The organism is Streptomyces sp. NBC_01244, assembly GCF_035987325.1.
Classification (GTDB): domain Bacteria; phylum Actinomycetota; class Actinomycetes; order Streptomycetales; family Streptomycetaceae; genus Streptomyces.
The window spans coordinates 7,309,148-7,365,753 of sequence record NZ_CP108488.1 but is presented as its reverse complement, the minus strand read 5'-3'; the positions used below and the strand labels follow the sequence as shown (position 1 = coordinate 7,365,753).

Below are 56,606 nucleotides of genomic sequence, written 5' to 3'. Positions count from 1 at the left end.
GCCCACCGCCCTGGTGCTGCCGCGCGGGCACGTCCCCGGCACGCGGCTGCCCGTCCTGATGGACAGCTACGGCGGCCCCGGCATGCAGGACGTCAGCGCCGAGCCGCGCCGCTGGCAGCACCGGCAGTGGTGGGCCGACCAGGGCTTCGCCGTGGTCACCGTCGACAACCGCGGCACCGCGCACGTCTCGCCGCGGTTCACCCACGCCATGTACCGGGGCTTCTCCGAGGTCACCCTGGAGGACCAGGTCGCCGCCCTCCAGGCGCTCGGCGCGCGCCACGCCGACCTCGACCTGACCCGGGTGGGCATCCGCGGCTGGTCGTACGGCGGGTACCTGTCCGCGCTCGCGGTGCTGCGCCGCCCGGACGTCTTCCACGCGGCGGCGGCCGGGGCCGCGCCGACCGACTTCCGGCAGTACGACACGGCGTACACCGAGCGGTACCTGGGGCTGCCCCAGGCGCACCCGGAGGTGTACGAGCGGGACAGCCTGCTCTCCGACGCGGCGGGGCTGCGCCGGCCGCTGCTGCTGGTCACCGGGCTGGCCGACGACAACGTCCACCCCTCGCACACCCTGCGGCTCTCGCAGGCCCTGACCGACGCGGGCCGCCCCCACCAGCTCCTCGCGCTGCCGGGCGTCACGCACATGACTCCGGGCGGGGTACGGGAGAAGGTCATGGCGCTGGAGCTGGAGTTCTTCCGCAAGGAGCTGGGCCTGGTCTGAGGCGTGGCGGTGGCCCGGCCCCCGAGCCGGGCCGAGCCGGGCCGCCACCGCCACCGCCACCGCCACCGCCACCGGAACGACGGGAGGGCCCCGGAGCGAGATCATCGCTCCGGGGCCCTCCCCGTGCCCGGGTTCCCCGCCGGTCCCCCGGGCCGCGGCTACGCCATGTGGCAGGCCACCTCACGGGAGGCGACCGTCCGCAGCAGCGGCCGTTCGGTGCGGCAGATCTCCTGCGCCACCGGGCACCTGGGGTGGAAGGTGCAGCCGGGGGGCGGGGCGGCCGGACTCGGCGGGTCGCCGAGCAGCACGATCCGCTCGCGCCGCCGCTCAGCCGCCGGGTCGGGCAGCGGAACGGCGGACAACAGCGCCCTGGTGTAAGGGTGCTGGGGGTTCTCGTAGAGCGACTTCTTGTCGCCCATTTCCACGATCCGGCCGAGGTACATGACCGCGACCCGGTCGCTGACCCGTTTGACGACCGAGAGGTCGTGCGCGATGAACACGTAGGCCAGGCCCAGTTCGGCGCGCAGCCGCTCCATCAGGTTGACGATCTGTGCCTGTACGGAGACGTCGAGCGCCGAGACCGGTTCGTCGGCGATGATCAGCCGGGGGCTGGTGGCGAGCGACCGGGCGATGCCGATGCGCTGCGCCTGACCGCCGGAGAACTCGTGCGGATAGCGGTCGATGTGCTCCGGGATCAGTCCGACGAGCTCCATCAGTTCGGCGGCCCGGCGGCGGGCGTCCGCCGCGCTCGAACCCTGCACCAGCAGTGGGTCGGAGATGATCCGGGCCACCGTCTGGCGGGGGTTGAGGGAGGAGTGCGGGTCCTGGAAGACCATCTGGAGGTTCCGCCGCAGGGGCCGCAGGGCGCCCTGGGAGAGCCGGCTGATGTCCTTGCCGTCGAACTCGACGCTTCCGGAGGTCGGTTCCAGCAGCCGGACCAGCATCCGCCCGGTGGTGGACTTGCCGCAGCCCGATTCGCCCACGAGGCCCAGGGTCCGGCCGGCCTCCAGGTCGAAGGAGACTCCGTCGACGGCGCGCACGGGCGCCCCCCGGCGCCCGGTCGCGGTCCGTTTGCCGGGGAAGGACATCGTCAGGTCGCGCACCCGCAGCAGCGGCGGAGGGGTCCCGCCGCGGGCCGCCGGGACCCGGTCGGCGCCGGTGTCCGGCTGGTTCGTCGTGGTCATCGGGTCACCTCCCGGACGGCGCCCGCGAAGTGGCAGGCGGACTCGCGGCCGGCGTCGCCGTAGGGGCGCAGTGCGGGCCGCACCGTGGCGCAGCGCTCGCGGTCCGCGTCCTCGGCCGCGGCGGCCACGGGGCAGCGCGGGGCGAAGGCGCATCCCGGGGCCGGGGCGAGCAGGGAGGGCGGGGAGCCGGGGATGGCCCGCAGCGGCTCGTCGTCGGCGTCGTCCAGCCGAGGGAGGGAGTCGAGGAGCCCCCGGGTGTAGGGGTGCGCCGGGTCGGCGAACAGGTCGTCCACCGGGGCCTGTTCGGCGGCCCGGCCGCCGTACATGACGAGTACCTCGTGGGCGACCCGGGCGACCACGCCCAGATCGTGGGTGATCATGACGACGCCGAGTCCGCGCTCCTGCTGGAGCCCGGCGATCAGCTCCAGGATCTGCGCCTGCACGGTGACGTCGAGGGCGGTGGTGGGCTCGTCGGCGATCAGCAGGTCGGGTTCGCAGGCCAGCGCCATGGCGATCATCGCGCGCTGGCGCATGCCGCCGGAGAACTGGTGCGGGTACTCCCCCGCCCGGCGGGCGGGTTCGGGGATGCCCACCTCGCCGAGCATGTCGACGGCGCGCCGTTTCGCGGCCGCCCGGCCGGCCCGGAAGTGGACCCGGAAGTGCTCGGCGATCTGCTCGCCGACCGTGTAGTACGGGTGCAGGCTGGACAGCGGGTCCTGGAAGATCATGGCCATCTTGCGGCCGCGCAGCTTGGAGAGCTCCTTCTCGGACTTGGTGGTCAGCTCCTGCCCGTCGAGGGCGATGGAGCCGCCGATCTCGGCGCCCCGGTGCAGGCCCATGACGGCGAGGGAGGTGACGGACTTGCCCGAGCCGGACTCGCCGACGATGCCGAGCGTGCGGCCGGCCTCGACGGTGAAGCCGAGGGAGTCGACGGCGCGCACGGTGCCGCGCGGCGTGCTGAACGTGACCTGCAGGTCGCGTACTTGAAGCAAAGGGGCTTCGGGCGCTTCGGGTGCTTCGGGAGGAGGAGCCATCAATACCTCACCCTCGGGTCGATGACGGCGTACAGGAGGTCGACGGCGAGGTTCGCGACGACGATGAAGAAGGCGGCCAGCAGGGTGACCCCGAGCACGACGGGCTGGTCCGAGCTGACCAGGGCCCCGTAGAACAGCCGCCCGATGCCCGGGAGTCCGAAGATGGACTCGGTGATGACGGCTCCGGCGAGCAGGCCGCCGAGGTCCATGCCGAAGATGGTGAGGATCGGGGTCATCCCGGAGCGCAGTCCGTGTTTGACCACGACGGTGCGCTCGGGCATTCCCTTGGCGCGGGCGGTACGGATGTACGGCTCGGCCATCGCCTCGATCATCGAACCGCGGCTCTGGCGGGCGTACATGGCGGCGTAGAGCAGGGCGAGCGCGGTCCAGGGCAGGAGCAGGTTGCTCGCCCAGGCCAGGGGGTTGTCGGTGAAGGCCTGGTAGGCGGGGTAGGGCAGGAGCCCGGCGATCCGGATGACTCCGTAGATGAGCATCACGGAGGTGAAGTACACGGGCAGGGAGGCGGCGGCGACCGCGCCGACCATGAGGACCTTGTCCGTGACCGTGTCCTTGCGCAGGGCGGCGGTGACTCCCGCGCCGAGCCCCAGGACGAGCCAGAGGGCGGCGGCGCCGACCGCGAGGGAGGCGGAGACCGGGAGCCGGTCCATCAGCAGGTCCCATACCGGCAGGGAGTTCTCGTAGGAGTAGCCCAGGCAGGGGAAGTCGCACTGGACGGCGTACTGGCCGGTGCCGAGGGTGCGTCCGGTGAAGATCCCGGTGAGGAACTCGCCGAACTGCCGCCACAGCGGCCGGTCCAGGCCGAGGTACGCGCGTACGTCGGCCAGCCGCTCGGCGCTGCAGGTCTTGCCGCAGGCGGCCGCGGCCGGGTCGGAGGGGAGCACGTAGAAGATGAGGAAGGTGACGGCGGCGATGGCCAGGAGGACGCCGGCGAGGGCGAGCAGCCGGCGCGCGAGGTAGAGGATCACGTCCGGCCGCCCCTCGGGTCGAGGATGTCGCGCAGGGCGTCGCCGAGCAGGGTGAAGGCGAGGACCGCGAGGAAGAGGAAGAGGCTGGGGATGACGAAGTACATGGGGTCGGTCTCGTAGAAGGCCACGGACTCGGCGATCATCTGGCCCCAGGAGGGGGTCGGCGGGCGCACGCCGACGCCGAGGTAGCTGAGCGCGGCCTCGGTGCTGATCATGCCGGGGATGAGCAGGGTGGTGTAGGCGATCACCGGGCCGGAGACCCCTGGGAGGATGTCGCGGGTCAGGATCCGCCAGGAGCTCGACCCGCCGACGCGGGCGGCGTCCACGTACTCGCGGTGTTTGAGGGAGAGGGCCTGGCCGCGGACGACGCGGGCGACACCGGGCCAGCCGAAGACGCCGATGACGACGGTCATGAGGACGATGCGGTTGACGTCCTTGGCCACCGACAGCATCGCGATCATGAAGATGAGGGACGGGAAGGACATCGTCAGGTCCATCAGCCGGGACAGGACGGCGTCGGTGCGGCCACCGAAGTAGCCGGCGGCGATTCCGGCGGCGGTGCCCGTCACGACCACGATGGCGGTGGCCGCGAAGGCGATGAGGAGCGAGACCTGGGCTCCGTGGACGACGCGGGCGAACAGGTCGCGGCCGCTGACGGGTTCCACGCCGAGCCAGTGCTCGGGGCTGATCCCGCCGAAGGAGCCCAGCGGCTGGCCGCCGAGGTAGGGGTCGATGGCGGACTTGTCGAACTCGTCCGGGGACCAGCCGCCCAGCGCGCCCAGCCAGGGGGCGGTGGCGGCCATCAGGACGAAGAGCAGGACGACGCAGAGGCTGACGCGGACGGCGGGGCGGCGGCGGAGTTCCCGCCGGGCGAGCTGCCAGGGGCTGCTGCCCGGGGGGACGGCCCCGGCCGGTGCGCCGTCCGGGGCTGCCGGACGGGCGGCGCCCGGTCCGGCGGCGCCCGGTGCGGTGGTGGTCATGGTGTCAGGGGCCCTCGCGTCCTCAGCCCTGGCTCTTCGAAGGGTCCTTGAGGCCGACGGTGGCGTAGTCGATCTGGCCGACCCAGACGGGGTGGCCGAAGGCGCCGGCGATGTTGGTGCCGACGAGCAGCGGCTTGCGCTCCAGCAGGAGGGGGATGGCCGGGGACTTCTTCATGATCTCGGCGTCGAGGTCGATCCAGGCCTGGTTGGCCTGCTTGGCGTCGGCCATGGCGTTGATCTCGTCGATCCGCTTCATCGTGGCGTCGTCGCGGAACTGGGCGTTGTTGCCCTGGTTGCCCTTGTCCTTGATGGTGCGCCCGTCGAAGACGAAGGGGATCCAGGTGGAGCCGGACGGGTAGTCGGGGCACCAGCCGGCGAGCGACATGTCGGGGGTGGTGGAGAGGTCGCCGATGACGTCGTAGTAGGCGCCCGGGTCGACCGTGTCGATGACGACCTCGACGCCGGCACGGGCGAGGCCCTGCTGGAGGGCCTCCGCCTTGCCCTTGTCGCCGGTGGAGACGGCGAGCGAGACCTTCAGGGTCTCCTTGCCGGCCGCCTTGAGGAGTTCCTTGGCCTTGGCGGGGTCCCCGGACGGGGCGATCTTGAGGGTGTCGGCCTGCTTGCCGCCGGACATGGCCGGGGGCAGGTAGGCGGTGGCGATCTCGTTGAGGGCCGGTCCGCCGCCCGCGGTGATCACGGCCTCCTTGTCCACGGCGTACTGGATGGCATCGCGGACCTTGGGGTCGTTGAAGGGGGCGCGCGAGTTGTTGAGGTGGAGCATCTCGGTACAGCCCTGGGACTCGGCCAGCAGCCGCGACTTGATCTCCGGCTTGGGCAGCACCTTGGGGGCGCTCTCGGGCCGCATGTCGGACCACTGGACGGAGGAGGCGTCGGCGCCCTCCCCGGCGATGATCCGGTCGTCGATCTGGCCGCCCTTGAGACCCATGACGACCACGAACTTGTCGGGATAGGCCTTGCGGACGGTGTCGGTCTTGGCGTCCCAGTGCTCGTTGCGGACCAGGACCAGCTTCTTGTCGCGGTCGTACGACTCGATCTTGTACGGGCCGGAGGAGAACGGGCGGGCGTCGTACTGCGTGCCCTTCTCCTGGGACTCCGGGACCGGGGCGAAGGTGGGGAGGGTCGCGGTCGCGGAGAACTCGGCGACGGGACGCTTCAGTTCGAAGACGATCGTGCGGTCGTCGGGGGTCTTGACGGAGTCGAGGTGCTTGCCCTGGAGCGGGCCCTTGTAGCCCTCGGTACCGGCGAGGTACTGGGCGGCGTAGTCGGGGCCGCCCGTGAGGTCGGGTGCCATCGAGCGCTCGACGTTGTACTTGATGTCCTGCGCCTTGATGGGCGAGCCGTCCTCGTACTTCACGCCCTCCTTCAGGGTGAAGGTCCAGGTGCGGCCGCCGTTGGAGGAGGTGCCGAGGTCGGTGGCGAGGTCGGGGACGAGCTCGCTGCCGGCCTTGCCCGGCTCGGCCTTGAAGGTGACCAGGGTGCGGTAGAGGAGGCGGGTGCCGAAGTCCATGGTCGGCATGACCCAGTTGCGGGCGGGGTCGAGGTGGGCGAAGTCCTGGTTGGACAGGACGGTGAGGGTGCCGCCCTTGACGGGCGCGCCGCCGAGGATCTTCCCGTCGTTGGCGGAGGCGGGGTTGGAGGCCCCGGCACCTGCGGCGGAGCCCTTCTTGGGGTCGGAGCAGCCCGAGGCGCCGAGTGCGAGTGCGGCCACCAGGGCGGTGGCGAGGGCGAGTTGGGTGCGCTTGGTCATGGGTCACTCCAGTGAAGGGCCGCGCTCTATGATGTGACCGGTAACATAGTAATGTGAAATTGTACTGACAAGGGGTTGGACCCAGGTTGGACCCACCGTTATCCAGCCGTGTCCAAATCAGCGGGTACGGAGGGGCGTTGGGCATGCCGAACGCCGGGCGCGCTGCTGCGCGGCCCGGCGTCGCGGGAGGGGCGGGGGGCTAGAGGCCCGAGCCCAGGCGGCCCTTGGTGCGGCCCACCGGTTCGTCGCGGCCCTGGGCCCAGAGGGAGCGGACGTGGCCCAGGTGGCGGGTCATGCAGGCTTCGGCCGCCTCCGCGTCGCCGGTGAGCATCAGGTCCAGGAGCTCGATGTGCTCCTCGGCGGAGGAGACCAGCTTGCCGGCCTCGTCCAGGCCCGTCAGGCCGTACAGCCGGGAGCGCTTGCGCAGGTCGCCGACGGTTTCCACCAGGCGGTCGTTGCCCGAGAGGCCGAGGAGGGTGAGGTGGAAGCGGCGGTCGGCCTCCAGGTAGCCGATGAGGTTGTGCTCGCGCGCGCTGGTGACGATCTCCTGCGCGATGGGGCGCAGAGCCTCCAGGGCCTCGGGCGTGGCGATCTTCGTGATCTTGCCGATGGTCGGGACCTCGATCATCGTGCGCAGCTCGGTGTACTGGTCCAGATCGCGCTCGCTGACCTCCGTGATCCGGAAGCCCTTGTTGCGGACCGGTTCCACCAGGCCCTCGCGGGCCAGGTCCAGCATGGCCTCGCGCACCGGGGTGGCCGAGACGCCGAGCTCGGCCGCGAGGCCGGGGGCGGAGTAGACGCTCCCGGGGCGCAGTTCACCCGCTATCAGGGCTGCCCGCAGGGCGTGGCCGACCTGGTCGCGGAGCCGTTCCTGAGCCTTGATGAGACTGTGCTGCTTCAGGTCACCCATTGCATTTCCTCCGAGACCGCTCACACCACCGGCGTGCGGAGGAACAGCGTACAATGTCACGTTGCGCTTGCTCCTCAGCGGATGCCGCCCCCGGCGGCCTCGAACAGGGCCACCGCCACAGCCAGATCTTCCCAGGCCATGCCCACACTCTTGAAGAGCTGTGGACAACTCGCGGCCCCCGGGCCCGGCATCCGTCCCGCGACCAGGTCGGCCAGGGTGCCGCTGATGTGACCGGCGCCGATCGCCCCCTCCGCCTCCGGCACCAGCAGGTCCCCCGCCTCCCGCAGAGCCGCCGCACGCGACTCCACGTACACGGCCGCCCGCCGGACCAGCGCCGTGTCCACCTCACGGGCGTCCGGCTCGTGCGAGCCGACCGCGACCACGGCGGCGCCCGGCCCGATCAGCCGCCCGTCGAAGAGGGGCTCGCGGGAGGTGGTGCAGCAGATCACCAGGTCGGCGTCGGCCACTTCCGCCGCCGCCCCCGGCCGGGCGGGGACGCCCAGCCCCCGCGCGTGCGCCGCCAGCTTCTCCGCGCCGGCGGCGCTGCCCGGTGACCCCGCACGGGCCACGACCACCACCTCCGCCAGCTGCCGCATCGCGTGCACCGCTTCGAGGTGCCCGTACGCCTGCGGTCCCGATCCGAAGATCAGCAGCCGCAGCGGCCGCCCCGCCGGGGCCAGGTGGCGCAGCGCGAGCGCCGAGACCGCCGGGGTGCGCAGGGTGGTCAGCGCCGCCCCGTCGAGCAGGGCCAGGGGGCGCAGGGTGGGGCCGTCCAGGAGGAGGTAGGACCCGGTGATCCGGGGCAGCCCGAGCGCCGGGTTCCCCGGGGCCACCCCGGCGATCTTCACGCCGGCGTAGGCCCCGGTGGCGGCCGGCATCAGCAGCAGCTCGCCGCCTCCGGGCACCGGCAGGGCGCTGCGCGGCGGACAGGTCTCCGGGTCCAGCCCGGCCAGCAGGACGCCGGCCAGCGCGTCCGCGGCGGCGGCCGGGGTCAGCAGGCCGGCCATCTCGGCGCCCGACAGCTGGGGGATCACAGGAGGAATCCGGGGCCGAGCGCGTCCTGCGGGTCGACGCTGAAAAGGTGTTCACCGGTGCGGTACGCCGTACCGGTGACCTCCGTGACCACGCCTTCGGCCACCCGCGCGGCGACGCGGCCGGTGAACACCGTGCCCACCACCGACTCGTGCAGCAGGTCCTCCCCCTCCCCCAGCCGCCCGTCCTCGGCCAGCAGTGCGAGCCGCGCCGAGGTGCCGGAGCCGCAGGGCGAGCGGTCGATCTGGCCGTCGGCGAAGACGGTGACGTTGCGCTGGTGCGGTCCGAAGGGGGTGTCGGGGAGTTCCTCGTACAGGGTCACCCCGTACACCCCGGAGAGCAGCGGCCCATCCGGGTGCCAGGTCCCGGGGTGGGTGGCGAGGGCCGCCCGGATCTCCTTCCCGGCGCGCACGAGCTCGGGCAGGGAGGCCGAGGACACGTCCAGGCCGAGGTCCCGGGCGGACAGGGAGGCGTAGCAGGCCCCGGCGTGGGCGATGTCCACCTCGGCCATGCCCAGGGTGGTGGCGACGGGCACCTTGCGGGCGCTGGTGCGGGCCGGGACGTTGCGGAAGGTGACCCCGGTGGTGCGGCCCCGGGCGCGGTGCACGGTCGCGCCGACCCGCCCCGAGGGCACGTCGATGCGCACCTGGACGTCCCCGTCGTCCGGGGCGGCGACCCGTCCGGTGTCCACGGCCCAGGCGCCCAGCGCCATGGTGCCGTGGCCACAGGCGGTGGAGTAGCCGTCCTTGTGCCAGAACAGCACCCCGAAATGGGCCCCGTCGTCGTCGGGCGGGACCACGAAGCCCCCGTACATCCCGGCGTGCCCGCGCGGCTCCTGCACGAGGAGCCGCCGTACGTCGTCCAGGGCGCCGCGCCGGGGGGCCGTGCCCGATCCCCCGGGTCCGATGGCGGTGGCGCAGCGCTCGGCAACGGTGTCCCCGGGCACGGGCGGGGCGCCGCCGGTGGTGAGATCGACGATGCGGAAGGGCTCGCCCGCGGTGTGGTAGTCCACGGTTCGTACGACGGTCACAGCAGGAACCCTCCGGGGAACGGGTCGGACGGGTCGAGGAAGTACTGGGCGGTGCCGGTGATCCAGGCCCGTCCGGTGACGGTGGGCACGAAGGCCGGGCGCCCGCCGACCGTGGTCTCCTCCACGAGGCGGCCGGTGAACTCGGTGCCGATGAAGGACTCGTTGACGAAGTCCGTGTCCAGGGGCAGGAGTCCGCGGGCGTGCAGCTGTGCCATGCGCGCGCTGGTTCCCGTACCGCACGGCGAGCGGTCGAACCAGCCCGGGTGGATGGCCATCGCGTGCCGGGAGCGGCGGGCATCGGAGCCGGGGGCGGCGAGGTAGACGTGCTTGACCCCGCCGAAGGAGGGGTTCTCGGGGTGGACGGGCCGGTCCGGGGAGGCGTTGATCGCCTCCATGACGGCCAGGCCCGCGGCGAGCAGGTCGTCCCCGCGCTCCCGGTCGAAGGGGAGCCCGAGGGAGTCGAGTTCGACGAAGGCGTAGAAGTTGCCGCCGTAGGCGAGGTCGTAGGTGACCGTGCCGTATCCGGGGACCTCGGCCTTGAGGTCCAGGCCGACGCAGAAGGCCGGGACGTTGGTGAAGGTGGCGGCGGTGGCCGCCCCGTCCTCGACGCGGACGTCGACGCTGACCAGCCCGGCCGGGGTGTCGAGCCGGACGGTGGTGACCGGCTCGACGACCGGCACCATGCCGGTCTCCACCAGGACGGTGGCGACTCCGATGGTGCCGTGCCCGCACATGGGGAGCAGGCCCGACACCTCGATGTAGAGGACGCCGAAGTCGGCGTCGGGGCGGGTCGGGGGCTGCAGGATGGCGCCGCTCATCGCGGAGTGGCCGCGCGGCTCGTACATGAGCAGGGTCCGGAGGTGGTCCAGGTGCTCGATGAAGTGGAGCCGCTTGTCGGCCATGGTGGCGCCGGGGATCACCCCGACTCCCCCGGTGATCACCCGGGTGGGCATGCCCTCGGTGTGCGAGTCCACCGCGTGGTAGACGTTACGGGTGCGCATCAAGTCCCCCTCGGACTTCGGACTTGGACTTCGGACTGAGTTAGCTGAGGCCCTCGGCGAGCGCCTTCTCGGTGGCGGCGCGGACGCCGGCCTCGATCTCGCCGGTGAGCGGGAAGCGGGGCGGGCGGGTGGGGCCGCCGGGGCGGCCGGCCAGGTCCATGGAGAGCTTGATGGCCTGGACGAACTCGGTCTTGGAGTCCCAGCGCAGCAGGGAGTGCAGGGACTTGTAGAGCGGCAGGGCGGTGTCGAGGTCTCCGGCGACGGCGGCGCGGTAGAGGGTGGCGCAGGCCTGCGGGAGCGCGTTGGGGTAGCCGGCGATCCAGCCGACGGCGCCGGCGAGGGCCAGCTCGAGCAGGACGTCGTCGGCGCCGATCAGCAGGTCGAGGCCCGGGGCGAGTTCGGCGATCTCGTAGGCGCGCCGCACGTCCCCGCTGAACTCCTTGACGGCGACGATGGAGCCGTCGGCGTGCAGCCGGGCCAGCAGGGCCGGGACGAGGTCCACCTTGGTGTCGATGGGGTTGTTGTACGCCACCACGGGCACGCCGACGCGGGCGACATCGGCGTAGTGGGCGCGCACGGTGTCCGCGTCGGCCCGGAAGGCGTTCGGCGGCAACAGGAGGACGGATCCACAGCCGGCCTCGGCGGCCTGCTCCGCCCAGCGGCGGGATTCGGCGCTGCCGTAGGCGGCGACGCCGGGCATCACGCGGGAGCCGTCACCGGCGGCCTCGACGGCGGTACGGACGACGGCGGCGCGCTCCTCGTCGGTGAGGGTCTGGTACTCGCCGAGGGAGCCGTTGGGGACGACGCCGTCGCAGCCGTTGGCGATCAGCCAGGCCACGTGTTCGGCGTAGGCGTCGTGGTCGACGCTCAGGTCTTCCCGCAGGGGCAGGGTGGTGGCGACCATGATGCCGTGCCAGGGGCGGGTGCGGGTGTCCGCAGCGGCGGGCGCGGGGGTGTGCGCGTGGGTCATGAGAGAGCTCCCTAGGGTGATGTGTGACATTTTACTAGTGGGTGTGACGTGGCCACAAGAGGTGCGGCCGCCCTGTCGGCGGACCCGTCAGGGAAGTTCGGCGGGAAGTTCGGCGAGGTGCCGGAGAGGAACCGGGCAGGACAGCGGCCTGCGGTCGGGGGCCGGGTCGGTCCCGGCGAGTGCGGCGACGGCCGGGCCGCACATCCGGCCCTGACACCAGCCCATCCCGGCCCGGGTGAGGAGCTTGACCGTACGGGCGTCCCGCGCCCCCAGGTCTTCGACGGCCTCCCGGATTCGGCCCGCCGGGACCTCCTCGCAGCGGCACACGTCGGTGTCCTCGCGCAGCCAGCCGGTCCAGCCGGAGCCCGGGCGGTGGGCACCGGCCATCGCGGCGGCGAACGCGCGCAGCCTCGTACGGGTGCGGACCAGGCGCGCCGGCACCGGCCGGCCCGCAACCGAATGGGCGGCGATCTCCCCCTCGGCCAGGGCCAGTTGGGCGCCACCGATGCCACCGGTCTCCCCGGCGGACCAGACCCCGGGGACGGAGGTGCGCTGCTCCGCGTCCAGTTCCAGGGCGACGGTGGCGTCCGGGCTCGGACGGGTGGCGCAGCCCAGACCGGTGGCCAGCTCCAGCTGGGGCACCAGCCCGTGGCCCACGGCCACGGCGTCGCAGGGGATGCGGCGGGCGGTGCCGGGAACCGGGCGCCAGTCCCGGTCGAGGCGGGCCACCGTGACGGCCTCGACCCGGTCGGTGCCGTGGGCTTCGGTGACGGCGTGCCGGGTCAGCAGGCGCACCCCGTGGCGGAGCAGGGCCCCGCCGTACGTGGCGCCTTCGGCGAGCTTCCCGGGATTGCGGAGCAGAGCGGGGACGTGGTGCGCGTAGCCGCTGTACGCGGCGGCCTCCACGACCACAGGCACCCGGGCTCCGGCGGAGGCGAGCGAGCCGGCCACGGCGAGCAGCAGGGGCCCGCTCCCGGCGACCACGACCCGGCTCCCCGGAAGCACGAGCCCGCCCTTGAGCATGGCCTGCGCCCCGCCGGCCCCGACGACCCCGGGCAGGGTCCAGCCGGGGAAGGGGAGCTGACGCTCGTAGGCACCGGTCGCGAGCAGGACGGCACGGGCCCGGACCGTGGCGGGGGCCTCGTCGGCCCCCGCCACGGCGTGCAGGGTCCAGGCAGCGCCATCGGGGTCCGGGATGACCGTCCAGACGTGGTGGTAGGGCAGGTACGTGATCCGGCCGGCCGATGCGTGGGCGCGCAGGGCGGCTTCGCGCGAGGCGAAGGCGGACCATCCGTGGTGCAGGGCCTCGGGGCGGGCCGCGCCGAGTCCGGGCGCGGGGTGGCGGTAGTACTGCCCGCCGGGGCGCTCCCCCGCGTCGAGCAGGATGACCCGCAGGCCCAGGCCCGCGGCCGTGACCGCGGCGGCGAGGCCGGCCGGGCCGGCGCCGACGACGGCGAGGTCGGCGGCGGCGGACGGGGAGTCAGACGGCGAGGTCGTCATGGCCGGTCCCTTCCTGGGTGGTGACGTGGTCGCCCGGGCGGGCGGGGACGAGGCACGCACGCTGGTTCGGGCGGCCGTTGACGGTGACGAGGCAGTCGTAGCAGCTGCCGATCCCGCAGAACGCTCCGCGGGGGGCGGCGGTGTCGCGGGTGGTGCGCCAGGCGAGGATGCCGGCGGACCAGAGGACGGCGGCGATGCTCTGTCCGGTCTGGGCCGGGAGTTCACGGCCGTCGAAGCGGAGGCTCCAGGTTTCGGCGGGGGTCCCGCCCACCAGGTCGCGGGGCGACCTTCGCCGGCCCCTCGTGGCTTCGCTCATCGCTTCCGTCCTCCTCGTTCCTCTGACTCGGTGCGCGTACTGCGGTTCCCCTGCGGGGCGAAGTCCCCTACCCACCCTTCCACCGTTCCCAGGGCCCGGCCCTGACCCGGTCCTCAAACGCCGGACGGGCTGAAAGCCGGGGCACCGGGCTGCGCCCGGACCCCCTGGGGCTCCGCCCCAGACCCCGGTCCTCAAACGCCGGACGGCTGAAATACCCGGTCGGGGACGGGGGCGGGGTGGGGTGTTGGCCGGGACGTAAAGCGTGATTTGTGGCGCAGGCACACCCCACAACTGTCGAAGAAGTACACAGGGCGCCTAAATCATGCAGTCCAGGCCGATACCCCACCCCGCCCCCGGCACCGACCCCCACCCGCAGCCAGACCGACCGCCGGCCACACCCCAGCCCCGCCGGCGTTTGAGGCGCAGGGGCCCGGGGACCGGTCCCCGGCAACGGCGCCGCACCCGGTCACAGCGGGGCCCCCGCAAAGCGGGCCGGAGCGAACGGAGCCGCGTCCAGCGCGGGGGCCGCACCCGTCAGGAACGCCGCGATCAGCGCACCCGTCCCCGGGGCCAGGCCGATGCCCGCGCCCTCGTGGCCGCAGGCGTGGAACAACCCCGGGACCCGCGGGTCCGGACCGATCGCCGGGAGGTGGTCCGGCAGGTACGGGCGGAAGCCGTGATAGGTCCGCAGCACGCGCACGTCCGCCAGGACCGGGAAGAGGGCGGCCGCCTGCGCCGCCAGCCGGCGCAGCGCCTCCGTCGACAGCGAGCGGTCGAAGCCGACCCGTTCGCGGGTGGCGCCGATCAGGACCGGCCCCGCCGGGGTGCCCTCGACCACCGCCGAGGACTGCAGCGACGCCGACCCGCTCGCCACGTCCGCGATGTAGTCCGCGGCGTAGACCTTGTGCCGCACCACCCTCGACAGCGGCTCCGTCACCAGGACGAACCCCCGCCGGGGCAGCACCGGAAGGGCGACTCCGGCCAGTTCGGCCACCGCTCCGCCCCAGGTGCCGGCCGCGTTGAGCACCGCCGGGGCGAGGAGGTCGCGGCGGGCCGTACGGACGCCGCGCAGCTCGCCCGCGGGGCCCCGCAGGAGCTCCGTGACCTCCTCCCCGAGGTACACCTCCACACCCGGCGCCACACCCGGCGCCGCGGCCAGCAGCCGCGCCGCCGCCTGAGCCGGCTGGACCTGTGCGTCCTGCGGGTAGAGGAAGCCGCCCGCCAGGTCCGGAGCGAGGTGGGGCTCCAGCTCGCGCAGCTCCCCCGGCCCCACCTCGACCGCGTCGACCCCGGCCGCGCGCTGGCCGTCCGCGAAGCCCCGCAGGGCCTTCACGGTGGCCTCGTCGGCGGCGACGACCAGGCCGCCCTTGGCCTCGTACTCGATCTCCCTCGGGAGTTCGAGCGCGAGCTCGCGCCAGAGCCGTGCCGACAGCAGCGCGAGCTCGAGCTCGGGGCCGGCCTCCTTGTCGGAGACGAGCAGGTTGCCTTCGCCGGCGCCGGTGGTGCCGCCGGCGACCGGGCCGCGGTCGACGACGGCCACGCGGAGTCCGGCGCGCGCCGCGTAGTACGCGCACGCGGCTCCGACGACGCCGGCGCCGATGATCACGAGGTCCGGTGATTGTCTGGGCACGACAGTAATATGTCACATTTCTTTGAGACGGAACAGGACCGGCCGAGGTCAGCCGCGCAGCGGACCCTCACAGCTGTAACTCGACGTTCCCGCCACCCGGTTGGTCCAGATGTCCAGCACCCCGAAGGAGCAGTTCATGTCGGCCAGGTTGTTCGAGGCCGCGCCCGCCCGGTCGAGGATGAAGTAGTCGACCGTCTCGGACATGTCCTTGAAGTTCTGGTCCTCGCTGCGCCAGTCCTTCAGGTTCGCCGTGATCCTGCCGGTGCAGGTGAACCGGCGCTTGCCCGGCTCGCCGTTCTCCACGCAGTCCGGGGTGTTGTACGTGGCCGTCGCGAACGTGGACTTCACGTCCGCGAGCGCCGCGTCACGCAGTTGCGCGTTCGGGGTGAAGGAGGTGTTCGGCACGAACAGCTGGTCGACCTTGGCGATCTGGGCGTCCAGGAACCGGTCGTAGCCGGTCTGGACGGCCGCGTCCCGGCCCATCCTGCTCCGCCAGGCGTCGAAGCCCGCCGGGTCGTCGGCCCGCAGGTAGCCGTACATCTCCCGCAGCTTCGAGGGCTGCTCGTTCCACAGGAACTCGAAGAACGCGCCGGAGTACCCGTAGAAGCGGAAGCCGTCGTTGGCGTAGGTGGCGTGCAGGAGCTGGTCCACGGACATGCGCGGGCCGCCGCCGGCCGTGTCGGCGATGATGCTCTTGATCAGGGACTTGCGTACGGCGATGCCGTTGTCGCGGGTTGCGCCGTCGAAGAACTCGGCGGTGCCCTCGTCCATGGCGGTCGTACGGTCGCCCTGGTACCAGGCGCCCTGGCCGAAGGTGCCGGGGACGGCGAAGCGGCCGTTGAGGTAGTGCGTGTACTCGTGGCGGAAGAGCTCTTCCAGGGTGAGCTGGGAGTCCTGCGGGACGCGGCGCTGGTAGGTGTAGAAGGTGGCGCCGTTCTCGATGTACATGCCGCCGTTGCTCGTGCCGTAGCCGGTGAGGAGCGGCTGGTAGTTCACGTAGTCGGCGCGGGAGGCGTAGAGCACGATGTTCAGGGTGGCGTTGGCGTCCCCGGCGATCGGCTGGTCGGTGCCCACGACCCGGTGGTACTGGGTCTTGACCTGCTTGCTCGCGTGGTAGAGCTGGTCGACGGTGGCCCGGTCGAGGGCGGTGCGGACCTTGATGGCGCCGCTGTCGTACGTATAGGTGTGGGGGAAGAGCTCCCGCTCGATGTCCTCCTTGCACACCCCGTACGGCTTGCACGCCTGGTAGAAGTTGAGCCAGGAGACGGCCTTCGCCCACGGCTCGCTGCCGTCGCCGAAGGCGGCCCTGGCCGCGCCCAGGAGCGCGCCGAGGTCGGCGGTGACCCCGTCCTTCAGCCCCGCGATCTGGCCGAAGCGGCCGAACTCGGCGATGGCGTCGCGGGCCACCCAGGCGTTCGCGGTGCCCTTGAGGTGGGCGTAGGCCGCGAAGTTCTTGAAGGTGGCGCGGTACGGGGCGTCGGCGGCGGCCGCCGAGTGGAACGCGGTGTCGTTGTTGTACACGCCGAGGTAGTTGACGGAGAGGGCGGCGAGCGCCGCGCCCGCCCAGGCGGTGTCCAGGTGCGTCGCGGTGTGCGACGGATCCATGGTGGCCAGGACGTTCTTGATCAGGCCGAGCTGGTGGTGGCGCAGGCCCGGGGCGCTGCCGGCGTAGAGGGCCTCGCGCAGGGTGCGGGCGTTGGAGGCGGTGGCGTCGAAGCTGCGGGCGGCGCCCGCGAAGGCGGCGATGGCCTGGCGCATGGCCTCGACGGTCGGGGCGTCGGTGACGTCGATCTCGGCGCGGGAGTGGTCGTGGTAGGCCACGGCGTGCAGGTAGGTGAACATCTCCTCCAGGTGGGAGGAGTTCAGGCCGTCGTGGGCGGCGGCCAGGCCGGATATCCGGCGGGAGACGGCCTGTACGTGGGCGTCCGACATGACGGGGGCCAGGCGGGCGTCCCAGGTCCAGATGAGGCCGGAGAGACAGCCGCCCTTGGCGGCGGTGACAGCCGGGTCGGCGAGGAAGTCGGCGAACTGCTCCGGGGTGAGCCCGGTGATCCCGTCGAGGGTGCAGGGGACGCCCGCGGTGGTGCCCTGGGCGGCGGCGGCGAGCCTGCCGCTCTTCGTGGCGGTCACGGCGGCGGGCGCGGTGGCGGCGCCGGGTACCTTGCCCTCGGTGACGGCCTGCCCGCCGGGCGTCTGGCCGCCCGGGGCCGGGGCAGCCGCGGGGGCGGCCTGCTGCGCGTCGGCGAGGTGCTCCACCTCGTCGAACGGGTTCGCACCGGCCTCGGCGCCCGCGGCGCCGGTGGCGAAGGTGCCGGTGGCGAAGGTGCCGGTGGCGAAGGTGCCGGGCCCGGCGGCAGCCGGAGCGCCGGCCGGGGCACCGGTCTCCGCGGCCTGGGTCACGGCCTGGCCCGCCGTGGCGAGGAGGGTGACCGCGACGGCGGCGGAGAGGAGGGACGTGCGCACGACTCTGTGCTGGGACACCAAGGACTCCTGGCTGGGGGGCGGTGAGGAAAAGGTGCGGAACTGCCCTGCTTCACGCGGCGTTTGGCGGGGATTAACGGGGCGCGGTGTGAGCTGTAACATAGTAATGTGAAATTGCACTGACAAGACCTGTGCGCCCACCAGTTCGCATCTTCTTGAGGGAGCCCCTGTGACCGACACCCCCTCCCGCCCCACCACCGGGCTCAACATCGGCAGTCACGACCTGCCGGTATCAGCCGAGTTGTCACGCTTCATGGCGTCGGACTGGGCGGCCTCACCGCTGCCGGACGCCGCACGCGTCCCCGCGTACGCCGTCACCCCGGCCCGCCGCGCACGCCTCTCCGCGCGCTTCCCCGGGGAACGGCTGATCATCCCCGCGGGCGAGCTGAAGGTCCGCAGCCACGACTGCGACTACCGCTTCCGCCCGCACAGCGCGTACGCCTGGCTGACCGGGCTCACCGGCGAGGACCAAGTCGGCCACGTCCTGGTCCTGGAGCCGGCCGGCCCGCACGGCCACGAGGCCGTCCTCTACCTGCGCCCGCGCTCACCGCGCACCGGCGGCAACGAGGAGTTCTACCGCGACCGCCGCTACGGGGAGTTCTGGGTCGGCCGCCGCCCCGACCTCGCGGAGGCGGAGCGGCTCTCCGGCATCCGCTGCGCCCACCTGGACGCACTGGGGTCCCCGACGGGACGCAATGCCGCCGCGGACCCGGAGCTGGCCGTCGCCCTCTCCGAGCTGCGCCTGGTCAAGGACGCCTGGGAGGTGGCCGAACTGCAGCTCGCCGTCGACCACACCACCGCCGGGTTCGAGGACGTCGTACGGGACCTCCCGCGCGCCCTGGCCCACCCGCGCGGCGAGCGGTGGATCGAGGGGGTCTTCAACCGCCGCGCCCGCGCCGAGGGCAACGGCACCGGCTACGAGACGATCGCCGCGTCGGGCGCGCACGCCTGCGTGCTGCACTGGATCCGCAACGACGGCCGGCTGAACGCGAGCGATCTGCTCCTGATGGACGCGGGCGTGGAGACCGACGGCCTCTACACGGCGGACGTCACCCGCACCCTCCCGCTGTCGGGCCGGTTCTCCCCCGTCCAGCGCCAGGTGTACGAACTGGTCCTGGCCGCGCAGGACGCGGGCATGGCGGCGCTGCGGCCGGGCGCGAGCTTCCGCGACTTCCACCGGGCCGGGATGCGGGTGATCGCGGAGGGGCTCACGGAGTGGGGGGTGCTCAAGCACGCCGAGGGCGATCTGCACCGGCGCTACACCCTGTGCAGCAGCGGGCACATGCTGGGGCTGGACGTGCACGACTGCGCGCAGGCGCGCGCGGACACGTACCTGGACGGGGTCCTGGAGGAGGGCCAGGTCCTCACCGTGGAGCCGGGGCTCTACCTCCAGCCCGACGACGAGACCCTCCCGCCGGAGCTGCGCGGCATCGGCGTCCGCATCGAGGACGACCTTGTGATCACGGCCGAGGGCGCCCGACTGATGTCGGGCGCCCTGCCGCGCACGGTGGCGGGCATCGAGGAGTGGATGGGGAACCTGCTGGAGGGCGGCGGCCGCTAGCCGGCCGCCGAGCGGGGCGGGCCCGGGGCGCGCGGTTCACCGCGCCCGGGCCTCGCGCCAAGCCGGTCGGTCGGTCGGTCGGTCGGTGAGCCAGCCAGCGGGTCAGCCGGTCAGCCGGTCAGTCGTTCCAGTTGTTCCCGTTGCGGTAGCCGCCGTCGTTCCATCCGCCGTTGCCATCACGCCAGTTGTTGCCGTTGTCGTGGTTCCAGTTGCCGTTGTCGCGGTCGTGGTTCCAGCTGTCGTTGTCGTTCCAGTTGTCGTGATTCCAGTTGTCGTTGCCCCAGTTGTCGTTGTCCCAGTTGCTGTTCCAACTGTTGTTGTCCCAGTCGTTGTTGTCCCAGCACCAACTGGGGCGGTCCGCGCGTGAGGTGTCGCAGCAGTTGCGCCACCAGTCGTCCCCGCGCCAGTCACTGCCGCGCCAGTTGGAACACCGGTCGTATGTCTGCGGCAAGCCCGAGGCAAAGGCACTGCTGACCGGCATCAGGCCGAGCGTGATCCCGGCGGCCCCTGCCACGGCTGCCGCAACGAACCCACGGCGCATAGTCATACACCTCCGAGAATGAAGGGTTGAATGGTCCGGATTACTCCGTTATGAGCCGCTTCCACCCTCCCCCCTCCCCTGCCCACTGTCAAAGGCACCGCAAGGGCACCCACGCTCACCAGCGGAAAGGCCTACGGGAGCACCGCCAGCCCGTCCAGCTCGACCAGCGCCGCCTCGTCCCACAGCCGGACCACGCCCACGACCGCCATCGCCGGATACTCCCGGCCCGCCAACCGGCGCCAGATCCGGCCCAGTTCGGCGGCGCAGGTCCGGTAATCGGCCACGTCCACGGCATAGACGGTGACCCGCGCCAGGTCGGACGGCGAGCCGCCCGCCTCCGCCAGTGCGGCCAGCAGGTTGGCCAGCGCCCGCTCGAACTGCTGCGGCAGCGCCTCTCCCACCACCTTCCCCGCTCCGTCGAGCGCCGTCTGCCCGGCCAGGAACACCAGCCGGCTCCCGCTCGCGACGACGGCGTGCGAGAAACCCGTCGCCGGCGACAGCTCCCGCGGGTTGATCCGCTCCAGGCTCACGCTTCCCCCACCCCCGGCATCTCCGGCGTCTGCCGCGCCTCCAGTGCTTCCCGCATCGCAGCCGTGTCCCTCGCCTCCCGGTAGAGCTCCTTGGCGATGATCGTGCGCTGCACCTCGCTCGCCCCCTCGTAGATCCTCGGCGCCCGCACCTCCCGGTACAGGTGTTCCAGCAGGTGCCCCCGGCGCAGGGCGGCCGCCCCGTGCAGCTGTACCGCGTGGTCGACGACGTACTGGGCCGTCTCGGTGGCCAGCAGCTTCGCCATGGCCGCCCGCCTCGGCACCTGTGGGGAGCGCGCGTCCGCGTCGTAGGCCTCCGCCGCCGCGTACACGAGCAGCCGGGCCGCCTCGGTCCGGGTGGCCATCTCGGCCACCCGGTGCGCCACGGCCTGCAGGTCGCCCAGCACCCCGCCGAAGGCGGTACGGGCCGCCGTGTGCGCCACCGTGGCGTCCAAGGCGGCCCTGGCCATCCCGACGGCGAAGGCGCCCACGCTGGGGCGGAACAGGTTCAGGGTGTCCATGGCCACCTTGAAGCCCCGGCCCGGCTCCCCCAGCAGGTCGTCCGGGCCGACCGGGACCCCGTCGAAGGCGAGCGCACCGATCGGGTGCGGGGAGAGCATGTCGAGGGGCTCCCCCGAGAGCCCCGGCCGGTCCGCCGGGACCAGGAAGGCGCTGACCCCCTTGGCGCCCGGGCCCTCGCCGGTGCGGGCGAAGACGGTGTAGAAGTCGGCCTCGGGGGCGTTGGAGATCCAGCACTTCTCCCCGCTGAGCCGCCAGCCCCGACCCCGGCCTCCGCGCCCTCCCCGCCCCCCGCCCCCGGGCACCGCTTCGAGCGCCAGCGCCCCCGCGTCCGACCCGGCCCCCGGCTCGCTCAGCGCGAAGGCCGCCACCGTGCGCCCGGCCCGTACCCCGGGCAGCCAGCGCTCGCGCTGTGCGTCGCTGCCCGAGCGCAGCACCGGGTAGGCGCCCAGTCCCTGGAGGGCGAGGGCCGTCTCCGCCTCCGTGCAGCCGTAGGCGAGGGATTCGCGCAGCAGGCACAGTTCCAGCGCGCCCGAGGTGAACACCCGCCCCAGCAGCCCCTCTTCGCCGAGTGCGGCGAGCAGCGGCCGGTTGACCCGGCCCGGTTCTCCCTTCTCCGCCAGCGGCCGCAGCCGCTCCGCCGCCAGTGCGCGCAGCCGCGCGCACCACTCCTCCTGGTCCACCCCGAGCGCGAATCCCGTGAATCGGGTCATCCGTATGCCCCAGCCTCTATCGCGTCCTGTTGACTCCCGTCACCATGACGATACGCTCGTGCTGCGTTCGCACGGCCCGGCTCTTCCACTTCGGTCCACAGTCCATACGCAGGGTCCGGCCCCCACCCGGGGCGCGGGCCGTCGCAAGGGGGCGAACCCGCCTTGGAGCTCAAGCCTTCCGCTCACCGAGACACCTTCGCGCGCGATCACCTGCCGCCCGCGCACGCCTGGCCGCGGCTGCTCTTCGAACTCCCCGCTCTGGAGTACCCCGACCGGCTCAACTGCGGTGTGGAGCTGCTCGACGCCACCATCGCCCGGCTGGGCCCCGGCCGGCCCGCCTTCCGCGGCGCGGACGGCACGGTGTGGACGTACGGGGAACTGCACGCCCGCGTGGACCGGCTCGCGCACGTCCTCACCTCCGACCTCGGCGTGGTCCCGGGCAACCGGGTGCTCCTGCGCGGCCCGACCGGCCCCTGGCTCGCCGCGTGCTGGCTGGCGGTGATGAAGGCGGGCGCGGTGGCCGTCACCGTCCTGGCCCAGCAGCGTGCGCAGGAGCTGGCCACGGTGTGCTCGATGGCCCGGGTGAGCCACGCCCTGTGCCAGGCGGAGGTGGTGGACGACCTGGTGAAGGCGGCGGTGCCGGGTCTGCGGATCACCGCGTACGGCGGCGCGGAACCGGACGATCTGCTGCGTCTGGCGGAGCGGCATCCGGACCCCTTCCCGGCGGTGGAGACCTCCGCCGACGACGTGGCGCTGATCGCCTTCACCTCGGGCACCACCGGGCGCCCCAAGGGCTGCATGCACTTCCACCGCGATCTGCTCGCGGTGGCCGACACCTTCTCGCGGGAGGTGCTGCGCCCCCGCCCGGAGGACGTCTTCGCGGGCAGTCCGCCGCTCGGCTTCACCTTCGGCCTCGGCGGTCTGGTGGTCTTCCCGCTGCGGGCCGGCGCCTCGGCGCTGCTGCTCGCGGACGGCTCCCCGCGCCGGCTGCTGCCCGCGCTGGCCGAGCACCGGGTGTCGGTGCTGTTCACCGCGCCCACCGCGTACCGGTCGATGCTGGACACGCTGGGCCCGTACGACACGGGCGCCTACGACCTCTCCGCGCTGCGCCGCTGCGTCTCGGCGGGCGAGAACCTGCCGGCCGCCACCTGGCAGGCCTGGTACGAGCGCACGGGCCTGCGGATCATCAACGGGATCGGTGCCACCGAGCTGCTGCACATCTTCATCTCGGCGGCTGACGAGGACATCCGGCCCGGTACGACGGGCCGCGTGGTGCCGGGCTGGGAGGCCCGGGTGGTGGACGGGGCGGGGCTGCCGGTGGCGGACGAGGTGCCGGGGCTGCTGGCCGTACGCGGGCCGGTGGGCTGCCGCTACCTGGCGGACCCGCGGCAGGGCGAGTACGTACGGGACGGCTGGAACCTCACGGGCGACACCTACGTCCGGGACGCGGAGGGCTACTTCCGCTACGTGGCCCGGGCCGACGACATGATCATCTCGGCGGGTTACAACATCGCGGGCCCGGAGGTCGAGGAGGCCCTGCTGCGCCATCCCGACGTACTGGAGGCGGCCGTGGTCGGCCGCCCGGACGAGCGGCGCGGGCAGATCGTGGTCGCGTACGCGGTCCCCCGGGAGGGCGCGGTCCTCACCGAGGACGCCCTGCGCACCTTCATGCGGACCGAGCTCGCCCCGCACAAGTGCCCGCGCACCTTCGTCTTCCTGCCCGCCCTGCCGCGTACGGCGACGGGGAAGCTGCAACGCTTCCGGCTGCGCGATCAAGGAGAGCATTTAGAGTGAAGCCGTGGTCGAGCAGCACACCCCGCGATCTCTGATCGTCACGTTCTACGGCGCCTACGGGCGGGCCTTCCCCGGCCCGGTCCCGGTGTCCGCGCTGGTCCGCCTGCTGGGCGCGGCCGGCGTGGACGCGCCGTCCGTCCGCTCGTCGGTGTCCCGGCTGAAGCGGCGCGGCTTCCTGCTGCCCGCGCGGACCGGGGACCGCGCGGCGGGGTACGAGCTCTCCGAGGAGGCGCACCGGCTCCTGGAGGACGGCGACCGGCGGATCTACGGGGCCGCCCGCCCGGCGGAGTCCCAGGAGTGGCTGCTGGCCGTCTTCTCCGTCCCGGAGCAGGAGCGGGCGAAGCGGCACCTGCTGCGCTCCCGGCTCGCCGGGCTCGGCTTCGGCTCGGTGGCGCCCGGCGTGTGGATCGCCCCGGCGCAGTGGGACGGGGAGAGCCGCCGCACCCTGGAGCGGCTGCACCTGACGCCGTACGTGGAGCTCTTCCGGGGCGCCCACCTGGGCTTCGCCCCGACTGCGGAGTCGGTGGCCCGCTGGTGGGACCTGGCGGCGCTGGCCAAGCAGCACGAGGAGTTCCTCGACCTCCACGAGCCCGCCCTGCGCGCCCTGCAGACGGGCGCGGCCGTCCCCACACCGGAGGCCGCCTACCGCGGCTACCTCCTCGCCCTGGACACCTGGCGCAGGCTCCCCTACGCCGACCCGGGCCTGCCGCGCGAGCTGCTCCCCGCGGACTGGCCGGGAGACCGCTCGGCGGCGGTCTTCGCGGAACTGCACGAGCGGCTGCGGGACCTCGGGGCGGGCTTCGTGGAACCGTAGCGGGGACGGGGGCGTCACCTGGTCTCGTGACAGGAACCGAACAGCCCCCGCGAGGAGCCGGAGCCGAACCCTCGCCCCCGGCCAGGCCCCGCACGTGGCCCCACGTCCTCTCGCTGGCCGCTTCCGGGCTGCTGGGCGCGGCCGCAGGCTGCCTGGCGATCTCCCTCGCCTCCCACGCGCGCGCCTACTGCGACGCCGGGGCGGACGCGGGCGGCAGGACCGAGCTGACCCTCCTGCTCCCGGTCCTGGTGGTGGGCTTCGCATTCTGCGGGGTGCTGGTCGCGATGCTCACGCCGCGCCGGCACCCGCTGCTGCGGATGGTGCCGGTGGTGCTCGCGCTGGGGACCCTGGTGCTCTGGTTCTTCGCCGTCAGGGGCACCCTGGACGGCTATCCGGGGTACCCGGGCCGGTGCGGGCCGGACAACGTGCCGCCGTGGTGGCCGGGGTGGCTGCCGAGCTGACCCGGCGGGGCGGCCTGCTTCCGGCGGGCGGGAAAAGGGCTGTACCGCACGCCGGGCACGGGCGATCATGTGCCATGACGTGGACCTTCACCCCTGATCTGGCGGCCTGGGCGGCCGCCGCGCGCCCCGCCGTGGCGGCGCAGCCCGTGCCCCACACCCAGCTGGTCACGGTCATCGACGCGCTGGAGCGGCAGGGCCTGGACGTCTTCGGGTCCGAGCCGCCCCTCTTCGGCTGGTGGACCGGGGCCGACGGACGGGTCGCGGGCGCCGTCGTCCAGTGCCCGCCGCACCCGCTGCTGATCGGCACGCTGCCCGCCGAGGCGGTCCGGGAGCTGGGAGCCGCCCTCGCCTCCGAGCCGCTGCTCGCCGGGGTCGACGCGCTCAACGCCCGACGCGAGGACGCGAGGGTGCTGGCCGTCTCCTGGGGGAAGCCGAGCGAGGTCGTGGAGGAGAACCGTCTCTACCGGCTCGCCGGGCTCATCGCCCCCGACCCCGCCCCGGCGGGGAGGGCCCGCCCCGCCGGAGAGGCCGACCTCCCGCTGCTCCTGGAGTGGGTCACCGCCTTCAAGCAGGAGTCCGGCGAGGGCGGCGGCGCCTCCGAGGCGGCCCTGCGCGACCGGCTCTCGTACGGGGGCATGCTGCTCTGGGAGGACGCCGGGACCCCGGTCTCGCTGGCCGGGTTCTTCCGCCCGATCGACGCGGTGACCCGGATCGGCCCGGTCTACACCCCGCCGGAGCTGCGCGGCCGCGGGTACGCCGCCGGGGCCACCCACGCCGCGACCGAGGCGGCGCACGCGGCCGGGGCCTCGGAGGTGCTGCTCTTCACCGATCTGGCGAACCCCACCAGCAACCGTGTCTACCAGCGGCTGGGCTACACGCCGGTCGAGGACCGGGTGGAGGTGGCCCTGGCATGAGCACCCCCGAAACGGACGGCGAAGAACCGGTCGAACCGGTCGAACCCTTCTGGATGCTCGCCGCGAACGTGGTCCTGTGGCGCCGCTACGGCGAGGGCGGCCAGGGCCAGCGCCCGGGCACGAAGATGTTCAAGGGCGGGTCCAAGGTGTACGTCGGCACCACGCGGGGCGGCCTCACGGACTGCGAGGTCGCCGGGCGGCCGCGACACGGTCGCGGGTACCAGTGGTCCTACGTGGCCACGCGGCATCTGCACAGCTTCCGCCCCGTGCTCGTGCGCTCTCCTGCCCTACTGCGGATCGCCGAGTCGGGCTACCTGGACGAGGCGTACGCCCAGGACCTCGCGGTGCTCCTGGAGCGCCGCGCCTGGGAACTCCGCTCCGGAGCCTGGCCGTACTGGCCGCACCCGGAGCCCTGCCACTGCCACGAGTGCCTGACCCTGCGGCCACACCGATAGGCGGGGGGCTACGGCTACCCCCGCCCCGTCGGCGGCTTGCGGCTGCCGGCGAGGTAGGGGACGGGCCAGGGTGCGGCGGGACCGGCGTAGGACTGGTCGGCGGCCGCGTGCAGGGTCCAGTGCGGGTCGTAGAGATGGGGGCGGCCGAGCGCGCAAAGGTCCGCCCGGCCCGCCAGGAGCAGGGAGTTGACGTCGTCCCAGGAGGAGATCGCCCCGACGGCGATCACGGGGACGTTCAGGGCGTTGCGGATCCGGTCGGCGTACGGGGTCTGGTACGCGCGTCCGTACTCGGGGGTCTCCTCCGCCACCACCTGGCCCGTCGAGACGTCGATGGCGTCCGCGCCGTGGGCGGCGAAGGCTCCGGCGATGGCCACCGCCTCCTCGGGCGAGGTGCCGCCGGGCGCCCAGTCGGTGGCCGAGAGGCGGACCGTCATCGGCCGGTCGGCGGGCCAGACGGCGCGGACCTCGTCGAAGACCTCGAGCGGGAAGCGGAGCCGGTTCTCCAGCGGGCCGCCGTAGGCGTCGGTGCGGTGGTTGGTCAGCGGGGAGAGGAAGCCGGAGAGCAGGTAACCGTGCGCGCAGTGCAGCTCCAGCAGGTCGAAGCCGCTGTGGGCGGCCCGGACGGCGGCGGCGGCGAACTCGGAGCGGACGGCGGCCAGGTCGGCGGCGCCCATGGCCCGGGGCACGGCCGAGACGCCGGGGCGGTAGGGCAGTGCGGAGGCGGCCATCAGGGGCCAGTTCCCCTCGGGCAGCGGGGCGTCCATGCCCTCCCACATCACCCGGGTCGAGCCCTTGCGGCCCGAGTGGCCGAGCTGGACCCCGAGGGCGGCGCCGGGCGCCGAGGTGTGCACGAAGTCGGCGATCCGGGCCCAGGCGGCCGCCTGCCCGGCGGTGTAGAGACCCGTGCAGCCCGGGGTGATCCGGCCCTCGGCGCTGACGCAGACCATCTCCGTCATCACCAGGGCGGCCCCGCCCAGCGCGCGGGCACCGAGGTGCACCAGGTGGAAGTCGCCCGGCACCCCGTCGCCACAGGCGGAGCCGTCCGGGTCTCCCCCCTGCGCCGAGTACATGTCCATCGGGGACACCACCACGCGGTTGCGCAGGGTCAGCCCCCGCAGCGTGAACGGCGTGAACATCGCCGGGGTTCCCGCGTCGTCCGGGCCGCCCTCGGGGGCCTGGGGGCAGCCGAAGTCACGCTCCACGGCGCCGGTGAAGCGCGGATCGCGCAGCCGCAGGTTGCCGTGGGTGACGCGCAGGCTGCGGGTGAGGAGGTTGAAGGCGAACTGCCGGGCGGGCTGGTCCACGTACCCGGCGAGCTCCTCGAACCACCGCATGCTGGCGGCCGCCGCCCGCTGGGTGGAGGCCACGGCCGGCCGCCGCGCGGCCTCGTACGCGGCCAGCGCCGCCGGGACGTCCGGCTCGGTCTCCACCGCCCGCGCCAGGGCGAGCGCGTCCTCCACCGCCAGTTTGGTGCCCGAGCCGATCGAGAAGTGGGCGGTGTGCGCGGCGTCGCCGATCAGCACCGTATTGCCGTGCGACCAGTGCGCGTTGACCACCGTACGGAACTGCGTCCAGGTGGAGCCGTTGCCGCGCAGCGGCCGTCCCCGCAGGGCCTCGCCGAAGATCTTCGCGCAGCGCGCCGCCGATTCCGCCTCGTCGCAGAGGTCGAAGCCTGCGCTGTGCCAGACCTCCTCGCGCATCTCGACGATCACGGTCGAGGAGTCCGCCGCATAGGGATAGGCGTGCAGCTGCATGACCCCGTGCTCGGTCTCCGCGATCTCGAAGCGGAAGGACTCGAAGGGGAAGTCGGCGGCCAGCCAGATGTACCGGCACCGCCCGCCCGTCAGCGTGGGCCCGTAGTGCTCCGCGGCGGCTTCCCGGGTCGGGCTGTGCACCCCGTCGGCCGCCACGACCAGGTCGTACGAGGCCGCGAGCGCCTCGGGGCCGGGCGCCCGGGTGCGGAAGCGCAGCCGGACCCCGAGGCCGGCGCAGCGCTCGTGCAGGACCTCCAGGAGCCGGCGCCGCCCCAGCGCGGCGAACCCGTGGCCGCCGGAGGTCAGCAGCCGGCCCCGGTGCACGATGTCGATGTCGTCCCAGCGGACGAACTCGGCGCTCAGGGCCGCGTAGACCACGGCGTCGGCCGCTTCGATGCCGCCGAGGGTCTCGTCGGAGAGGACCACCCCGAAGCCGAAGGTGTCGTCGGGGGCGTTCTTCTCCCACACGTCCACCGCGTGTCCCTGCCGGGCCAGCAGTGCGGCGGCGTACAGCCCGCCCGGGCCCCCGCCGACCACGGCGACCCGCAGGGCGGCGGGTGTCCGGCCGGTGCTCATCGCGCCGGTGCTCATCGACTACCTGCCCTTCCACTGGGGCGGCCGCTTCCCGGTGAAGGCCGCGTGGAACTCCCGGTAGTCCTCGCCGTTCATCAGCAGCGCCTGGGTGTTCGCGTCGAGTTCCACCGAGGCGGCGAGCGGCATGTCCAGCTCGGCGGTCAGCAGTGCCTTGGTCTGCGCGTACGCGAGGGCCGGACCGGCGGCGAGGTGCGCGGCGAGCTCCGCTGCGCGCACGGAGGCCTTGCCCTCCTCGGTGACCTCGCTGAGCAGCCCGATCCGCTCGGCCTCCGGGGCCCTGACCTGCTCGCCCAGCATCAGCAGCCGGGTGGCGTGGCCGAGCCCGACGACGCGGGGCAGCAGGTACGCGGCGCCCATGTCCCCGCCGGAGAGGCCGACCCGGGTGAAGAGGAATGCGAAGCGGGCGGTGGGGTCGGCGATGCGGAAGTCGGCGGCCAGCGCGATGACGGCCCCGGCGCCCGCGGCCACGCCGTGGACGGCGGCGATGACCGGGAAGGGGCATTCGCGCAGGGCGCGCACGACCTGCCCGGTCATCCGGTTGAAGTCGAGGAGCTGGGCGGTGTCCATCGCGAGGGTGGCGCCGATGATCTCGTCGACGTCACCTCCGGAGCAGAAGCCGCGCCCTTCGCCGCCGAGCACGAGGGCGCGTACGGACCGCTCCCGGGACAGTTCGGCGAGCAGGTCGCGCAGGTCGGCGTAGGCACCGAAGGTGAGCGCGTTGAGCTTCTCGGGGCGGTCGAGGGTGACGGTGGCGACGCCGTCCCGCCGGTCCACCCGGAGGTGGTTCCAGCGTTCGGTCGCGGGTGTGGAACCGAGGAAGGGACTCACCCTCCCGAAGGTATCACCGGTCCATGACTGTCGTCAGGGAAGCGCGATAACCGGGGGTCCGCGTCCGGGCCGGGGCGCCACACGCACCGAAGGTCCCGAGCCGGTGTGCCCGACGTCCCTTGCGATCACGTCGGGGTGCCCTACGGCGGGACATTTTCACTTCGTATCGTTGAAAGCAGGATTTCTTACGCCGCACCCCGCACGAACCACGCCCCCACGACTCCACGGCCCCACGACCCGACGGAACGGATGGTCCTGCCTTGCCCGACGCCTCCGCCTGGCGGATAGCCCTGCCGCACACGACAGCGGCCGTACCCATCGCCCGCGCCCTCGTCCGTACGGCCCTCGCCGACATCGACGCACCCGCCGACAGCGACACCGCCGAACTGCTCACCGCCGAACTGGTCGCCAACGCCGTGGAACACACCCCCGGCGACGCCCCCATCGAGCTCGTCGTGGAACTGCTGGCGAACGGCTGCCAGGTCGAGGTCCACGACGGGGATCCACTGCCCCCCGCCGACCTGTCCACCCCCGCCCCCGCTCCGGACGACGCCCATCCCGACCCCTGGCAGGAGCACGGCCGCGGCCTGCTGCTGATCCGGACCCTGAGCTCGGCCTGCGGCCACCGCGCCACCCCGCACGGCAAGGCCGTGTGGTTCACGCTGCCGTCCCGGCCGGCCCTCTAGCTCCTCTGGCCTTCCGGCCTTCCGGCCCGCCGGCCCCGGCGGCCCCGCCGGCCCGGCGCATGACTATGCGGCCCGCCCCTCCAGGGTCGCGACGAGCACGGCCTTGATGGTGTGCAGCCGGTTCTCGGCCTCGTCGAAGACGACGGAGTGCGCCGATTCGAACACCTCGTTCGTCACCTCCAGCGACTCCAGCCCGTGCCGCTCGTGGATCTCCCGGGCCACCTTGGTGCCGAGGTCGTGGAACGCCGGCAGGCAGTGCATGAACTTCACGTCCGGGTTCCCGGTGGCGCGCAGCACGTCCATGGTGACGGCGTACGGGCTCAGCGCCTCGATCCGCTCGTCCCAGACCTCCTTGGGCTCCCCCATGGACACCCAGATGTCGGTCACCACGAAATCGGCCTGCGCGACACCCTCCGCGAGGTCCTCGGTGAGCGTGATCCGGGCGCCGCTGGCGGCCGCCAGCTCGCGCGCCGCGGCCACCACGGGCTCTGCCGGCCAGTAGTGCCTCGGCGCGACGATCCGTACGTCCATGCCCAGCAGGGCGCCGGTCACCAGGTAGGAATTGCCCATGTTGAAGCGGGCGTCGCCGAGGTAGGCGAAGGCGATCCGCTCCAGCGGCTTGGCGCAGTGCTCGGTCATCGTGAGCACGTCGGCCAGCATCTGGGTGGGGTGCCAGTCGTCGGTGAGGCCGTTGAAGACGGGCACGCCGGCGTGGGCGGCGAGCTGCTCGACGGCGTCCTGCGCGTCACCCCGGTACTGGATGCCGTCGAACATCCGGCCCAGCACCCGCGCGGTGTCCTTGACCGATTCCTTGTGGCCCATCTGGGAGCCGGAGGGGTCGAGGTACGTGGTGTGGGCGCCCTGGTCGGCGGCGGCGACCTCGAAGGCGCAGCGGGTGCGCGTGGAGGTCTTCTCGAAGATCAGGGCGATGTTCTTGCCCTGGAGGCGGCGCCGCTCGGTCCCGGCCTTCTTGGCCGCCTTGAGTTCGGCGGCGAGCTCGACCAGGCCGCGGAACTCGGCGGCGGTGAAGTCGAGCTCCTTGAGGAAACTGCGGCCGACAAGATCGGTGGCCATGGGGGCGCTCCAGAGTCATGGTGACAGGGGATGCTGGAAGTCTATACGACGGCCTGTATTGATATACAGAGCCCTCGCGTACGAACCCGGCCCCGGCCTGCCCCTTGTCCCGGCCTCCCCTGCCCCGGCCCCCCTGGCCTCCCCCACCCTCCCCGCCCCGCCCTGCCCTGCCCTGCCCCGCCCCGTCCCCGGCCGGCTAGGCCACCGCGTCCCGCTCCACCGGACAGCTCATGCAGCGCGGCCCGCCCCGCCCCCGCCCCAGCTCGCTGCCCGGGATCTCGATCACCTCGATGCCTTGCTTGCGCAGGTGGGTGTTGGTCGTGACGTTCCGCTCGTACGCGACGACCACGCCCGGCTCCACGGCGAGCACGTTGCAGCCGTCGTCCCACTGCTCGCGCTCGGCGGCGTGCACGTCCTGGGTCGCCGTGAGCACCCGGATCGCGTCCAGCCCGAGGGCCGCGGCGATGGCCCGGTGCATGTGCTCCGGCGGGTGGTCGGTCACCTTCAGCTCGCTCGCCCCGGCGCCGGGCTCGATCGTGTAGGAACGCAGCATGCCCAGGCCCGCGTACTGGGTGAACGTGTCCGCGTCGACCATCGTCATCACCGTGTCCAGGTGCATGAACGCCCGGCTCTTGGGCATGTCGAGCGCCACGATCGTGGTCGCCGACCCGGCGGCGAACAGCCCGCGCGCCAGCATCTCCACCGCCTGCGGGGTGGTCCGCTCGCTCATCCCGATCAGCACGGCGCCGTTGCCGATGACCAGGACGTCGCCGCCCTCGATGGTGGAGGGGTAGTCGGCCTGCCCCTGGGACCAGGTGTGGAAGGGGCCGGAGCCGGTGAAGAGCGGGTGGTGCTTGTAGATGGCCTCGAAGTGCACGGTCTCGCGCTGCCGGGCCGGCCAGCGCATCGCGTTGATGGACACCCCGTCGTAGATCCAGGCGGAGGTGTCCCGGGTGAAGAGGTGGTTGGGCAGCGGGCCCAGCAGGAAACCGTCCAGCTCCAGGGCGTGGAAGCGGACCGACACCGGCTCCGCGTGCCGCTCCAGGAACTCCCGCTTGGTCATCCCGCCGATCAGCGCCTCGGCCAGGTCCGCCGAAGGCAGTCCGCCGAAGACGGCGCGCAGGTGGTCGGTGGCGAGCGGACCGTACTCCTTCTCGTCGAAGACCCGGTCCAGGACGAGGTGTCTCGCCTCCGGGATGTCCAGGGACTCGACCAGCAGGTCACCGAAGAGGTGGACCTCCACGCCCCGGTCGCGCAGTACGTCGGCGAAGCCGTCGTGCTCCTGGCGGGCCCTGCGCACCCACAGCACGTCGTCGAAGAGCAACGCGTCCTTGTTGCTCGGTGTGAGCCGCTTCAGCTCCAGGTCGGGCCGGTGGAGGATGACGCGGCGAAGCCGCCCGGTCTCGGAATCGACATGGAATCCCATGCCGTACACGTTCGCAGACCGGGCGGCTTTTTGACGTGGCGTCGGCCCAGCGGCTTCGGCCCCGCCGGATCCGGCGGCGGGCGGGGGCCCGCCGGTTCAGCGCAGGCCGAGCAGCGCCTCCGGGGTACCGGTGAGGTCCGGGGCGATGACGCCCAGCGCGGGGGCGGTCACGTTCGGCAGCCCGTGGTTGGACGCGTCGGGCATGGTCAGCGGGGAGCCGACGAGCAGTCCCGGGGTCCGGGTGCGCATCGTGGTCGCGGGGGCGTCCAGCGAGCCCTCGCCGTCCGTCTCGGGCTTTCCGGCCAGGTTCGGCACCGGGGAGGTGAGGAGGGTGTTCCCGAGCTCGGTGCCGATCGGCACCGCCGGCAGCAGCGGGGTCGGCAGCATGTCGCCCTTGTGGAAGCGGGGCGCCTCGGGCGCTCCGACCACGGGCAACGGGACTCCGGTGGCCAGGTGCGGGAGCTTCACGCCGAGCGTGTCCCCCGCCGCCTCCAGGGGGACACCCACCGGGACCGCGTCGGCCACGGCCGGGGTGGCCGCGCCGGCCGCCGCCATACAGGTCAGGAGTGCCGCAATGCTTCCGCGCGCGGTCATCTTCATAGGTGACGTTCCGTCCTTCCAGGGTCGCGGACATTCCGCTGCCCTGGATGAACGATCCCGCCGGTGGTTTTCCCGGAGTTCTCCGCGAAAGTTCCCCCATACGACCTAATGAGCGGCCGTACGGGGGTCCTCCCTTGACGCCGGGTGGTCCGGCCGGGCGCAGTCAGAGCCGCGGGTCCACCGGCTCCGACTCCAGCGCGAGGACGGCGAAGACCGCCTCGTGGACCCGCCACAGCGGCTCCCCGGCCGCCAGCCGGTCCACGGCCTCCAGGCCGAGCGCGTACTCGCGCAGGGCGAGCGAGCGCTTGTGCCCGAGGTGGCGCCCGCGCAGCCGCTCCAGGTGGTCCGGACGCGTGTACTCGGGACCGTAGATGATCCGCAGGTACTCGCGTCCGCGCACCTTCACCCCCGGCTGCACGAGCCGGCCCTTGCCGTCCTTGGCGTACGCCTGGAGCGGTTTGACGACCATGCCCTCGCCACCGGCGGCCGTCAGCTCCAGCCACCAGTCGGTGCCCGCCCGTACCGAGGCCTCGTCCGCGGTGTCCACCAGGATCCGGCCGGTGCGGCGCAGCAGTCCGGTCCCGGCGGCCTCGTCGGCGGCGACGAGCCGGTCCAGCCAGAACAACTGCTCGTCGTGGGGTACGGCCGCCAGCGAGCGGCCGGCCGCCGCCAGCAGCTGGAACGGGGCGAACCGTACGCCGTCCAGCCCGTCGGTGCTCCAGCAGTAGCGCCGGTACGCCTCGGTGAACTTCGCCGCGTCGGCGGCCCGCCCATGCTGGCGCTCCAGGAGCTCCCCGGTGTCGACGCCCCGGGCCGAGGCCGCCTCCAGGGCGGCGATGGCGCCGGGGAACACGGCGCCGGAGGCCGCGCCGACGGCGGCGTACTGGTTGCGCAGCAGGCCGCCGGACTTCAGCGACCAGGGCAGCAGTTCGCCGTCGACGAGCAGCCAGTCCGTGGCGAGCTCCTCCCACAGCCCGGCGTCGGTGACCGCCGAGCGGAGCCGGGCGAGGACCTCCTCGGTGACCTCGGGGTCCTTGAAGAAGGGCCGTCCGGTACGGGTGTAGACGGACCCGGTGGGGCCGTCGACCCCGAACTGCTCGCGGGCCGCGGCGGCGTCCTTGCAGAGCAGCACGGTGGCGCGGGAGCCCATGTGCTTCTCCTCGCAGACCACCTGGGCGATGCCGTCCTTGCGGTACTGGGCGAAGGCCTCGGCGGGGTGCTCCAGGTAGCCGTCCTCCGAGGAGGTGGCGGTCGGCGCCATGGTCGGCGGGAGGTACGGCACCAGGCGCGGGTCCACGGCGAAGCGGCTCATCACCTCCAGGGCGGCGGCCGCGTTCTCCTCGCGGACGTTGACGTTGCCCAGGTGCCGGGTCTCGACGATCCGGCGGCCGTGGACGTCGGCCAGGTCGAGCGGACGGCCATCGTGGCCGCCGGGCACCTCGGTGACGAGCGGCTTGACCGGCTCGTACCAGACCTTCTCGGCCGGTACGTCGACCAGTTCGCGCTCGGGCCAGCGCAGTGCGGTCATCTTCCCGCCGAAGACGGCTCCGGTGTCGAGGCAGATGGTGTTGTTGATCCAGGCGGTGTTCGGGACCGGTGTGTGGCCGTAGACCACGACGGCCTTGCCCCGGTAGTCCTCGGCCCACGGGTAGCGCACGGGCAGCCCGAACTCGTCGGTCTCGCCCGTGGTCTCCCCGTACAGGGCGTGCGAGCGCACCCGGCCGGAGGTGCGGCCGTGGTACTTCTCGGGCAGCCCGGCGTGAGCGACCACGAGCCTGCCGCCGTCGAGGACGTAGTGGCTGACCAGGCCCTGGATGAAGGTGCGGACCTCCTGGACGAACTCCTCCGGCTCCCCTTCGAGCTGCTCGATCGTCTCGGCGAGGCCGTGGGTCCGCTGGACCTTGGACCCCTTGAGGTGACGGGCGAGCTTGTTCTCGTGGTTCCCGGGCACGCACAGGGCGTTGCCGGAGCCGACCATGCCCATCACCCGGCGCAGCACGCCCGGACTGTCCGGGCCGCGGTCGACGAGGTCGCCGACGAACACGGCGGTACGGCCGTCCGGGTGGGCGCCGTCCTGGTAGCCGAGCTTGGCGAGCAGGGTCTCCAGCTCGGAGGCGCAGCCGTGGATGTCGCCGATGATGTCGAAGGGGCCGGTGAGGTGGGTGAGGTCGTTGAAGCGCTTCTCCAGGACCACCTCGGCCGAGTCGACCTCCTCGGGCGTGCGCAGCACGTGGACCTTGCGGAAGCCCTCGCGCTCCAGGCCGCGCAGCGAGCGCCGCAGGTCGCGGCGGTGGCGCTGGATGACGGCGCGCGGCAGCTTGGCCCGCTCGGGGCGGGCGGCGTTGCGCTCCGCGCAGACCTCTTCGGGCAGGTCGAGGACGATCGCGATGGGCAGGACGTCGTACTCGCGGGCGAGCTGGACCAGCTGCCGGCGGGACTCGGCCTGGACGCTGGTGGCGTCGACCACGGTGAGGCGGCCGGCGGCGAGCCGCTTGCCCGCGATGTAGTGCAGGACCTCGAAGGCGTCCTTGCTGGCGCTCTGGTCGTTCTCGTCGTCGGCGACCAGGCCCCGGCAGTAGTCGGAGGAGATGACCTCGGTGGGCTTGAAGTGCGTGCGGGCGAAGGTGGACTTGCCCGAGCCGGTGGCCCCGATCAGGACGACGAGGGACAGGTCGGTGACGGGAAGTACGCGCTTGCGGTCGGTGGTGGCGCTGGTGTCGGTGTCGGTGGTCATGCTGCCTCGCCCTCCTTCGGGGTGCCGGTGGTGCCGGTGGTGCCGGTGGTGCCGGCGTTGAGGGTGAAGACGGCCATCTGGGTCGGCGGCCCCACCTCGGGGTCGTCGTCCCCGACGGGGACGTACTCGACGCGGTAGCCGTGCCGGGAGGCGACGTCCCCGGCCCAGGCCCGGAACTCCTCGCGGGTCCACTCGAAGCGGTGGTCGCCGTGCCGGACGTGCCCGGCGGGCAGCGTCTCCCAGCGGACGTTGTACTCGACGTTCGGGGTGGTCACCAGGACCGTGCGGGGGCGGGCCGAGCCGAACACCGCGTACTCCAGGGCGGGCAGCCGCTCCAGGTCCAGGTGCTCGATGACCTCGCTGAGCACGGCCGCGTCGTAGCCCACGAGCCGCTTGTCGGTGTACGCGAGCGAGCCCTGCGTCAGGCGGACGCGGGAGCTCTGCCGCTCCCCCATCCGCTCCAGCCGCAGCCGCTTCGCGGCGATGTTCAGCGCCCGGACGGACACGTCCACGCCGACGATCTCGGTGTACGTCGGGTCCTTGAGCAGCGCCTGCACCAACTGGCCCTGGCCGCAGCCCAGGTCGAGGACGCGGGCCGCACCGGCCGCTCCCAGCGCGGCGAGGATCGCCTCGCGTCGCAGCACGGCGAGCGGTACGGGCTTGTCCTCCGTGTCGCTCGCCTCGTCGACCGCGTTGTCGAGCTCCTCCACCTCACTGCCGTCGGCCTCGGCGAGGCGGACCAGTTCCAGCCGCTCCAGGGCGTCCTGGGTCAGCCGCTTGTGGCGTGCCAGGTAGCGGGAGGTGATCAGCTCGCTCTCCGGGTGTTCGGCGAGCCAGCCGTCCCCGGCGCGCAGCAGCTTGTCCACCTCGTCGGGGGCGATCCAGTAGTGCTTGGAGTCGTCGAGGACGGGCAGCAGGACGTACAGGCCGCGCAGCGCGTCGGACAGCCGCAGCTCGCCCTCCAGGACCAGGCGTACGTACCGGGAGTCGCCCCACTCCGGGAAGGTCTCGTCGAGCGCGACCGGGGTGGCCGTGACCGAATCCCAGCCGAGCGGGCCGAACAGCCGGCGCACGAGCTCGGCGCCGCCCCGGGCGGGCAGCACCGGGATCTCGATGCGCAGGGGGCGCACCTCGTCGGGCAGCTCGGGGCGGGCCGCGCACTGCCCCTTCAGCGCGCTGCGGAACACACCGCTCAGCGCGACGGCCAGCAGCGAGGAGGCGGCGTAGGGGCGGTCGTTGACGTACTGCGCGAGCGCGGCGTCCGGCGTGCCGCCCTGGCCCTTGCCCTGACCACGTCGCACGAGCGCGACCGGGTCCACTTCCAGCAGCAGGCCCGCCGTGCACCGCTCGTCCGTGGCTTCGGGGTAGAAGACGTGGGCGGTGCCGTGGGAGGTGGAGAACGCCTGCGCCTTGCCGGGATGCTTGTGCAGCAGGAAGCCCAGGTCGGTGGCGGGTCGCTCGGCCGTGCCGGTCGTGGAAATCGTCAGGAACATGCGAGCGATTGTTGCTGGTCAGCGGTGTTGCCCGCGCCCTATTTTCCGGCGGCGCCTACCGTCGAATCATGAGTGGCATCGTCGTTGTGTACGAGCTCGACCAGCCGGTGGCGGGGTCCGTCCACCGGGTGCACGCCGCGCCCACCGCCCCGGGAGGCGGCTCCGCGCGCGGCCCGCGGACCATGTGCGGCAAGGACACCTTCGCCATGGAAACGGCCGACTGGAAGCCGTCCGACCATCCGGACGCCTGGTGCCCGCCGGAGTACGCCGACTCGGTGTGCCCCGGCTGCGAGGCGGTGATGAGCGAGGACTAGAGCCTGTCGTCAAACTCCGCGATCGGGTCCCTCATCGGGTCCCGTGCCGGGTCCCGTGTCGGGTCCTCAGGGTGATGACGTCTCCATCATGACAGGTCAGAGGCCGTTTTCGTAGGACGGACGGCACAGCCGATCAGCCTTGTCCGGGGCCCCGCGCGGATCACAAAATCTCCCCTATGAATCCCACGGAGAACATCAATCACGACGCCGTGCTGCGAGCCCGGGTGGCGCTCCTCGGATCGGGCACGCTGCCCGTCCGGGAGCGGGTGGCCGCCTATCGCGTCCTCGTCCGGGTGAGTCCGTTGGCCTATCTGCCGCTGCTGGCGGCCGCGTTGTTCGCGTACAGCCGTCAGGAGTTCGCCCACCGGCCCGGGATAGCACTCAGCCTGCGCGCCGAGTCCGTCGCCGCCGCACGCCGGATGTGCGCGCTGGAACCCGAGGAGACCCAGCTCCTCCTCACCGCGCTGGTGCACTACCGCGAACAGCTGCTCCTGATGGAGCGTCCGGAGGAACTGGCCGCCGTGGAGGCGGAGATGGGCACGCTCGTGGCCTCGGGCGGCGGATCGCCGGGCGTGCGCTGGGACCTCAGCGGAGCGTAACGGCCAGTTCCGCGATGCGGTCGGGGCCGATGCGGCAGCAGCCGCCGATGAGGCGGGCGCCGGTGCGGTGCCAGGCGGCCGTGGGCCAGGGGGCCGGGGTGGCCGGGGCCTGCCAGGTCTGGGTCGCCGCGTCCCAGACCGAGCCGTCGTTGGGGTACGCCAGCAGCGGTTCGGCGGTGACGGCGGCGGCCGCTTCCAGGGCGGGCAGGACCTCCGCCGGGTCGCAGCAGTTCACGCCGACGGCGATGACCTGCGGGGACCCGGCGGCGAGGGCGAAGGCCTCGGTCAGGGGCTGGCCCGCCCGGGTGCGGCCGCCCTCCACCGTGTAGCTCAGCCAGGCCCGGGCGCCGGTCTCCGCGAGGACGGTGAGCAGGGCTTCGGCCTCGATGGTGTCCGGGACGGTCTCCAGCGCCAGGACGTCGGGGCCCTCGGCCAGCAGCGCCGCGATCCGGGGCCGGTGGAAGCCGGCCAGCTCGCGCACGCTCAGGCCGTACCGGCCCCGGTACTCGGAGCCGTCCGCCAGCACCGCCCCGTACGGGCCCACGGACGCGGCGACCCACACCTCGTGCTCGGCGGCCCGGGCCGCCGCGTCGGCCAGCCGGACGCTGCGCCGCAGCAGGGCCGTCGTACGGGCCGGGCCGTAGCCGCGCCGGGCGAAGGCGGCGTACCCCACCTGGTAGCTCGCGGTGATCAGCACCTCGGCGCCGGCCCGCGCGTAGGCGGTGTGGGCGGCCGTCACCTGCTCCGGCCGCTCGGCGAGGACCCGGCCCGTCCAGAGGCCTCCGGACAGGTCGCAGCCCTGGTCGGCGAGCTGGTTGCTCAGCCCGCCGTCCAGGAGCACGGTCCGCCCGCCGGGGCCGGCCAGGGCCTCGGCGAGCGGACGGGAGGCGCGGGGCACGGTCGTCTCTCCCGTCAGCCGAGCTGGGACTGGACCCGGGAGGAGATCAGCTCCAGGTGGTCCAGATCGCCGAGGTCGAGCAGCTGGAGGTAGAGGCGGGAGGAGCCGACCGCCTCGTAGGCTCCGATCCGGTCGACGACCTCGGCCGGGGAGCCCGCCAGGCCGTTGGCCTTGAGCTCCGCCACGTCGCGGCCGATCGCGGCGGCCCGCCGCGCCACCTCGGCGTCGTCCTTGCCCACGCACACGACGAGGGCGTTGGAGTAGACGAGGTCGGCGGGCTTGCGGCCGGCCTGCTCGGCGGCCGCGCGAACCCGGCCGAACTGCCGCTGGCTGTCCGCGATCGATGCGAAGGGCATGTTGAACTCGTCCGCGTACCGGGCGGCGAGGCGCGGGGTGCGCTTCGCGCCGTGGCCGCCGATCAGGACCGGGATCTTGTCCTGGGCCGGCTTGGGCAGCGCCGGGGAGTTCTCCACCTGGTAGTGGACGCCCCTGAAGTCGAAGGTCGCGCCGGGCTCGGTGGCCCACAGGCCGGTGACGATCTCCAGCTGCTCCTCCAGCCGGGCGAGGCGCTCGGCCGGGAAGGGAATGCCGTACGCCTTGTGCTCCTCCTCGAACCAGCCCGCACCCAGGCCGAGTTCGATCCGGCCACCCGACATCTGGTCGACCTGCGCGACCTGGATGGCGAGCACGCCGGGGAGCCGGAAGGTGCCGGCCGTCATCAGCGTGCCCAGCCGGATCCGCTTGGTCTCGCGGGCCAGGCCCGCCAGGGTGATCCAGGCGTCGGTGGGACCGGGCAGACCGTCGGCCGCGCCCATGCTCAAGTAGTGGTCCGAGCGGAAGAAGGCTCCGAAGCCCAGGTCCTCGGTGGCCTTGGCGACGCTCAGGAGGGTGTCGTAGCTCGCGCCCTGCTGGGGCTCGGTGAAGATACGGAGATCCATGTCTCCATCCTGCCCTTTCGGCCCCGGCCGGGTGAATCTGAGTCCACCGGGCACTCCCCGCTGCCCGCGCCAGTGACCAGCCCGGATGGGGATCGTTGGCTCGGACGGAGCCGGACCGCCCGGCCCGCGCGCCGGCGGCCTTCGCCGGTGCGTCCACCGCCCCCTTCCACCTCCCGGAAGGGCCAGGGCCGAGGAGGCCGCCATGTCCCAGGAGTCCGCGCCGGAGACCCACCGGCAATCCCGTCAGGACTGTGAGACCGGGCAGGCAGCGCACGACCACGCACGCCAGGAGCCCGCGGTACCCGCACAGGGTGGCGCGCCGAAGGGCCTGCTGCAGCAGATGGAAGAGCTGATGGCAGCGCTGAACGCCGACCTCTCGCAGCTCGACGCCGACCTCCAGTCCTCGACCGACCGCAGCCCCGGCGCTGCGCTGTCCCAGGGGCGCCGTACCCCGGAGAGCGAAGACCGCCCGTCCTGCCGGCCCTCCTGACCGCCCGGGTCCCGTCGCGCGCGGCGGGACCCCACCGAAACACCCCGGCTCAGGCCACGCCGGAGGCGGATCCCCGCTCGCGCACGGCCATCCGCCGCAGGATCGCCCGGACCCGGTCGCTCGACTCGTCGGCCGCGTCTATCGACTCTATGCACTGCCAGTACAGACCCTCGTCGTCCGTCCCGCAGGCCACTCCGACCAGCGCTATGCCCACCTCGCCGAGCAGCGCCTGGAGCCCGAGCAACGCCTGCCGGGCGTCCGTCACCTCGGTCAACTGCGCCGCGCGCGGCGGGAGATCGGGCGCATAGCCCTCTCCGCGCAGGGCCGCCCGGTCGAGTACCCCGCAGCCTCTTCCCCCCGCTTCACCCAGCCCCCGTGCCTCCGATCTCAGCTCCGGCGGTCCGGTGACCGCCAGCCAGCTCCCTATCCCCTGCGCGAGGGCCTGCGCCTGCCAGGCCTCGCCCACGATGTCCCATGCAGCCCCGCTCTGCGCCAGCGCGTGCCGGCCGGCTGCGATGAGCCGTACCGCGTCCATATGCCGTCCCCCGTCCGCACGACATCTTGCCGTTCTCTCCACTACCCAGAGTGAGGGCAACGGGCCGGTAAAGCCAGGGGTATTCGGAAATTGTGGACACCGAAGATGGTTGTGGATATCGCCATCACTCCGAAGAGTGACGATCTGCCCCCGGAGCGCCCGGGACGGGGAACCTCAGCTCGTTCCGCTCGATCTTCGCGGCGAGCGCATCCAGCACATCGACCCCGAGGACCTCACAGAACTGCAGCAGGTAGGCGAGCACGTCGGCCACCTCATCGGCCACTCTGTGTGCGGTGTCCGGCTCCTCCATGACCGCGGCGGACTGTTCCGGCGTCAGCCACTGGAAGATTTCCACCAGTTCGGCCGCCTCGACGCTCAGCGCCACCGCCAGGTTCTTGGGCGTGTGGAAGGGCTCCCACCCGCGCGCCGCCGCGAACTCGGCGAGCCGCCGCTGGAGCCGGTCGATCCGCTCGTCGGCTCCCCTGTCGTCCTCGGTCACTCCACGCTCTTCAGTCATGCACCCAGGTCTACCACCGAGATCCCCGCGACCCCCCGGGCGGCCGTCGCGCAGGCCTCGCCCGCCGAGGCCGCCAGCCTGACCTGCCCGCGCCCGCAGGCCAGTACGGCCAACCGCAGCAGTTCGGCGGTCTGCCGGCCGTCCAGGTCCCGGTCGAAGCCGTCCGCGAGCACCGTCAGCACCTGGCGTGCGGACGGCAGTTCGGCCGCCGGATCCACGTCCAGGACCCCCGGCCCCGTCAACAGCACCAGCGCGAGGGCCAGGAAGCGCAGCTCGCCCGCGCCCAGCCGGGCCAGCTCGGTGGCGGGCCTGCCCGGCCCGCGGTCCAGCAGGCCGGTGACCGGGCCGCCCTCGGGGGCCCGTACGTCCAGCCCGGCCACCCACCCCGCGCAGCCGGTACGGGCGGCCCCGGTCAGCAGCCCGTACCGGGTGCCGCACTCCAGGCGGGTCCGGCGCAGCACGTCGGCCAGGTTGGCGCAGTCGCCCAGGAGCCGCCCCTCCCCCGGCACGACCGGCTCCCGCATCCGCTCCGGGCGGGGGTCGCAGGGGAACACCGAGCGCAGTGCGACCACCACTTGCTCGGCGGCGGCCAGCACCTGCCGCTGCCCCTCCGTGGCCCCGGCCACGCGCAGCGGGAGCAGCGCGGTCCCGAGCCGGTCGTCGGGCAGCGGGGCCCGGGTGACCCCGGTGGCTCCGCCGGTCAGCCAGGCCGCCTGGACGGACCGTCGCCCGGGGTCGCGCAGCGCGGTGGCGAGGAGGACCTGTCCGCCCGCCGAGAGCCGTTCGCCGACGATCCGCAGCGCGGGCTCCGCCTGGACGGCGAGGTCGAGCCGGACCGGCCCGGCGGGGCCGTCCACCGTACAGCCGATCCGGAACCCCCGGCGCCGCTCGGCGTCGGGCACCGCCCGGTCGGGGATCCGCGCCCGCGGGTCGGGGAACACCTCGTCGAGGGTGGCCCCGGCGCCCAGGGCGGCCAGCGCTCCGTAGGCCTCCAGCACCTGGGACTTGCCGCTCCCGCTCGGCCCGGCGAAGAGGGTGACGGGACCGAGGGCGAACCGGGCCCCGCGGTGCGCCCCGTAGGCGGAGAGCCGCAACTCGGTGACGGCCGGCCGCAAATGCGTGGCGCCTGCGGCGGGCGGAACCTGACCCGCGGCCGGGGCCGGAGCCTGGCCCGGGGCCGGGGCTTGAGCGGGAACCCGCCCCAGGGCCGGGGTCTGACCCGGGGCCGGGACTTGGGCCGGGGCCGGAACTTGGGCCGGCGCAGGCGCCGAGGCCGAGACCGGAGCTGCGGCAGGAACGGGGGCCAACCCCTGAGCCGGAACCGGGGCCTCGGCCAGGGCCAGGGTCGGGGTCGGGGTCGGGGCCTGAGCCTGACCCGGGGCCAGAGCTTGAGCGGGAACCCGCCCCGGGAGGGGGACCGGGGCCGGAACTTGGGCCGGCGCAGGCGCCGAGGCCGAGTCCGGAGCTGCGGCAGGAGCCGGATCCCGGCCCACGGCTAACCCCGGACCAGCAACCACGGCAGAAGCCGCAGAGGCGGTGGGCGCGGCCGCCACGGCCGCAGGCACAGCAGAAGCCGCAGGAGTGGCAGGTGCGGCCTGCACGGTCGCGGGTACGGCGGAAGCGGCGGGCGCGGCCCGCACGGCCGCGGGTACGGCGGAAGCCGCAGAAGCGGCAGGTGCGGCCCGCACGGCCGCGGGCACAGCCGTAGCCGCAGACGCGGCGGGCACGGCCGCCACCGCCACGGCGGAAGCCGCAGAGGCCGCGGGCGCGGTCCGGGCGGCCGGGGGTGCGGCGGGGGCCGCGGGGGTGGCTGCGGGCACCGTGGGAGGGGCCGCGGGAACGGCGAGGCGCGAGGTCATGCGCGGGACGGTACGGCCCGCCGGACCCCCCGTGGGTCCGGCGAACCGTTCCGCCCTCGGGACCTTCCTACGATCGGGGGACGGCCGCGGCCGCGATCCCCTCCACCTCGGTCCCGACGGGCGCCAGCAGGAAGACGTTCCGGTCGACCCGGTGCATGCCGCTGCCCAGCCCGAAGACCACGCCGCTGCTGAAGTCCAGGATCCGCTTGGCCACTTCGCCGTCCGCGCCCGTGAGGTCCAGCAGCACCGGGATCTGCGCGATCAGGTACTCCGCCACCTCCCGCGCGTCCGCGAAGACCTGGACCCGGATCACCACGAAGCGCCGCTGCTCCGCCGCGGACGCCCCCGGAACCGTGGGGATCGTGCGGTGATCCACCCGGGAGGGCCACTCGTTGCGACTCCGCAGGGGGACCACCTGCGCGAGCCCCTCCCACTGTTCGTCGGTGACGTCGTACCTGCTCACCAGGCCGCCTCGGCCTTGCGCTTCATGTGCATCCCCCCATCCTCTCGCGTTTCACCCGTTCAGCCCAACACCGACACGAGGCAGCTGAGTCACCCCGCCGACCGCCCCCGTCTACCCCCCACCCGTCGAGTAGGTTAGGTTAGGCATACCTAAGTACGCGCCATCTCGCCACTCGGGACGACGGAGATCCACATGCACCTGCCCCTGCCGCTGCCCACCGACGCCGAGCGGGTCCGGTCCGTCCTGGCCGCCGCCCACTCCATGACCGTCGTCACCGACGGCCGGCGCACGGAGATCCGCCACCTCGACGGCACCGACCCCCTCGGCCGGCTGCACCTGCACCCCGCCGAGCCGGGCGGCTGCGCCGAGCACCGCCCCGCGATCCGGATGGAGTTCACGGACATCGCGCCCACCCCCGTACGGGATCGCGTGCGCGCCCGGGTCACCCTCGTCGGCCGCCTGCTCACCCCTTACACCGACGGGGGCGACGGGGCCGACGGGGGCTCCGACTCCACCTGTGTGGAGTTCGGCCGGGCCGTCCTCGAGACCCCCGACGGCGCCCGCTCGTACGTCGGGCTCGACGAACTCGACGCGGCCCGCCCCGACCCGCTCGCGTTCTACGAGGCCGGGATGCTCACCCACCTCCTCGACGACCACGCCGAACTGGTCACCCTCCTGCTGCGCCTGGTCCGGCCGCAGCCGGCCGCGGACCCGGCGGCCGGGTCCGCCGTCCTGCGCGCGCTGCCGCTCGCGATGGACCGGTACGGCATCACCCTGCGGCTGGAGGAACGGCGCGGCCACCGCGACGTGCGGATCCCCTTCCCCTCCCCGCTCGACGACGTGGAGCAGTCCGGGGCGCAGATCCAGGCCCTGTTCAGCGCGGCCCGGCGCAGCTCGCACCGCAACACCCTGCCCGCCTGAGTGTTCCTGCCTGAGCGTCCCCGCCCGCGGCCTCCGCCGAGAACCGGCCATTCCGGGGAAGGAGCACCGAACCCCGGAACAACGCTCCCCCGGCGGCCCGTTGGGAAGATCATGAAGGCAATCACATACACCGCATACGGAACGCCTGACGTCCTCGCCCTCACCGAGGTTCCGGAGCCCAAGGTCGGTCCGGGCGAGGTCCTCGTCCGCGTCAGGGCCGCCGGGGTGAATCCGGTGGACTGGAAGCTCGCCGCCGGATACCTCGACGCGATCCTCGAGGTCCGCTACCCGGTCATACCCGGCTGGGACGTCGCGGGCGTCGTCGAGGCGGTCGGCGAGGACACCTTCGACTACGCCGTCGGCGACGAGGTGTACGGCTACGTCCGCAAGGAGTGGGTGGAGCTGGGCACTTACGCCGAGCTGGTCTCCGCGCCCGTCCGCACCCTCGCCCGCAAGCCGCGCGAGCTGACCTTCGAGCAGGCCGCCGGCGTCCCGCTGGCCGGGCTCACCGCCTACCAGTCGCTGACCCGCGTGGGGCTCAAGGCCGGCGAGACCGTGCTCATCCACTCCGCCGCCGGCGGCACCGGTTCCCTCGGCGTGCAGATCGCCGTCGCGCTCGGCCTGCGCGTCATCGGCACGGCCGGCGCGCACAACCACGACTACCTGCGCTCCCTGGGCGCTGAACCGGTCCTGTACGGCGAGGGCTTCGCCGACCGGGTCCGCGAGCTGGCGCCCGAAGGGGTGGACGCCGCCCTGGACTTCTTCGGCGACGCCGTCGTCCCGGCGCTCCAGTCCCTGGTCAAGGAGCGGCACCGGGTGGTGTCCATCGCCGACTACACCGCGGCCGCCCAGGGCGCGCACCAGCTGTGGGTCCGCCCGGACACCGCCGACCTGACCTACCTCGCCGAGCTCGCGGACGAGGGCCGGCTCACGGTCGACGTCGCGCACGCGCTGCCGCTCGCCGAAGCGGCGAGGGCCTGGGAACTGAGCGCCACGGGCCGCACCCGCGGCAAGATCGTCCTGACCGTCTGACCGGGCCGGGTCCTCCGGGACCGGACGGGTCAGCGGGGACACGAACAGCGCGTCCACCGGGCAGTTGGCCTCGCACAGGAAGCAGGTCTGGCAGTCCTCCTGCCGGGCGAGCAGCGGGATCCCCTCCGGTTCCCGCTCGAAGACGTCGGTCGGGCACACCTCCACGCACTTGTCGCCGGGGGTCCCCCCAGGCCGGAGGCCGAGGGGGCGATGCACCGCTCGGCCGAGACCAGTTCGATCATGCGACCAGCTCCGCCGGCCGCGTCCACACCCGGTCGAGCCCGCCGGTCACGATCCGGTGGTGCTGTGCCGGGTCCTGCCCCGGGTGGTCGAGCCGGCGGGCCATTCCGCGGCTCTCGGTGCGGGCCAGCGCGGAGGCGTACATCCAGCGGGCGTGCGCCGTCATGGCCGCCGCCTGGCGGACCTTGACGAGCCCGGCGTCCTCCCCGCGGAGGGAGCGCAGCTGCGCCCAGACCTCGTCGAGGGCGCCGAGCGAGCCGGTGAGCACGGAGCCGCGCCGCAGGTGGTTCTTGTCGTACGGCAGCACTTGCTCCTGGACGAGGCGTACGAGTTCCCGTGCCTCTCCGGGCCCGGCCGCGGACCCGGCGCCCCCGGTGGGCCGCAGGCCCGCCCCGCCGGCCCCGGTGACCCGGCCCGGCCCGAGCCGAGGGAGCGGGCGTACCGGGCCGCGCCGGCCCCCGCCCAGCTGCCGGAGGACATCGCCCAGGCGGCGTTGTGGCTGCCGCCTCCGGTGAAGCCCGGCCCCGGCCGCCTTGAGGGCGGCCCAGGCGGCGGCGGGGCCCCCGCCGACGACGAGCACATCGGCGACGTGCTCGCTCACGCTCCGGTCCCGGGAGCCGCTCCGGCTGACGCGTAGCGGTTGGCGGGGCGGGCCAGCCCGTAGTTCTCGCGCAGGGTGCGGCCGGTGTACTCGGTGCGGAAGAGCCCGCGGCGCTGGAGGATCGGCACGACCTGGTCCACGAAGTCGGTCAGCCCGGTGGGGAGTACGGGAGCCATGATGTTGAAGCCGTCGGCGGCCCCCTGGGTGAACCACTCCTCCAGCTGGTCGGCGATCTGCTCGGGCGTCCCCGCGAAGACGCGGTGGCCGCGGCCCGCGCCCAGGCGGGCGATCAGCTCGCGCAGGGTGAGGCCCTCGCGGCGGGCGAGCTCGGCGACGAGCGTGAAGCGGCTCTTGTTGCCGTTGATGTCCCGCTCCTCGGGCAGCTCGGGCAGCCCGCCGTCCAGCGGCAGCCCGCTGAGGTCCACGCCCAGCATGTTGGAGAGCTGGGCGAGGCCGTACTCGGGGATCTGGAGCTCGGTGAGCTCCTGCTCCAGGGCCCTGGCCTCGGCCTCGGTGGAACCGATGACGGGGGCGATGCCGGGCAGGACGAGCAGCTCGTCCTCGGAGCGGCCGTACTTGGCGAGGCGGGACTTGAGGTCCTTGTAGAAGGTCTGCCCGTCGGCGAGGGTCTGCTGGGCGGTGAAGACGGCCTCCGCGTACTGGGCGGCGAACTCCTTGCCGTCCTCGGAGGATCCGGCCTGCACGAGCAGCGGGTGGCCCTGCGGGGAGCGGGGCACGTTGAGCGGTCCGGCGACCCCGAAGTAATCGCCGCGGTGCGCGGCGGGGTGGAGCTTGTCGGTGTCGGCGTAGATGCCGTTCTCCTTGTCGAGAACGATCGCGTCGTCCTCCCAGCTGTCCCAGAGTTTGGTGGCCACGTCGAGGAACTCGCGAGCGCGGTCGTAGCGGAGGTTGTGCTCCAGGTGCTCGTCCCGGTTGAAGTTGCGGGCCTCGTCGACGCTGCCGGAGGTGACGATGTTCCAGCCGGCGCGGCCGCCGCTGATGTGGTCCAGGGAGGCGAACTTCCGGGCGGTGTTGAAGGGCTCGTTGAAGGTGGTGGAGACGGTGGCGATGAGCCCGACGTGCTCGGTCACGGCGGCGATCGCGGAGAGCAGGGTGAGCGGCTCGAAGCCGCCGACGGCGTTGTAGCGGGCCTTGCCCCAGAGGGCGACCCCGTCGGCGAAGAAGATCGAGTCGAGCCGTCCGCGCTCGGCGGTGCGGGCCAGTTCCTGGAAGTAGCGCAGATCGGTGATCCGCTCGGGGCTGCTGGCCGGGTGGCGCCAGGCGGCGTCGTGGTGCCCGGCGTTCATGAGGAAGGCGTTGAGGTGGAGGGTCCGGGGTGCGGTCATGTCGTGTCCTCGGTTGGGATCCGGGCGCGCGGCGCCCGCAGGGGTGGTCGTGGCGGGCCGGACGGCCGCAGGGGTGGTCGTGGCGGGCCGGACGGCCGCAGGGGCCGCCGGGCGGTGGATCAGGGCCTCAGGACGGGACGCGCCACGTGCTCAGTCGGCGTTCGATCGTGACGAGGATCTGGTTGAAGGCCAGGCCGATCGCGGAGATCGTGACGATGCCCGCGTACATCTGCGGGATCGCGAAGTTGAACTGCGAGGCGTTGATCAGGTAGCCGAGGCCCGCCTTCGCGCCGATCATCTCGGCCGCGACCAGGACCAGGATGGAGACGGCCCCCGCCAGCCGGATGCCGGTGAAGATGACCGGCACCGACGCCGGCAGGATCACCTTCTGGAACAGCTTCGGCGTGGACAGGTCCATGGAGCGGGCCAGTTTCACCAGCGTCGGATCGGCGTTGCCCACGGCGCTGATGGTGTTCAGCAGGATCGGCCAGACGCAGGCGTACACGACGATCGAGACCTTCGAGGTCTCCCCGATGCCCAGCAGCAGGACGAACACCGGGAGCAGCGCGAGCGCCGCCGTGTTGCGGAACACCTCCAGCAGCGGCCCGAGCAGCGCCGCCACCGGCCGGTACCAGCCGATCAGCAGCCCGAGCGGGACCGCGACGGCGACCGCGATGCCGAATCCGCCGAAGGAGCGGGCCAGGCTGGCCTTGCTGTGCTCGGCGAGCTGCCCGCTGCCCAGCAGCTCCCACCAGGCCTTGGCCACCTCGCTCACCGGCGGCAGGAACGTCGCGTCGACCAGCCCCAGCCGCGGCGCCGTCTCCCACAGGGCCAGCAGGGCCAGGATCGCCGCGGAGCGCAGCGCGACCGCCCGCAGCCCCCGCAGGACGCGCCGCGCCAGGGCCGCGGCCGGCGGGCGTACGGGGGGCCGCGCGGGGGTCCGTACCTCCGGGGGCGCGAGGTCCCGTACGGCCTCGGCCTCGGCCTCGGCCTCCGCCTTCGCCCTTGTCTCCTCTACCTCCACCGCCGCTTCCACCGTGGTGCTCATACGGCGACCTCCTCCTTCTCCAGTTGCTGGGCGCGGGCCACCTCGTCGTGGAGCAGGGTCCAGATCTCGTGGCGGTAGCGGGCGAACTCCGGGCTGGAGCGCAGGTCTTCACCGGTGGCCCCGGTGGCCCGGTCGCCGAACGACACCGGGACGACCTGCTTGACCCGGCCGGGGCGGGAGGTGATGACGGCCACCCGCTGCCCGAGGTACACGGCCTCTTCGATGCCGTGCGTGATGAACACGATCGTCTTGCCGGTGCTCTGCCAGATCCGGCGCAGTTCGTCCTGGAGGGACTCGCGGGTCTGCGCGTCGAGCGCGGCGAACGGCTCGTCCATCAGCAGTACGTCCGGGTCGTAGGCGAGCGAGCGCGCGATGGCGACCCGCTGGCGCATGCCGCCGGACAGTTCGTGCGGGTGCCGGTCCTCGAACCCGGTGAGACCGACGAGATCCAGGAACTCGCGGGCCCTCGACGCTCGTTGGCGGCGCGGGACGCCGGTGGCCTCCAGGCCGAACTCGATGTTGCCCAGCGCGGTGCGCCACGGCAGCAGCGCGTACTGCTGGAAGACGATGCCCCGGTCGAGCCCCGGCCCGGTGACCGACTTGCCGTCGAGCAGGATCCGCCCGGAGGTGGGCGGGGTCAGGCCGCCGAGCAGGTCCAGGAGGGTGGACTTGCCGCAGCCGCTGGGGCCCACGACGACCACGAACTCCCCGGACCCGATCTCCAGGTCGATCCCGTCGAGGGCGGTGAACTCGGTCTTCTTGTCCTTCGTCGGGAAGGTCTTCGTCACGGAGTCGAACACGATCTTCGCCATGGCGGCCGGTCAGCCCTTCCCTTGTCCGTTGAACTCGTTGGTGTAGAGGTCGGCCGCCTTGAGCTGGCCCTTCTTGATCTCGCCCCGGTCGCCGAGCCAGTCGAGCCAGAGCTGGAACTCCTTGTCCTCGATCCGGCCGCCCTTCTCGGCGACTCCGTAGGAGCGCCAGAACTGCAGCGTCGCCGTGTCCTCGTTGCGGCCGCGCTTCTTGACGATCTCCGTCATCCGCGCGATGACCTCCTCGCGCGGGGTGGCGCGGGACCAGTCGATGGCCTTGGCCACCCCGGTCACGAACGTCCGTACGGTGTCCGGGTTCTGCTTGATGAGGCGCTCGGTCATGATGTAGGTCCCGGCGCTGAACGGGCCGAGCAGTTCCACGTCGGTGAACAGCGGGCGGATGCCGCCGGCCGCGAGGGCCTTGTCGCGCAGGACTCCGGTGAGGACCCCGACCTCGATCTGCTTCTGCCGCAGCGACTGTTCGGTGTTGACGGGCGGAACCACGAGGGGCTCGACCTTGGCCGCGTCCTCCTTGGAGAGGCCGCCCCGGCTCAGGTAGATGTCGAGCAGGGCCTGGTAGTGGGCGCCCAGGGTGTTCATGCCGACCTTCTTGCCGATCAGGTCGCGGGCGGAGCGGATCGGGCTGTCCTCCAGTACGTAGTAGCCGCCGTAGGAGTACTGGTCGGAACCGTAGGAGGAGATGACGGCCTTGATCGGGGCCTTGGTGGAGGCGAGCTTGATGACCGCGCCGTTGAAAGCACTGCCGAAGTGGGTCTGCCCGGTGGCGGCGGACTGGATGTCCTGCGGGCCGCTGATGGTGTTGCCGACCCAGTCCAGGGTCACGTCGCCGAGGTAGCCGAGGTCGGCGGCGAGCTCGGGGAGCGTGACCGCGCCGACGGCGCCCTGGTACTTCAGGGAGGTGATCTGCTTGCCGCCGGAGCCGCCACTGGCGGTCGCCGTCCCGCAGCTCACCGCGGCCGCCGAGATGCCGAGCAGGGTGAGGAACTGGCGTCGGGAGGTACGGGTGGTGGTGAAAGCTGCGGACATCGCGATTCCTTGTCGATCCGGGTCGGGCGGTCAGGGAGGGAGGGGCGGGTGCGCCGGTTTCCGTACGGAGATCAGCGCGCGGTGGCGAGCGCGGCGGCCTGAGCCGCGCGCAGGGCGTCGGCGAACTCGTCGACGGCCTGGTACAGGTCCAGCTCCGCCTCCGGGCGCAGCCGGTCAGGGCCGGCCCCGCGCTCGACGGAGGAGTCCAGGACGAAGCGGCCGGCGGTGACGTGCCGGGCGCCGAGCGCGGCGAGGACCGGGCGCAGGGCGTAGTCGATGGTCAGGACGTGGGCGAGGCTGCCGCCGGTGGCCAGCGGGAAGACCGTCTTCCCGGCCAGCCCGTCCTGCGGGAGCAGATCGAGGAAGGCCTTGAGAAGACCGGTGTACGAGGCCTTGTAGACGGGCGTCGCGATGACGATCCCGTCGGCTTCGGCGACGGCTTCGAGGGCCCGGCGGATCTCCGGCTCGCCGCGGCGTGCGGCGAGCAGATCGGCGGCGGGAAGCTCCCGGACGGCGAGCTGCGCGGTCTCGAACCCGGCGTGGTTCAGGCGGCGCAGCACGTGGTCGGCGACCACGTCGGTACGGGAGTGGACGGACGGACTGCCGGTGAGGGCGAGCAGCTTGGGCACGGAGCGCTCCTTGGCTGACGGGGCGGGGCGGGCGGAACGGGGCGGGGCGGGGCGGGACGGGTCGTTTCGGTGTCTGTCTGCGTCTGCCTTCGTCTGTCGGCTCAGACCTCGGTGGTGGAGGCTCCGGAGGCGATGCCGAAGGCGGGGTCCGGCACGGCCTCCGGGCTGATCAGCCGGGACGCAACCCCGTCGGGCCCGACCGGGACGTCGCCGTCGACCGTCACGCGGCGCAGGGTGCGCTCGTGGTCGTCGGAGTCGTCGACGCCGTAGTGCTGGGTGGCGCGGTTGTCCCAGATCGCGACGTCACCGGCCTGCCACTGCCAGCGGACGGTGTTCTCGGGGAGCTCGATGTGGGCCTGGAAGAGGTCCTGGAGGAGGCGCGAGTCGCGGCCGGTGAGCCCGTTGATCCGCTGGACGAAGTTGCCGAGCAGCAGGGTGCGTTCGCCGGTCTCGGGGTGGACCCGGACCACCGGGTGCTCGGTGAGGAACTTGGTCGAGGTGAACACCTCGCGGTACTGGGCGAGCGCCTCGGGAAGCGCTTCGGGCTTCAGGGCCGCGTAGTCGTACTCGTTGGAGTGCACGGCGCGCAGGCTGTCGGCGAGAACGCGCAGCGGCTCGGGCAGGCCGGCGTAGGCGGTGGCCGTGTTGGCCCACAGGGTGTTGCCCCCGTACGGCGGGATGGTGACGGCGCGGAGGATGGAGAAGGCGGGGTAGGCGGGGACGAAGGTGACGTCCGTGTGCCACTGGTTGGCGCGGGCTCCGTGGTGGGAGTCGATGCCGAGCGCGTAACGCCCGTCGGCGGAGGGCACGGTGGGGTGCGCGACGGGCGCGCCGAGCAGCTGCGCGAAGGCCTCGTGCCCGTCCTCGTCGAGGTGGCCCTGACCGCGGAAGAAGACGACCTTGTGGGCGAGTAGCGCGGCCCGGATCCCGGCGACGACCTCGGCTTCGAGCTCGCCGCCGAGCCGGACCCCACCGATCTCGGCGCCTATGCGGCCGCCGATCTTGGTCACGGTGAGGTCGGTGCGGGTGGCAGTGGACATGAGAGGCTCCTTGTTTATTTCCGCAGAGGAAGAAATGAGGGAAGCGAGGACGACGGGAATCCGTCCGGGGGGCGGACGGAAGGGGCGGGGACCTGCGGTCGGCCGCGGGATCGGCGGGCCACCAGGTCCGACGGGCGGACGGCTGGACGGGGCGAGGGCCGGCCGGCGGCCGGATCAGGCGGGCCTCGAAGTCCGGCCGGGGTCGACGGGTGGAGACCGGCGGGGTGACGAGGTTCAGCAGGTGGGAGCCGGCGGGCAACGAAGTACGACCGGTGAAGACCGGCGGTCGGGGCGACGAGGTGCAACAGGCGGGAGCCTGCCGGCGACGAGGTTCGACGGGTGGAGACCGGAGGGCGGCGAGGTTCGACGGGCGGCCGCCCGGCCGGCGACGGGGGTGGGCGGGCGCCGCTCGGAGACGATCGACCGGAACCCGCGGAGCCCTACCCCATCCACCGGGGCGAGTCGGCGCGAGCCCCACGCACACCCCGGACGACGGGGCACGAACGCCCAGCCACTCGGGGACCCAGAGGCTCAAGTACTCAGCGGCTTCGAGGCTTCGAGGCTCCGAGGCTCCGAGGCTCCGAGGCTCCTAGCCTCAGGGACCTCAGCGCCTCCGGGGCTCAGGGGCTCCTAGCCTCAGCACCTCCGGGGCTCCGGGACTCCGGGACTCCGGGACTCCGGGACTCCGGGACTCCGAGGCTTCTCGCCTCCGGGGCTCAGGGGCTCCTAGCCTCAGGGCCTCAGCGGCTCCGGAGCTCCGGAGCTCCGGAGCTCCTAGCCTTCGGGCCTCAGCCGCTCAGGGGCTCAGAACATCGCCGCTCAGGAACAGTGCGGGGCCGTACAGCGGCGGCCCTGACACTCGCCCGGCGCGGTACAGCAGCCGGGGGTGTGGAGCCGCGGGGCGAGGAACTCGGTCGCGGTCATGTCCCGGAGACTGCCAGCGCCCCCACGCCCGGTCAACCCCGCCGAGCACCCCCCACCCTCACCCCCAACCTCCGAGCCACACCCCGCACGACCTGCCCTTTCACCGTTTTCCGCCACTCCCGGAACGGCCGAAACCCATGGCCTGATTTCATGCCCCCGCAACGCACCCGCCACGCAGCCCGCCGCCATGTGAAGCGCGAGGCCCGGGGCAGAGCCCCGCAACGGCACCCCACGGCCCGAAGCCCGATTCAGCCCGCTGCCGTTTGAGGCGCGGGGCTCGGGGCGGAGCCCCGGCAACAGCGCCGCACGGCCGTAGCCCAATCCAGCCCCGCCGGCGTTTGAGGCGCGGAGCCCGAGGCGGAGCCCCGGCAACAGCGCCGCACGGCCCGAAGCCAAAACCAGCCCCGCCGGCGCTTGAGGCGCGGGGTCCGGGGCGGAGTCCCGCGAGCGGCGCCGCACGGCAGGGGGTCCGGGGCCGGCCCCGGGGAGCCGCGCCGCACGGCGCGACCCCATCCCGCTCCCGCCGAGCGCAGCGACACGGCATGATCGGGACCACACCCCACCCCCCGAGGAGCCCGCCCGTGCCTCCCACCCCCGGTGACGGGCGGGCCGCCGCCAACGCCGCCGCGGTGCTCCGTACCGTCCTGAGCCACGGGCCCCTCGCCCGGAGCGACATACCGAAGCTCTGCGGTCTCAGCCCGGCCGCCGTGTCCCGGCAGACCACGGCCCTGCTCCGCGCCGGCCTGCTGCACGAGCGCCCCGGGCCGGAGCTGCCGCCCGCGGCAACCGGCCGCCCCGGAGCCGGCCCAGCCCCCGGCCCCAGCCCCGGCCCCGGCCGCCCCCGCATCCCCCTGGACCTGCACACCGGCCCCCTCGGCGGCCCCCTCGCCGCCGGCCTGCACATCGGTGTGCCCGCCTCCACCTTCAGCCTCGTGGACCTCCGCGGCCGCGTCCTGGCCCGCCGGGCCCTGCCGCACGCGGGCCGCTCCCCCGACCGTCTCCCCGCCGTCATCGCCGCCGAACTCGGCCGGTTCCTGCGGGAGTCCAACCCCGCCGGCCGCCCCCTGCTCGGTCTCGGCGCGGCCCTCGGCGGCTGGGTCCGCCCCGCCGACGGCACCGTCGTGCGCCACGACGCCCTCGGCTGGCGCGAGCTCCCGCTCGGCGCCGAGCTCTCCGACCGCCTCGGCCTGCCCGTCTCCGTGGACAACCACGCCCGCGCCATCGCCCACGCCGAGATCCTCTTCGGCCGCCCGGAGGCCCGCTCCAGCCTCCTCCACCTCTTCATCGGCAACGTCGTCGACGCCGCCTTCGGCATCGAGGGCACCGTGCACCAGGGCCCGGGAGCCGCCGCCGGGGACGTCGCGCACCTCCCGGTGCCCGGTTCGCGGACCCCCTGCGCGTGCGGCCGTACGGGCTGTCTCCAGGCGAGCGCCTCCGACGGGGTCCTCGGCGCCGAGGCCGTGCGCCTCGGCATCGTCCCGGAAGCCGCCGACAACGCGGTCAACCTCCTGGTCGACGCCGCCGCCACCGGCGACCCCCGCGCCGACCGGCTGCTGCGCGCACGCGCCCGTACGGTCGGCCGGGCCGCGGCCCTGCTCCTCGACGTGTTCAACCCGGCCGTCATGGTGGTCTCCGAGCTGGCCTGCATCCTCCACGACGGCTACCTCGACGAGATCCGCGACGCGGCCGGCGACCAGGACCGCTACGGGCGCCGGATCGTCGCCCCGCACGCGGGTCCCGCCGTACTCCCGGTGGCCTCCGCGACCGTCCTGCTCGCCCCGCTCTTCCGTGACCCCTCCCGACTCACATGAGAGGGGGAGATCACATCCGGTGGTTCTAGGTCGTTGACAGGTACCCCCCTAACATTCGAGCCATGACGGTCCTGCCTGATGACGGGCTCTCCTTGGCCGCCGAATTCCCTGACGCGACGCATGAGCAGTGGCAGCGCCTGGTAGAGGGCGTGCTGCGCAAGTCGGGCAAGGAAGTTTCCGGCGAGGCAGCGGAAGACGCGTTGTCCACGAAGCTTGAAGACGGGCTCACCACCCGCCCGCTGTACAGCGCGCCCGAAACCGCGCCGGACACCGGTTTCCCCGGGTTCGCTCCGTTCGTACGGGGCGGCCGTGCCGAGGGCAGCGCCGCCTCGGGCTGGGACGTGCGCCAGCGGATCGCGGGCACCGACCCCGTACGGGTGAACGACGCGGCCCTGGCCGACCTGGAGAACGGCACCACCTCGCTGTGGCTGGCCGTCGGCGACGCCGGCCTGCCCGCCGAGGGCCTGGGCCGTGCGCTGGAGGGGGTCTACCTCGACCTCGCTCCCGTCTCGCTGGACCCCGGCGCCCAGTACGCGGAGGCCGCCCGGGCCCTGCTCGCGCTGTACGCCGAGCGCGCGGTGGCCCCCGAGGCCGCCCACGCCTCCCTGGGCGCCGACCCGCTGGGGCACGAGGCCCGCACGGGCGAGGCCCTGGACCTGGCGGAGGCCGCCGCGCTCGCCGCGGAGACGGCCGCCTGGCCCCACGTGCGCGCCCTGACCGTCGACGCCCTGCCGTACCACGAGGCGGGTGGCAGCGCCGCCGAGGAGCTGGGGCTCTCCCTGGCCACCGGGGTCGCCTACCTGCGCGCCCTCACGGAAGCCGGGCTGACCACCGAAGCGGCCTTCGGCGAGCTGGAGTTCCGCTACGCCGCCACCGCCGACCAGTTCCTGACCATCGCCAAGCTGCGCGCCGCCCGTCGCCTGTGGGCCCGGATCGCCGAGGCCTGCGGGACCCCGGGGGCCGGCGCCCAGCGCCAGCACGCCGTGACCTCGCCGGTGATGATGACCCGCCGCGACCCGTGGGTGAACATGCTGCGCACCACCGTCGCCTGCATGGCGGCGGGCGTGGGCGGCGCCGACGCCGTCACCGTGCTCCCGTTCGACCAGGAGCTCGGCCTGCCCGACGCGTTCGCCCGCCGCATCTCCCGCAACACCTCCACGATCCTGCTGGAGGAATCGCACCTGGCCCGGGTGATCGACCCGGCGGGCGGCTCGTACTACGTCGAGCAGCTCACCGACGAACTCGCCCACGCAGCGTGGGAGTTCTTCCAGACCGTGGAGAAGGCGGGCGGCCAGGCCGCCGCGCTGCGCTCCGGCCTGGTCGCCGAACGCCTCGCCGCCACCTGGGCCGCGCGCTCGAAGAAGCTGGCCACCCGGCGCGAACCCGTCACCGGAGTCAGCGAGTTCCCGCACCTGTCCGAGAAGCCGGTCGTACGGGAACCCGCGCCGGCCCCGCTCACGGGCGGATTGCCGCGCGTGCGGCGCGATGAGGCGTACGAGGCCCTGCGCGCCCGC

General features: G+C 73.4%; 52 protein-coding genes (2 of these 52 running past the window's edge). 15 read left to right on the top strand and 37 right to left on the bottom strand.

Annotated features, from left to right (window positions below; translation table 11 throughout):
- A protein-coding gene (locus OG247_RS32975; RefSeq protein ID WP_327255612.1) for a S9 family peptidase crosses the window boundary here: on the top strand, positions 1-721 show its end. It extends 1,367 nt beyond the left edge of the window; the window shows 721 of its 2,088 coding nt (coding positions 1,368-2,088); the start codon falls outside the window, past its left edge; it ends in the stop codon at positions 719-721.
- Positions 722-879: 158 nt separating this feature from the next.
- Here the strand turns inward: OG247_RS32975 and OG247_RS32970 are convergent, their stop codons facing one another.
- From OG247_RS32970 to OG247_RS32905, 14 genes are all read right to left on the bottom strand, one after another.
- Complete coding sequence (locus tag OG247_RS32970; RefSeq protein ID WP_327255611.1) at positions 880-1,905, bottom strand: ABC transporter ATP-binding protein; 1,026 nt, start codon at positions 1,903-1,905, stop codon at positions 880-882.
- Positions 1,902-2,939 carry an ABC transporter ATP-binding protein gene (locus OG247_RS32965; RefSeq protein WP_327255610.1) on the bottom strand — a complete coding sequence of 346 codons (1,038 nt, stop codon included), beginning with the start codon at positions 2,937-2,939 and terminating at the stop codon, positions 1,902-1,904. The genes OG247_RS32970 and OG247_RS32965 overlap by 4 nt, the downstream gene beginning before the upstream one ends.
- On the bottom strand, positions 2,939-3,925 hold the full coding sequence (locus OG247_RS32960) for an ABC transporter permease (protein WP_327255609.1): 987 nt from the start codon (positions 3,923-3,925) through the stop codon (positions 2,939-2,941). The genes OG247_RS32965 and OG247_RS32960 overlap by 1 nt, the downstream gene beginning before the upstream one ends.
- The gene (locus OG247_RS32955; protein ID WP_327255608.1) at positions 3,922-4,905 is read right to left on the bottom strand and encodes an ABC transporter permease; all 984 of its coding nucleotides are present in this window, start codon (positions 4,903-4,905) and stop codon (positions 3,922-3,924) included. Before OG247_RS32955 ends, OG247_RS32960 begins: the two co-directional genes overlap by 4 nt.
- A 22-nt stretch (positions 4,906-4,927) precedes the next feature.
- Positions 4,928-6,673: an ABC transporter substrate-binding protein gene (locus tag OG247_RS32950; protein ID WP_327255607.1), complete on the bottom strand. Its 1,746-nt coding sequence runs from the start codon at positions 6,671-6,673 to the stop codon at positions 4,928-4,930.
- A 199-nt stretch (positions 6,674-6,872) separates the two neighbouring features.
- Positions 6,873-7,583, bottom strand: coding sequence for a GntR family transcriptional regulator (locus tag OG247_RS32945; RefSeq protein ID WP_327255606.1), 711 nt, complete (start codon positions 7,581-7,583; stop codon positions 6,873-6,875).
- Positions 7,584-7,657: 74 nt separating this feature from the next.
- Positions 7,658-8,590 carry an ornithine cyclodeaminase family protein gene (locus OG247_RS32940; RefSeq protein WP_442813674.1) on the bottom strand — a complete coding sequence of 311 codons (933 nt, stop codon included), beginning with the start codon at positions 8,588-8,590 and terminating at the stop codon, positions 7,658-7,660.
- A gap of 23 nt (positions 8,591-8,613) precedes the next feature.
- Positions 8,614-9,645 carry a proline racemase family protein gene (locus tag OG247_RS32935; protein ID WP_327255604.1) on the bottom strand — a complete coding sequence of 344 codons (1,032 nt, stop codon included), beginning with the start codon at positions 9,643-9,645 and terminating at the stop codon, positions 8,614-8,616.
- Positions 9,642-10,646, bottom strand: a complete 1,005-nt coding sequence (locus OG247_RS32930) for a proline racemase family protein (RefSeq protein ID WP_327255603.1) — start codon at positions 10,644-10,646, stop codon at positions 9,642-9,644. The genes OG247_RS32935 and OG247_RS32930 overlap by 4 nt, the downstream gene beginning before the upstream one ends.
- Positions 10,647-10,686: 40 nt before the next feature.
- Positions 10,687-11,616, bottom strand: a complete 930-nt coding sequence (locus tag OG247_RS32925) for a dihydrodipicolinate synthase family protein (protein ID WP_327255602.1) — start codon at positions 11,614-11,616, stop codon at positions 10,687-10,689.
- Positions 11,617-11,703: 87 nt separating this feature from the next.
- Positions 11,704-13,116: an FAD/NAD(P)-dependent oxidoreductase gene (locus OG247_RS32920; protein WP_327255601.1), complete on the bottom strand. Its 1,413-nt coding sequence runs from the start codon at positions 13,114-13,116 to the stop codon at positions 11,704-11,706.
- Positions 13,097-13,432: a (2Fe-2S)-binding protein gene (locus tag OG247_RS32915; RefSeq protein WP_327255600.1), complete on the bottom strand. Its 336-nt coding sequence runs from the start codon at positions 13,430-13,432 to the stop codon at positions 13,097-13,099. The genes OG247_RS32920 and OG247_RS32915 overlap by 20 nt, the downstream gene beginning before the upstream one ends.
- A 466-nt stretch (positions 13,433-13,898) precedes the next feature.
- Entirely contained in the window at positions 13,899-15,062 is a 1,164-nt protein-coding gene (locus OG247_RS32910) for an NAD(P)/FAD-dependent oxidoreductase (RefSeq protein ID WP_327255599.1), read from the bottom strand.
- Between the two features lie 48 nt (positions 15,063-15,110).
- Positions 15,111-17,543: a collagenase gene (locus OG247_RS32905; RefSeq protein WP_327255598.1), complete on the bottom strand. Its 2,433-nt coding sequence runs from the start codon at positions 17,541-17,543 to the stop codon at positions 15,111-15,113.
- Positions 17,544-17,712: 169 nt separating this feature from the next.
- Here OG247_RS32905 and OG247_RS32900 point away from each other — a divergent pair, with 169 nt between their 5' ends.
- Complete coding sequence (locus OG247_RS32900) at positions 17,713-19,104, top strand: aminopeptidase P family protein (RefSeq protein ID WP_327255597.1); 1,392 nt, start codon at positions 17,713-17,715, stop codon at positions 19,102-19,104.
- Positions 19,105-19,222: 118 nt separating this feature from the next.
- Here OG247_RS32900 and OG247_RS32895 read toward each other — a convergent pair whose 3' ends face one another.
- The 3 genes from OG247_RS32895 to OG247_RS32885 all read right to left on the bottom strand — a co-directional run bounded on the left by OG247_RS32895 (position 19,223) and on the right by OG247_RS32885 (position 21,404).
- Positions 19,223-19,645, bottom strand: a complete 423-nt coding sequence (locus tag OG247_RS32895; protein ID WP_327255596.1) for a hypothetical protein — start codon at positions 19,643-19,645, stop codon at positions 19,223-19,225.
- Positions 19,646-19,776: 131 nt separating this feature from the next.
- Positions 19,777-20,175, bottom strand: coding sequence for a RidA family protein (locus tag OG247_RS32890; protein WP_327255595.1), 399 nt, complete (start codon positions 20,173-20,175; stop codon positions 19,777-19,779).
- Positions 20,172-21,404, bottom strand: coding sequence for an acyl-CoA dehydrogenase family protein (locus OG247_RS32885; protein ID WP_327255594.1), 1,233 nt, complete (start codon positions 21,402-21,404; stop codon positions 20,172-20,174). The genes OG247_RS32890 and OG247_RS32885 overlap by 4 nt, the downstream gene beginning before the upstream one ends.
- Before the next feature lie 162 nt (positions 21,405-21,566).
- Between OG247_RS32885 and OG247_RS32880 the strand changes: the two genes are divergently transcribed.
- The 5 genes from OG247_RS32880 (at position 21,567) to OG247_RS32860 (ending at position 25,842) form a co-directional block, all read left to right on the top strand.
- Positions 21,567-23,198 (top strand): AMP-binding protein, encoded by a 1,632-nt coding sequence (locus OG247_RS32880; protein WP_327255593.1) that lies wholly within the window; start codon positions 21,567-21,569, stop codon positions 23,196-23,198.
- Positions 23,199-23,202: 4 nt separating this feature from the next.
- The gene (locus OG247_RS32875) at positions 23,203-24,012 is read left to right on the top strand and encodes a PaaX family transcriptional regulator (protein WP_327255592.1); all 810 of its coding nucleotides are present in this window, start codon (positions 23,203-23,205) and stop codon (positions 24,010-24,012) included.
- A 26-nt stretch (positions 24,013-24,038) separates the two neighbouring features.
- Entirely contained in the window at positions 24,039-24,473 is a 435-nt protein-coding gene (locus tag OG247_RS32870; protein ID WP_327255591.1) for a hypothetical protein, read from the top strand.
- A gap of 74 nt (positions 24,474-24,547) precedes the next feature.
- On the top strand, positions 24,548-25,387 hold the full coding sequence (locus OG247_RS32865; protein WP_327255590.1) for a GNAT family N-acetyltransferase: 840 nt from the start codon (positions 24,548-24,550) through the stop codon (positions 25,385-25,387).
- The gene (locus tag OG247_RS32860; RefSeq protein WP_327255589.1) at positions 25,384-25,842 is read left to right on the top strand and encodes a hypothetical protein; all 459 of its coding nucleotides are present in this window, start codon (positions 25,384-25,386) and stop codon (positions 25,840-25,842) included. Before OG247_RS32865 ends, OG247_RS32860 begins: the two co-directional genes overlap by 4 nt.
- Positions 25,843-25,856: 14 nt before the next feature.
- Here OG247_RS32860 and OG247_RS32855 read toward each other — a convergent pair whose 3' ends face one another.
- Both OG247_RS32855 and OG247_RS32850 read right to left on the bottom strand, forming a co-directional pair.
- On the bottom strand, positions 25,857-28,187 hold the full coding sequence (locus tag OG247_RS32855; RefSeq protein WP_327255588.1) for a bifunctional salicylyl-CoA 5-hydroxylase/oxidoreductase: 2,331 nt from the start codon (positions 28,185-28,187) through the stop codon (positions 25,857-25,859).
- A gap of 3 nt (positions 28,188-28,190) precedes the next feature.
- Positions 28,191-29,018 (bottom strand): enoyl-CoA hydratase family protein, encoded by an 828-nt coding sequence (locus tag OG247_RS32850; RefSeq protein ID WP_243331536.1) that lies wholly within the window; start codon positions 29,016-29,018, stop codon positions 28,191-28,193.
- Between the two features lie 260 nt (positions 29,019-29,278).
- Here OG247_RS32850 and OG247_RS32845 point away from each other — a divergent pair, with 260 nt between their 5' ends.
- Positions 29,279-29,704: an ATP-binding protein gene (locus OG247_RS32845; RefSeq protein WP_327255587.1), complete on the top strand. Its 426-nt coding sequence runs from the start codon at positions 29,279-29,281 to the stop codon at positions 29,702-29,704.
- A gap of 63 nt (positions 29,705-29,767) precedes the next feature.
- On the opposite strand, the gene argF is transcribed toward OG247_RS32845, so the two are convergent.
- The 5 genes from argF to OG247_RS32820 form a co-directional block, all read right to left on the bottom strand.
- Positions 29,768-30,778, bottom strand: a complete 1,011-nt coding sequence (gene argF / locus OG247_RS32840) for an ornithine carbamoyltransferase (protein WP_327255586.1) — start codon at positions 30,776-30,778, stop codon at positions 29,768-29,770.
- A gap of 196 nt (positions 30,779-30,974) precedes the next feature.
- Entirely contained in the window at positions 30,975-32,204 is a 1,230-nt protein-coding gene (locus tag OG247_RS32835; protein ID WP_327255585.1) for an arginine deiminase, read from the bottom strand.
- A gap of 96 nt (positions 32,205-32,300) precedes the next feature.
- Positions 32,301-32,804 carry a hypothetical protein gene (locus OG247_RS32830; RefSeq protein ID WP_327255584.1) on the bottom strand — a complete coding sequence of 168 codons (504 nt, stop codon included), beginning with the start codon at positions 32,802-32,804 and terminating at the stop codon, positions 32,301-32,303.
- Between the two features lie 163 nt (positions 32,805-32,967).
- Positions 32,968-35,538, bottom strand: coding sequence for a polynucleotide kinase-phosphatase (locus OG247_RS32825; protein WP_327255583.1), 2,571 nt, complete (start codon positions 35,536-35,538; stop codon positions 32,968-32,970).
- Positions 35,535-37,031, bottom strand: a complete 1,497-nt coding sequence (locus OG247_RS32820; protein ID WP_327255582.1) for a 3' terminal RNA ribose 2'-O-methyltransferase Hen1 — start codon at positions 37,029-37,031, stop codon at positions 35,535-35,537. Before OG247_RS32820 ends, OG247_RS32825 begins: the two co-directional genes overlap by 4 nt.
- A 68-nt stretch (positions 37,032-37,099) precedes the next feature.
- On the opposite strand from OG247_RS32820, the gene OG247_RS32815 reads away from it, so the two are divergent.
- Positions 37,100-37,345: a hypothetical protein gene (locus tag OG247_RS32815; protein ID WP_327255581.1), complete on the top strand. Its 246-nt coding sequence runs from the start codon at positions 37,100-37,102 to the stop codon at positions 37,343-37,345.
- Positions 37,346-37,521: 176 nt separating this feature from the next.
- A complete protein-coding gene (locus OG247_RS32810; protein WP_327255580.1) occupies positions 37,522-37,944 on the top strand; it encodes a hypothetical protein in 423 nt (140 codons plus the stop codon).
- Here OG247_RS32810 and mmuM read toward each other — a convergent pair.
- Both mmuM and OG247_RS32800 read right to left on the bottom strand, forming a co-directional pair.
- Positions 37,931-38,842, bottom strand: coding sequence for a homocysteine S-methyltransferase (gene mmuM, locus OG247_RS32805; protein WP_327255579.1), 912 nt, complete (start codon positions 38,840-38,842; stop codon positions 37,931-37,933). The genes OG247_RS32810 and mmuM overlap by 14 nt on opposite strands.
- Positions 38,843-38,856: 14 nt before the next feature.
- Positions 38,857-39,780: an LLM class F420-dependent oxidoreductase gene (locus OG247_RS32800; RefSeq protein WP_327255578.1), complete on the bottom strand. Its 924-nt coding sequence runs from the start codon at positions 39,778-39,780 to the stop codon at positions 38,857-38,859.
- A gap of 202 nt (positions 39,781-39,982) precedes the next feature.
- On the opposite strand from OG247_RS32800, the gene OG247_RS32795 reads away from it, so the two are divergent.
- Positions 39,983-40,270, top strand: a complete 288-nt coding sequence (locus OG247_RS32795) for a hypothetical protein (protein WP_327257832.1) — start codon at positions 39,983-39,985, stop codon at positions 40,268-40,270.
- A 49-nt stretch (positions 40,271-40,319) separates the two neighbouring features.
- On the opposite strand, the gene OG247_RS32790 is transcribed toward OG247_RS32795, so the two are convergent.
- From OG247_RS32790 to OG247_RS32775, 4 genes are all read right to left on the bottom strand, one after another.
- Positions 40,320-40,805, bottom strand: coding sequence for a DUF6099 family protein (locus tag OG247_RS32790; RefSeq protein ID WP_243331552.1), 486 nt, complete (start codon positions 40,803-40,805; stop codon positions 40,320-40,322).
- Positions 40,806-40,929: 124 nt separating this feature from the next.
- Positions 40,930-41,322: a nucleotide pyrophosphohydrolase gene (locus tag OG247_RS32785; RefSeq protein WP_327255577.1), complete on the bottom strand. Its 393-nt coding sequence runs from the start codon at positions 41,320-41,322 to the stop codon at positions 40,930-40,932.
- On the bottom strand, positions 41,319-42,437 hold the full coding sequence (locus OG247_RS32780) for an ATP-binding protein (protein ID WP_327255576.1): 1,119 nt from the start codon (positions 42,435-42,437) through the stop codon (positions 41,319-41,321). The genes OG247_RS32785 and OG247_RS32780 overlap by 4 nt, the downstream gene beginning before the upstream one ends.
- Positions 42,438-43,248: 811 nt before the next feature.
- Positions 43,249-43,644 (bottom strand): cell division protein SepF, encoded by a 396-nt coding sequence (locus OG247_RS32775; RefSeq protein ID WP_250742110.1) that lies wholly within the window; start codon positions 43,642-43,644, stop codon positions 43,249-43,251.
- A gap of 192 nt (positions 43,645-43,836) precedes the next feature.
- Between OG247_RS32775 and OG247_RS32770 the strand changes: the two genes are divergently transcribed.
- Both OG247_RS32770 and OG247_RS32765 read left to right on the top strand, forming a co-directional pair.
- A complete protein-coding gene (locus tag OG247_RS32770; RefSeq protein ID WP_327255575.1) occupies positions 43,837-44,565 on the top strand; it encodes a DUF2470 domain-containing protein in 729 nt (242 codons plus the stop codon).
- Positions 44,566-44,676: 111 nt separating this feature from the next.
- A complete protein-coding gene (locus OG247_RS32765) occupies positions 44,677-45,597 on the top strand; it encodes an NADP-dependent oxidoreductase (RefSeq protein WP_327255574.1) in 921 nt (306 codons plus the stop codon).
- 238 nt (positions 45,598-45,835) lie between these two features.
- Here OG247_RS32765 and OG247_RS32760 read toward each other — a convergent pair whose 3' ends face one another.
- From OG247_RS32760 to OG247_RS32730, 7 genes are all read right to left on the bottom strand, one after another.
- Complete coding sequence (locus OG247_RS32760; protein WP_327255573.1) at positions 45,836-46,438, bottom strand: hypothetical protein; 603 nt, start codon at positions 46,436-46,438, stop codon at positions 45,836-45,838.
- Complete coding sequence (locus tag OG247_RS32755) at positions 46,435-47,784, bottom strand: LLM class flavin-dependent oxidoreductase (protein ID WP_327255572.1); 1,350 nt, start codon at positions 47,782-47,784, stop codon at positions 46,435-46,437. Before OG247_RS32755 ends, OG247_RS32760 begins: the two co-directional genes overlap by 4 nt.
- A gap of 127 nt (positions 47,785-47,911) precedes the next feature.
- Entirely contained in the window at positions 47,912-48,832 is a 921-nt protein-coding gene (locus OG247_RS32750; RefSeq protein WP_327255571.1) for an ABC transporter permease, read from the bottom strand.
- Positions 48,829-49,644, bottom strand: coding sequence for an ABC transporter ATP-binding protein (locus OG247_RS32745; RefSeq protein ID WP_327255570.1), 816 nt, complete (start codon positions 49,642-49,644; stop codon positions 48,829-48,831). Before OG247_RS32745 ends, OG247_RS32750 begins: the two co-directional genes overlap by 4 nt.
- A 9-nt stretch (positions 49,645-49,653) precedes the next feature.
- Complete coding sequence (locus tag OG247_RS32740; RefSeq protein WP_327255569.1) at positions 49,654-50,688, bottom strand: ABC transporter substrate-binding protein; 1,035 nt, start codon at positions 50,686-50,688, stop codon at positions 49,654-49,656.
- A 71-nt stretch (positions 50,689-50,759) separates the two neighbouring features.
- The gene (gene ssuE, locus OG247_RS32735; RefSeq protein WP_327255568.1) at positions 50,760-51,317 is read right to left on the bottom strand and encodes an NADPH-dependent FMN reductase; all 558 of its coding nucleotides are present in this window, start codon (positions 51,315-51,317) and stop codon (positions 50,760-50,762) included.
- A 101-nt stretch (positions 51,318-51,418) separates the two neighbouring features.
- The gene (locus OG247_RS32730) at positions 51,419-52,357 is read right to left on the bottom strand and encodes a TauD/TfdA dioxygenase family protein (RefSeq protein WP_327255567.1); all 939 of its coding nucleotides are present in this window, start codon (positions 52,355-52,357) and stop codon (positions 51,419-51,421) included.
- A gap of 1,505 nt (positions 52,358-53,862) precedes the next feature.
- Between OG247_RS32730 and OG247_RS32725 the strand changes: the two genes are divergently transcribed.
- Entirely contained in the window at positions 53,863-55,092 is a 1,230-nt protein-coding gene (locus OG247_RS32725; RefSeq protein ID WP_442813477.1) for an ROK family transcriptional regulator, read from the top strand.
- Between the two features lie 62 nt (positions 55,093-55,154).
- Positions 55,155-56,606: the 5' portion of a methylmalonyl-CoA mutase family protein gene (locus tag OG247_RS32720; RefSeq protein WP_327255565.1), read on the top strand. The gene runs 405 nt beyond the window's last position; 1,452 of the gene's 1,857 nt are visible here — the first part of the coding sequence; its start codon is at positions 55,155-55,157; its stop codon lies off the right edge, out of view.

Excerpts from the sequence above, each read along its gene's own strand:
- OG247_RS32930 (WP_327255603.1), bottom strand. The coding sequence starts at position 10,646 with ATGCGCACCCGTAACGTCTACCACGCGGTGGACTCGCACACCGAGGGC.
- OG247_RS32950 (WP_327255607.1), bottom strand. The coding sequence starts at position 6,673 with ATGACCAAGCGCACCCAACTCGCCCTCGCCACCGCCCTGGTGGCCGCA.
- OG247_RS32745 (WP_327255570.1), bottom strand. The coding sequence starts at position 49,644 with ATGGCGAAGATCGTGTTCGACTCCGTGACGAAGACCTTCCCGACGAAG.
- OG247_RS32945 (WP_327255606.1), bottom strand. The coding sequence starts at position 7,583 with ATGGGTGACCTGAAGCAGCACAGTCTCATCAAGGCTCAGGAACGGCTC.
- OG247_RS32820 (WP_327255582.1), bottom strand. The coding sequence starts at position 37,031 with ATGTTCCTGACGATTTCCACGACCGGCACGGCCGAGCGACCCGCCACC.
- OG247_RS32915 (WP_327255600.1), bottom strand. The coding sequence starts at position 13,432 with ATGAGCGAAGCCACGAGGGGCCGGCGAAGGTCGCCCCGCGACCTGGTG.
- OG247_RS32865 (WP_327255590.1), top strand. The coding sequence starts at position 24,548 with ATGACGTGGACCTTCACCCCTGATCTGGCGGCCTGGGCGGCCGCCGCG.
- OG247_RS32755 (WP_327255572.1), bottom strand. The coding sequence starts at position 47,784 with ATGACCGCACCCCGGACCCTCCACCTCAACGCCTTCCTCATGAACGCC.
- OG247_RS32750 (WP_327255571.1), bottom strand. The coding sequence starts at position 48,832 with ATGAGCACCACGGTGGAAGCGGCGGTGGAGGTAGAGGAGACAAGGGCG.
- OG247_RS32860 (WP_327255589.1), top strand. The coding sequence starts at position 25,384 with ATGAGCACCCCCGAAACGGACGGCGAAGAACCGGTCGAACCGGTCGAA.
- argF (WP_327255586.1), bottom strand. The coding sequence starts at position 30,778 with ATGGCCACCGATCTTGTCGGCCGCAGTTTCCTCAAGGAGCTCGACTTC.
- OG247_RS32810 (WP_327255580.1), top strand. The coding sequence starts at position 37,522 with ATGAATCCCACGGAGAACATCAATCACGACGCCGTGCTGCGAGCCCGG.
- OG247_RS32940 (WP_442813674.1), bottom strand. The coding sequence starts at position 8,590 with ATGGCCGGCCTGCTGACCCCGGCCGCCGCCGCGGACGCGCTGGCCGGC.
- OG247_RS32970 (WP_327255611.1), bottom strand. The coding sequence starts at position 1,905 with ATGACCACGACGAACCAGCCGGACACCGGCGCCGACCGGGTCCCGGCG.
- OG247_RS32790 (WP_243331552.1), bottom strand. The coding sequence starts at position 40,805 with ATGGACGCGGTACGGCTCATCGCAGCCGGCCGGCACGCGCTGGCGCAG.
- OG247_RS32765 (WP_327255574.1), top strand. The coding sequence starts at position 44,677 with ATGAAGGCAATCACATACACCGCATACGGAACGCCTGACGTCCTCGCC.
- OG247_RS32795 (WP_327257832.1), top strand. The coding sequence starts at position 39,983 with ATGTCCCAGGAGTCCGCGCCGGAGACCCACCGGCAATCCCGTCAGGAC.
- OG247_RS32895 (WP_327255596.1), bottom strand. The coding sequence starts at position 19,645 with ATGCGCCGTGGGTTCGTTGCGGCAGCCGTGGCAGGGGCCGCCGGGATC.
- OG247_RS32815 (WP_327255581.1), top strand. The coding sequence starts at position 37,100 with ATGAGTGGCATCGTCGTTGTGTACGAGCTCGACCAGCCGGTGGCGGGG.
- OG247_RS32925 (WP_327255602.1), bottom strand. The coding sequence starts at position 11,616 with ATGACCCACGCGCACACCCCCGCGCCCGCCGCTGCGGACACCCGCACC.
- OG247_RS32965 (WP_327255610.1), bottom strand. The coding sequence starts at position 2,939 with ATGGCTCCTCCTCCCGAAGCACCCGAAGCGCCCGAAGCCCCTTTGCTT.
- OG247_RS32770 (WP_327255575.1), top strand. The coding sequence starts at position 43,837 with ATGCACCTGCCCCTGCCGCTGCCCACCGACGCCGAGCGGGTCCGGTCC.
- OG247_RS32730 (WP_327255567.1), bottom strand. The coding sequence starts at position 52,357 with ATGTCCACTGCCACCCGCACCGACCTCACCGTGACCAAGATCGGCGGC.
- OG247_RS32825 (WP_327255583.1), bottom strand. The coding sequence starts at position 35,538 with ATGACCACCGACACCGACACCAGCGCCACCACCGACCGCAAGCGCGTA.
- OG247_RS32920 (WP_327255601.1), bottom strand. The coding sequence starts at position 13,116 with ATGACGACCTCGCCGTCTGACTCCCCGTCCGCCGCCGCCGACCTCGCC.
- OG247_RS32785 (WP_327255577.1), bottom strand. The coding sequence starts at position 41,322 with ATGACTGAAGAGCGTGGAGTGACCGAGGACGACAGGGGAGCCGACGAG.
- OG247_RS32855 (WP_327255588.1), bottom strand. The coding sequence starts at position 28,187 with ATGAGCACCGGCGCGATGAGCACCGGCCGGACACCCGCCGCCCTGCGG.
- OG247_RS32740 (WP_327255569.1), bottom strand. The coding sequence starts at position 50,688 with ATGTCCGCAGCTTTCACCACCACCCGTACCTCCCGACGCCAGTTCCTC.
- OG247_RS32885 (WP_327255594.1), bottom strand. The coding sequence starts at position 21,404 with ATGACCCGATTCACGGGATTCGCGCTCGGGGTGGACCAGGAGGAGTGG.
- OG247_RS32835 (WP_327255585.1), bottom strand. The coding sequence starts at position 32,204 with ATGGGATTCCATGTCGATTCCGAGACCGGGCGGCTTCGCCGCGTCATC.
- OG247_RS32800 (WP_327255578.1), bottom strand. The coding sequence starts at position 39,780 with ATGGATCTCCGTATCTTCACCGAGCCCCAGCAGGGCGCGAGCTACGAC.
- OG247_RS32955 (WP_327255608.1), bottom strand. The coding sequence starts at position 4,905 with ATGACCACCACCGCACCGGGCGCCGCCGGACCGGGCGCCGCCCGTCCG.
- OG247_RS32830 (WP_327255584.1), bottom strand. The coding sequence starts at position 32,804 with ATGAAGATGACCGCGCGCGGAAGCATTGCGGCACTCCTGACCTGTATG.